The organism is Cobetia sp. MB87, from assembly GCF_011319755.1.
In the GTDB taxonomy this organism is placed as follows: Bacteria; Pseudomonadota; Gammaproteobacteria; order Pseudomonadales; family Halomonadaceae; genus Cobetia.
Genome location: NZ_VFBC01000011.1, coordinates 1 through 56,256, shown reverse-complemented (window position 1 = coordinate 56,256; position 56,256 = coordinate 1). Strand labels below are relative to the sequence as shown.

General features: G+C 60.5%; 58 protein-coding genes, 4 tRNA genes and 2 rRNA genes. 9 read left to right on the top strand and 55 right to left on the bottom strand.

What is annotated here, in order from left to right; all coding sequences use genetic code 11:
- The first annotated feature begins 8 nt into the window (after positions 1–8).
- The 6 genes from CDPAHKCJ_RS12500 (at position 9) to CDPAHKCJ_RS12475 (ending at position 5,483) form a co-directional block, all read left to right on the top strand.
- Entirely contained in the window at positions 9–509 is a 501-nt protein-coding gene (locus CDPAHKCJ_RS12500; protein ID WP_240916801.1) for a nuclear transport factor 2 family protein, read from the top strand.
- 94 nt (positions 510–603) lie between these two features.
- Complete coding sequence (locus CDPAHKCJ_RS12495; RefSeq protein WP_166020062.1) at positions 604–1,404, top strand: SDR family NAD(P)-dependent oxidoreductase; 801 nt, start codon at positions 604–606, stop codon at positions 1,402–1,404.
- A 96-nt stretch (positions 1,405–1,500) separates the two neighbouring features.
- Positions 1,501–2,847, top strand: coding sequence for an FAD-dependent oxidoreductase (locus tag CDPAHKCJ_RS12490; RefSeq protein WP_166020061.1), 1,347 nt, complete (start codon positions 1,501–1,503; stop codon positions 2,845–2,847).
- Positions 2,844–3,662, top strand: a complete 819-nt coding sequence (locus CDPAHKCJ_RS12485; protein WP_240916799.1) for a DUF1365 domain-containing protein — start codon at positions 2,844–2,846, stop codon at positions 3,660–3,662. The genes CDPAHKCJ_RS12490 and CDPAHKCJ_RS12485 overlap by 4 nt, the downstream gene beginning before the upstream one ends.
- 10 nt (positions 3,663–3,672) lie before the next feature.
- Positions 3,673–4,956 (top strand): cyclopropane-fatty-acyl-phospholipid synthase family protein, encoded by a 1,284-nt coding sequence (locus tag CDPAHKCJ_RS12480; RefSeq protein ID WP_166020059.1) that lies wholly within the window; start codon positions 3,673–3,675, stop codon positions 4,954–4,956.
- Positions 4,957–4,958: 2 nt separating this feature from the next.
- Positions 4,959–5,483: a DUF2878 domain-containing protein gene (locus CDPAHKCJ_RS12475; RefSeq protein WP_166020058.1), complete on the top strand. Its 525-nt coding sequence runs from the start codon at positions 4,959–4,961 to the stop codon at positions 5,481–5,483.
- Positions 5,484–5,488: 5 nt separating this feature from the next.
- Here CDPAHKCJ_RS12475 and CDPAHKCJ_RS12470 read toward each other — a convergent pair whose 3' ends face one another.
- Positions 5,489–7,327: a GGDEF domain-containing phosphodiesterase gene (locus CDPAHKCJ_RS12470; RefSeq protein ID WP_166020057.1), complete on the bottom strand. Its 1,839-nt coding sequence runs from the start codon at positions 7,325–7,327 to the stop codon at positions 5,489–5,491.
- Between the two features lie 296 nt (positions 7,328–7,623).
- Here CDPAHKCJ_RS12470 and fabA point away from each other — a divergent pair, with 296 nt between their 5' ends.
- Both fabA and fabB read left to right on the top strand, forming a co-directional pair.
- Positions 7,624–8,139 carry a 3-hydroxyacyl-[acyl-carrier-protein] dehydratase FabA gene (gene fabA, locus CDPAHKCJ_RS12465; RefSeq protein WP_043334808.1) on the top strand — a complete coding sequence of 172 codons (516 nt, stop codon included), beginning with the start codon at positions 7,624–7,626 and terminating at the stop codon, positions 8,137–8,139.
- Positions 8,140–8,152: 13 nt separating this feature from the next.
- Positions 8,153–9,370, top strand: a complete 1,218-nt coding sequence (gene fabB / locus CDPAHKCJ_RS12460) for a beta-ketoacyl-ACP synthase I (protein ID WP_043334810.1) — start codon at positions 8,153–8,155, stop codon at positions 9,368–9,370.
- A 152-nt stretch (positions 9,371–9,522) separates the two neighbouring features.
- Here fabB and CDPAHKCJ_RS12455 read toward each other — a convergent pair whose 3' ends face one another.
- The 5 genes from CDPAHKCJ_RS12455 to CDPAHKCJ_RS12435 all read right to left on the bottom strand — a co-directional run bounded on the left by CDPAHKCJ_RS12455 (position 9,523) and on the right by CDPAHKCJ_RS12435 (position 16,351).
- Complete coding sequence (locus CDPAHKCJ_RS12455) at positions 9,523–10,242, bottom strand: lysophospholipid acyltransferase family protein (RefSeq protein ID WP_166020099.1); 720 nt, start codon at positions 10,240–10,242, stop codon at positions 9,523–9,525.
- A 60-nt stretch (positions 10,243–10,302) separates the two neighbouring features.
- The gene (locus CDPAHKCJ_RS12450; protein WP_166020056.1) at positions 10,303–11,187 is read right to left on the bottom strand and encodes a sugar nucleotide-binding protein; all 885 of its coding nucleotides are present in this window, start codon (positions 11,185–11,187) and stop codon (positions 10,303–10,305) included.
- A 62-nt stretch (positions 11,188–11,249) separates the two neighbouring features.
- Positions 11,250–13,757 carry an EAL domain-containing protein gene (locus CDPAHKCJ_RS12445; protein WP_166020055.1) on the bottom strand — a complete coding sequence of 836 codons (2,508 nt, stop codon included), beginning with the start codon at positions 13,755–13,757 and terminating at the stop codon, positions 11,250–11,252.
- Between the two features lie 434 nt (positions 13,758–14,191).
- Positions 14,192–14,848: a single-stranded DNA-binding protein gene (ssb, locus tag CDPAHKCJ_RS12440; RefSeq protein ID WP_166020054.1), complete on the bottom strand. Its 657-nt coding sequence runs from the start codon at positions 14,846–14,848 to the stop codon at positions 14,192–14,194.
- Positions 14,849–14,935: 87 nt separating this feature from the next.
- Positions 14,936–16,351, bottom strand: a complete 1,416-nt coding sequence (locus CDPAHKCJ_RS12435; protein WP_166020053.1) for an MFS transporter — start codon at positions 16,349–16,351, stop codon at positions 14,936–14,938.
- A gap of 207 nt (positions 16,352–16,558) precedes the next feature.
- Between CDPAHKCJ_RS12435 and uvrA the strand changes: the two genes are divergently transcribed.
- On the top strand, positions 16,559–19,438 hold the full coding sequence (gene uvrA / locus CDPAHKCJ_RS12430; protein WP_166020052.1) for an excinuclease ABC subunit UvrA: 2,880 nt from the start codon (positions 16,559–16,561) through the stop codon (positions 19,436–19,438).
- Between the two features lie 190 nt (positions 19,439–19,628).
- Here uvrA and rplQ read toward each other — a convergent pair whose 3' ends face one another.
- The 49 genes from rplQ to CDPAHKCJ_RS12185 form a co-directional block, all read right to left on the bottom strand.
- Entirely contained in the window at positions 19,629–20,015 is a 387-nt protein-coding gene (gene rplQ, locus CDPAHKCJ_RS12425) for a 50S ribosomal protein L17 (protein WP_043334820.1), read from the bottom strand.
- 46 nt (positions 20,016–20,061) lie between these two features.
- On the bottom strand, positions 20,062–21,060 hold the full coding sequence (gene rpoA, locus CDPAHKCJ_RS12420; protein WP_043334822.1) for a DNA-directed RNA polymerase subunit alpha: 999 nt from the start codon (positions 21,058–21,060) through the stop codon (positions 20,062–20,064).
- Between the two features lie 74 nt (positions 21,061–21,134).
- Positions 21,135–21,755: a 30S ribosomal protein S4 gene (rpsD, locus tag CDPAHKCJ_RS12415; RefSeq protein ID WP_043334824.1), complete on the bottom strand. Its 621-nt coding sequence runs from the start codon at positions 21,753–21,755 to the stop codon at positions 21,135–21,137.
- Positions 21,756–21,767: 12 nt separating this feature from the next.
- Positions 21,768–22,151 (bottom strand): 30S ribosomal protein S11, encoded by a 384-nt coding sequence (gene rpsK, locus CDPAHKCJ_RS12410; RefSeq protein ID WP_043334827.1) that lies wholly within the window; start codon positions 22,149–22,151, stop codon positions 21,768–21,770.
- 30 nt (positions 22,152–22,181) lie between these two features.
- Positions 22,182–22,538: a 30S ribosomal protein S13 gene (rpsM, locus tag CDPAHKCJ_RS12405; protein WP_024950672.1), complete on the bottom strand. Its 357-nt coding sequence runs from the start codon at positions 22,536–22,538 to the stop codon at positions 22,182–22,184.
- Positions 22,539–22,669: 131 nt separating this feature from the next.
- Positions 22,670–22,783 carry a 50S ribosomal protein L36 gene (rpmJ, locus tag CDPAHKCJ_RS12400; protein ID WP_077373351.1) on the bottom strand — a complete coding sequence of 38 codons (114 nt, stop codon included), beginning with the start codon at positions 22,781–22,783 and terminating at the stop codon, positions 22,670–22,672.
- A gap of 34 nt (positions 22,784–22,817) precedes the next feature.
- Positions 22,818–24,152 (bottom strand): preprotein translocase subunit SecY, encoded by a 1,335-nt coding sequence (gene secY, locus CDPAHKCJ_RS12395; protein ID WP_043334831.1) that lies wholly within the window; start codon positions 24,150–24,152, stop codon positions 22,818–22,820.
- A complete protein-coding gene (gene rplO, locus CDPAHKCJ_RS12390; protein WP_043334834.1) occupies positions 24,153–24,587 on the bottom strand; it encodes a 50S ribosomal protein L15 in 435 nt (144 codons plus the stop codon). It abuts the gene before it with no gap.
- A gap of 3 nt (positions 24,588–24,590) precedes the next feature.
- On the bottom strand, positions 24,591–24,773 hold the full coding sequence (gene rpmD / locus CDPAHKCJ_RS12385) for a 50S ribosomal protein L30 (RefSeq protein WP_024950669.1): 183 nt from the start codon (positions 24,771–24,773) through the stop codon (positions 24,591–24,593).
- Positions 24,774–24,779: 6 nt separating this feature from the next.
- Complete coding sequence (gene rpsE, locus CDPAHKCJ_RS12380; RefSeq protein WP_054556902.1) at positions 24,780–25,280, bottom strand: 30S ribosomal protein S5; 501 nt, start codon at positions 25,278–25,280, stop codon at positions 24,780–24,782.
- Positions 25,281–25,291: 11 nt separating this feature from the next.
- A complete protein-coding gene (rplR, locus tag CDPAHKCJ_RS12375) occupies positions 25,292–25,642 on the bottom strand; it encodes a 50S ribosomal protein L18 (RefSeq protein WP_024950667.1) in 351 nt (116 codons plus the stop codon).
- Between the two features lie 9 nt (positions 25,643–25,651).
- On the bottom strand, positions 25,652–26,182 hold the full coding sequence (gene rplF, locus CDPAHKCJ_RS12370) for a 50S ribosomal protein L6 (protein ID WP_166020051.1): 531 nt from the start codon (positions 26,180–26,182) through the stop codon (positions 25,652–25,654).
- Between the two features lie 9 nt (positions 26,183–26,191).
- Positions 26,192–26,584, bottom strand: a complete 393-nt coding sequence (rpsH, locus tag CDPAHKCJ_RS12365) for a 30S ribosomal protein S8 (RefSeq protein ID WP_043334840.1) — start codon at positions 26,582–26,584, stop codon at positions 26,192–26,194.
- A 32-nt stretch (positions 26,585–26,616) separates the two neighbouring features.
- Positions 26,617–26,922 (bottom strand): 30S ribosomal protein S14, encoded by a 306-nt coding sequence (gene rpsN / locus CDPAHKCJ_RS12360; RefSeq protein ID WP_043334842.1) that lies wholly within the window; start codon positions 26,920–26,922, stop codon positions 26,617–26,619.
- A 9-nt stretch (positions 26,923–26,931) separates the two neighbouring features.
- The gene (rplE, locus tag CDPAHKCJ_RS12355) at positions 26,932–27,471 is read right to left on the bottom strand and encodes a 50S ribosomal protein L5 (protein ID WP_043334844.1); all 540 of its coding nucleotides are present in this window, start codon (positions 27,469–27,471) and stop codon (positions 26,932–26,934) included.
- A 17-nt stretch (positions 27,472–27,488) separates the two neighbouring features.
- Complete coding sequence (gene rplX / locus CDPAHKCJ_RS12350; protein ID WP_043334846.1) at positions 27,489–27,806, bottom strand: 50S ribosomal protein L24; 318 nt, start codon at positions 27,804–27,806, stop codon at positions 27,489–27,491.
- 15 nt (positions 27,807–27,821) lie between these two features.
- Positions 27,822–28,193: a 50S ribosomal protein L14 gene (gene rplN, locus CDPAHKCJ_RS12345; RefSeq protein WP_043334850.1), complete on the bottom strand. Its 372-nt coding sequence runs from the start codon at positions 28,191–28,193 to the stop codon at positions 27,822–27,824.
- A 50-nt stretch (positions 28,194–28,243) separates the two neighbouring features.
- A complete protein-coding gene (gene rpsQ, locus CDPAHKCJ_RS12340; protein ID WP_043334852.1) occupies positions 28,244–28,504 on the bottom strand; it encodes a 30S ribosomal protein S17 in 261 nt (86 codons plus the stop codon).
- 1 nt (position 28,505) lies between these two features.
- Positions 28,506–28,697: a 50S ribosomal protein L29 gene (gene rpmC, locus CDPAHKCJ_RS12335; protein WP_024950659.1), complete on the bottom strand. Its 192-nt coding sequence runs from the start codon at positions 28,695–28,697 to the stop codon at positions 28,506–28,508.
- Positions 28,697–29,110, bottom strand: a complete 414-nt coding sequence (gene rplP / locus CDPAHKCJ_RS12330; RefSeq protein ID WP_043334854.1) for a 50S ribosomal protein L16 — start codon at positions 29,108–29,110, stop codon at positions 28,697–28,699. Before rplP ends, rpmC begins: the two co-directional genes overlap by 1 nt.
- An 11-nt stretch (positions 29,111–29,121) precedes the next feature.
- The gene (gene rpsC, locus CDPAHKCJ_RS12325; RefSeq protein ID WP_043334856.1) at positions 29,122–29,814 is read right to left on the bottom strand and encodes a 30S ribosomal protein S3; all 693 of its coding nucleotides are present in this window, start codon (positions 29,812–29,814) and stop codon (positions 29,122–29,124) included.
- 10 nt (positions 29,815–29,824) lie between these two features.
- Positions 29,825–30,157, bottom strand: coding sequence for a 50S ribosomal protein L22 (gene rplV / locus CDPAHKCJ_RS12320; RefSeq protein WP_043334859.1), 333 nt, complete (start codon positions 30,155–30,157; stop codon positions 29,825–29,827).
- Positions 30,158–30,176: 19 nt separating this feature from the next.
- Complete coding sequence (rpsS, locus tag CDPAHKCJ_RS12315) at positions 30,177–30,452, bottom strand: 30S ribosomal protein S19 (protein WP_024950655.1); 276 nt, start codon at positions 30,450–30,452, stop codon at positions 30,177–30,179.
- 22 nt (positions 30,453–30,474) lie between these two features.
- Positions 30,475–31,302, bottom strand: a complete 828-nt coding sequence (rplB, locus tag CDPAHKCJ_RS12310; RefSeq protein WP_043334862.1) for a 50S ribosomal protein L2 — start codon at positions 31,300–31,302, stop codon at positions 30,475–30,477.
- A gap of 16 nt (positions 31,303–31,318) precedes the next feature.
- A complete protein-coding gene (gene rplW / locus CDPAHKCJ_RS12305) occupies positions 31,319–31,615 on the bottom strand; it encodes a 50S ribosomal protein L23 (RefSeq protein WP_043334865.1) in 297 nt (98 codons plus the stop codon).
- Positions 31,612–32,217 carry a 50S ribosomal protein L4 gene (rplD, locus tag CDPAHKCJ_RS12300; RefSeq protein ID WP_054556901.1) on the bottom strand — a complete coding sequence of 202 codons (606 nt, stop codon included), beginning with the start codon at positions 32,215–32,217 and terminating at the stop codon, positions 31,612–31,614. Before rplD ends, rplW begins: the two co-directional genes overlap by 4 nt.
- Positions 32,218–32,230: 13 nt before the next feature.
- Positions 32,231–32,869, bottom strand: coding sequence for a 50S ribosomal protein L3 (gene rplC / locus CDPAHKCJ_RS12295; RefSeq protein WP_024950651.1), 639 nt, complete (start codon positions 32,867–32,869; stop codon positions 32,231–32,233).
- A gap of 146 nt (positions 32,870–33,015) precedes the next feature.
- Positions 33,016–33,327, bottom strand: a complete 312-nt coding sequence (rpsJ, locus tag CDPAHKCJ_RS12290; RefSeq protein WP_024950650.1) for a 30S ribosomal protein S10 — start codon at positions 33,325–33,327, stop codon at positions 33,016–33,018.
- Positions 33,328–33,475: 148 nt separating this feature from the next.
- The gene (gene tuf / locus CDPAHKCJ_RS12285; protein ID WP_054556900.1) at positions 33,476–34,669 is read right to left on the bottom strand and encodes an elongation factor Tu; all 1,194 of its coding nucleotides are present in this window, start codon (positions 34,667–34,669) and stop codon (positions 33,476–33,478) included.
- Between the two features lie 29 nt (positions 34,670–34,698).
- The gene (gene fusA / locus CDPAHKCJ_RS12280) at positions 34,699–36,816 is read right to left on the bottom strand and encodes an elongation factor G (protein WP_166020050.1); all 2,118 of its coding nucleotides are present in this window, start codon (positions 36,814–36,816) and stop codon (positions 34,699–34,701) included.
- An 18-nt stretch (positions 36,817–36,834) separates the two neighbouring features.
- The gene (gene rpsG, locus CDPAHKCJ_RS12275) at positions 36,835–37,305 is read right to left on the bottom strand and encodes a 30S ribosomal protein S7 (RefSeq protein ID WP_043334878.1); all 471 of its coding nucleotides are present in this window, start codon (positions 37,303–37,305) and stop codon (positions 36,835–36,837) included.
- Between the two features lie 101 nt (positions 37,306–37,406).
- Positions 37,407–37,781 (bottom strand): 30S ribosomal protein S12, encoded by a 375-nt coding sequence (gene rpsL, locus CDPAHKCJ_RS12270; protein WP_043334880.1) that lies wholly within the window; start codon positions 37,779–37,781, stop codon positions 37,407–37,409.
- A gap of 137 nt (positions 37,782–37,918) precedes the next feature.
- Positions 37,919–42,160: a DNA-directed RNA polymerase subunit beta' gene (rpoC, locus tag CDPAHKCJ_RS12265; RefSeq protein ID WP_166020049.1), complete on the bottom strand. Its 4,242-nt coding sequence runs from the start codon at positions 42,158–42,160 to the stop codon at positions 37,919–37,921.
- A gap of 88 nt (positions 42,161–42,248) precedes the next feature.
- Positions 42,249–46,325 (bottom strand): DNA-directed RNA polymerase subunit beta, encoded by a 4,077-nt coding sequence (gene rpoB / locus CDPAHKCJ_RS12260; protein WP_166020048.1) that lies wholly within the window; start codon positions 46,323–46,325, stop codon positions 42,249–42,251.
- A gap of 206 nt (positions 46,326–46,531) precedes the next feature.
- On the bottom strand, positions 46,532–46,900 hold the full coding sequence (gene rplL / locus CDPAHKCJ_RS12255; RefSeq protein WP_166020047.1) for a 50S ribosomal protein L7/L12: 369 nt from the start codon (positions 46,898–46,900) through the stop codon (positions 46,532–46,534).
- Between the two features lie 92 nt (positions 46,901–46,992).
- Complete coding sequence (rplJ, locus tag CDPAHKCJ_RS12250; RefSeq protein ID WP_043334888.1) at positions 46,993–47,499, bottom strand: 50S ribosomal protein L10; 507 nt, start codon at positions 47,497–47,499, stop codon at positions 46,993–46,995.
- 261 nt (positions 47,500–47,760) lie between these two features.
- Positions 47,761–48,453 carry a 50S ribosomal protein L1 gene (rplA, locus tag CDPAHKCJ_RS12245; RefSeq protein WP_054556897.1) on the bottom strand — a complete coding sequence of 231 codons (693 nt, stop codon included), beginning with the start codon at positions 48,451–48,453 and terminating at the stop codon, positions 47,761–47,763.
- 2 nt (positions 48,454–48,455) lie between these two features.
- Positions 48,456–48,887 (bottom strand): 50S ribosomal protein L11, encoded by a 432-nt coding sequence (gene rplK / locus CDPAHKCJ_RS12240; RefSeq protein ID WP_043334893.1) that lies wholly within the window; start codon positions 48,885–48,887, stop codon positions 48,456–48,458.
- Between the two features lie 120 nt (positions 48,888–49,007).
- Positions 49,008–49,541, bottom strand: a complete 534-nt coding sequence (gene nusG / locus CDPAHKCJ_RS12235; protein ID WP_043334895.1) for a transcription termination/antitermination protein NusG — start codon at positions 49,539–49,541, stop codon at positions 49,008–49,010.
- A gap of 10 nt (positions 49,542–49,551) precedes the next feature.
- Positions 49,552–49,920: a preprotein translocase subunit SecE gene (secE, locus tag CDPAHKCJ_RS12230; RefSeq protein WP_043334897.1), complete on the bottom strand. Its 369-nt coding sequence runs from the start codon at positions 49,918–49,920 to the stop codon at positions 49,552–49,554.
- A 77-nt stretch (positions 49,921–49,997) separates the two neighbouring features.
- Positions 49,998–50,073 (bottom strand) — tRNA-Trp (locus tag CDPAHKCJ_RS12225).
- Between the two features lie 163 nt (positions 50,074–50,236).
- Positions 50,237–50,311: transfer RNA gene (locus CDPAHKCJ_RS12220), tRNA-Thr, on the bottom strand.
- Between the two features lie 35 nt (positions 50,312–50,346).
- Positions 50,347–50,420 (bottom strand) — tRNA-Gly (locus CDPAHKCJ_RS12215).
- Positions 50,421–50,466: 46 nt separating this feature from the next.
- Positions 50,467–50,550: transfer RNA gene (locus CDPAHKCJ_RS12210), tRNA-Tyr, on the bottom strand.
- Positions 50,551–50,659: 109 nt separating this feature from the next.
- Entirely contained in the window at positions 50,660–51,499 is an 840-nt protein-coding gene (locus tag CDPAHKCJ_RS12205; RefSeq protein ID WP_054556896.1) for a type III pantothenate kinase, read from the bottom strand.
- Positions 51,496–52,476, bottom strand: coding sequence for a biotin--[acetyl-CoA-carboxylase] ligase (locus tag CDPAHKCJ_RS12200; protein ID WP_043334904.1), 981 nt, complete (start codon positions 52,474–52,476; stop codon positions 51,496–51,498). Before CDPAHKCJ_RS12200 ends, CDPAHKCJ_RS12205 begins: the two co-directional genes overlap by 4 nt.
- A 91-nt stretch (positions 52,477–52,567) precedes the next feature.
- Positions 52,568–55,045: a DUF2339 domain-containing protein gene (locus CDPAHKCJ_RS12195; RefSeq protein WP_166020046.1), complete on the bottom strand. Its 2,478-nt coding sequence runs from the start codon at positions 55,043–55,045 to the stop codon at positions 52,568–52,570.
- Positions 55,046–55,834: 789 nt separating this feature from the next.
- A 5S ribosomal RNA gene (gene rrf / locus CDPAHKCJ_RS12190) occupies positions 55,835–55,950 on the bottom strand.
- A gap of 138 nt (positions 55,951–56,088) precedes the next feature.
- Positions 56,089–56,256: ribosomal RNA gene (locus tag CDPAHKCJ_RS12185) — 23S ribosomal RNA — on the bottom strand; the annotation flags it as partial.

The window sequence follows — 56,256 nt, the reverse complement described above, 5'->3', positions numbered from 1 at the left end:
GCATTGCCATGCAATCGCTGCCCGACGAGATGAGCCCGGCCCTGACTCGGGTATGTCGTCTTTACGAAAAACTGGACAAAACCTCTACAGAACTGCTCAAATCAGTCTACAGTGACGATATCGTCTTCCGCGACCCCCTGCATGAAGTCCGCGGCCTGACGGCACTCAACGCCTATTTCTCAGGGCTGTACATGAATGTCGCCGCCATCGACTTCGTCTTTCATCACCCGCTGGGGCCGATGCCAGCACAAGACGCCGGCCCTGCGGCTGAAGGCAAGGCGGATGAAGGCGATGAACAGGGACTTGCCTGGCTCAGCTGGACGATGACCTATCGCCATCCCCGTCTGAACGGGGGCAAGGACATCAGCGTGCAGGGCGCCTCACGCCTCGAGTTCCGAGACGGGAAGGTCACCCAGCACCGTGACTTCTTCGATGCCGGCGAGCTGCTCTACGAGCAGCTGCCCGTACTGCGCAACGTGATTGGCCTGCTGAAGCGACGCATGGGTTGAACAGAGATAGCCATCGTCCCTTCAAGCTGACATCCGCGAAGGTAAGCCCAGCGTTATATGAGTCGTTATCGAAACAACATGCCAAGGAGAGGAGATGGCCAGTCATAGCTCTACCACCTCAAAGGCTCGCAAACGCATCTGGCTGACCGGCGCCAGCTCCGGCATCGGCGAAGGGCTGGCGCGCCGGCTGCTGGCGGATGGCCACCGGGTCGCCCTGAGCGCCCGCTCCGCCGACAAGCTTGAGGCCATCGCAGCCGATGCCGCGCAAGGCCCCGGGGAGGCGCTGGTCGTGACGCTCGACCTCACCGACCGTGAGGCCATCCGCGCGGCGGCCAGTCAGATAGAGGCCAGCTTTGGTGGACTCGACCTTGCACTGCTCAACGCTGGCACCTGCGAATATCTGGATGCACGTGAATTCGAGGCAGATCTGGTCCATCGCGTGTTCGCGACCAACTTCCAGGCCGCCGTGGATGTGATCGAAAGCGCCTTGCCGCTGCTGCGCATGGCAGCGGCAGACGGCGGTGAGCGGCCGCAGCTGGCAGCGGTCTCCAGCGCTTCGGCCTACCTGCCGCTGCCTCGCGCGGAGGCGTATGGCGCTTCCAAGGCCGCGGTGAGCTACTTCCTGGAGTCGCTGCGGCTGGACCTCGACAGCCAGGGCATCGATGTCAGCGTGATTCACCCCGGCTTCGTCAAGACACCGCTGACCGAGCGCAATGACTTCCCGATGCCGATGCAGGTCACTGTCGATCAGGCGGTCGAGGCGATCGTGGCGGGACTCGCGCGTCATCGGCTCGACATACATTTCCCGCGACGCTTCACGCTGCTGGTCAAGTTGCTGGGCATCCTGCCCGCCCCCTTGCGACGCAGCATCGGTCTACGCATGACCCGTGACTGAGTGCACGGCAGGCAAGACCGACAATACCTGCCCGCGCCGATTACCCGGCAACGCTTCTGCTCATGACGACATGGTTCGATCTTCTTCTGGAGTGGCATGAACACGACAACGACCTACGCGACAGCGCCTCTACCCCGCCAGCGCATTGCCGTCATCGGCAGCGGTATCAGCGGCATGTCAGCGGCCTATTACCTGAGTCGCAAGCATGAAGTGCATGTCTTCGAGTCAGCCGAGCGTCTGGGCGGCCACACTGCCACCATGGATGTGCAGGGCGCCGATGGCAGCGACTGGGCCATCGACACCGGCTTCATCGTCTTCAACGACCGCACCTACCCGCATTTCCAGCGCCTGCTGGAACGCCTCGCCGTGGCCTATCAGCCCACCGAGATGAGCTTCTCGGTGCACACCACCGCCGAGGACTTCGAGTACAACGGCCACACCCTGCTGTCGCTGTTCGCCCAGAAGAGCAATCTGCTGCGCCCGCGCTTCTATCGCCTGTTGCGCGACATCCTGCGCTTCAACAAGCAGGCTGCCGACGATCTGGACGACGGCAAGCTCGCCGAGGGCGCGACCCTGGGCAGCTACCTGGATGCCAATGGCTACTCGCAGGTCTTCCGTGAGCATTACCTGCTGCCGATGGGCGCGGCGATCTGGTCCGCCAGCATCGCGGATATCGCGCAGTTCCCGCTGCTGTTCTTCGTGCGCTTCTTCCGCCATCACGGCCTGCTGTCGGTCAATGATCGACCGCAGTGGTTCACGCTGGCCGGTGGCTCACGTACCTACATTGCGCCGCTGACCGAGGGCTACGCCGAGCGCATTCGCCTCAACAGCAAGATCACTCGTGTCCTGCGCGACGCCGACGGGGTGACGCTTGAGCATGCCGATGGCCGCCGTGAACGCTTCGACCAGGTGGTGATGGCGTGTCATGCGCCACAGGCACTGGCACTGCTCGGCGATGCCAGCGAGCTGGAACATGCGGTACTGGGAGCGATCACGACCCAGCGCAATGAGGTAGTGATGCATACCGACACCTCGCTGCTGCCCAGGCGCAAGGCGGCCTGGGCGAGCTGGAACTACCGCCTCGACGGACGCGACGACGCCCAGCGGGCCAGCGTCACCTATGACATGAACATCCTGCAGCGCCTTGATGAGCGCGAGCATCCGCCCCGTGAGACCTTCTGCATCACCCTCAACGACAGTGACGCGATTGATCCCGCTCGGGTGCTGGGCCGTTATGCCTATGACCACCCGCGCTTCACGCTGGCCGCCGAAGCCGCCAAGGCGCGCTTTGCGCAGATTTCCGGCGCACAAGCCAAGGCGGAGGGCCCGGTGGGCCGCACCCATTTCTGTGGTGCCTGGTGGCGCAATGGCTTTCACGAGGATGGCGTATGGAGCGCGCTGCGGGTCGCCGAGGCATTGGGTGCGCGCGAGGCAGACGATTGAGGGCGCCCGCCAGCCGCATCGGCTATGGCACGCTGCGCCACCGCCGCCACGCGCCGCGCCAGCATGCCTTTCGCTATCGTGTCGCCATGGCGTGGCTGGCACTGGATGAGTTGCCAACGCTGATGGCCGGCAAGCGCCTGGTGAGTGCCAGTCATGCCGCGCCACTGGCCTTTCGCGACAGTGACCATCTACCAGCCGCGGTCCACGACATTGCCGATGGTCCACTCGAGGAACGGGTGCGTGCCGCCTGTCAGCGCGAGCTTGCCCACAGTGGTGATCACGCGCCGCTGCCACAGGGACGCATCTTTCTGCTGACCCAACTGCGTCACTTCGGGATCGGCTTCAACCCGATTCGCGTCTATTACCTCTATCACGTCTCCGGCCAGCTGGGCGCCGTGCTCGGAGAGGTAACCAATATCCCCTGGGGGGAGCGCGTGCTGTATGCCGCCCGTACGGACCCGCAGCGTCGCATGCAGGCGGCGCAGTTCGACAAGCGCATGCATGTCTCGCCCTTCATGCCGATGGGCATGCGCTATCACTGGCGCTTCAACGACCCCAGCGCAGATGAGCTGTTGCTGCACATGGAAAACCATCCCCTTACCGGGGATACGGCGCGGATAGCACAGCATTCGCTGTTCGATGCCAGCCTGAGCCTGCATCTGGAACCGGCTACCCCGCGCGCCTTTCATCGCCTGCTGCTGCGCTTCCCCTGGATGACGCTCAAGACGGTCGCAGGCATACATTTCGAGGCGCTGCGTCTGGCGCTCAAGCGCGTGCCGATCTTCGACCATCCGCGCTCGCCGTCTTCATCATGAGGAACTCATCATGAGCCAATTCGAACCCGCCCCCCCCACGCTGGCCACGACCCGGGCACCGGCAGACCGCCTGACCCGGCTATTGCGGCCACGCCTGCTGCGCATGCTCGACAAGCTCGAGGGTGGCAGCCTGACGGTGCTGGAAGGTCGGGAGCGCCACGTGCTGGGTCAGGGCGGCGCGCGCAACGTCACGCTGCGTATCCATGACTCACGCGCGTGGCGGCGTATGGCACTGGGAGGCACCGTCGCGGCGGCGGAGGCCTACATGGATGGCCAGTGGGAGACGGATGATCTGGTCGGGCTGGTACGCCTGTTCGCCTACAATCTCGAACAGGTCAATGACTCGGTGGACAGCGGGACGTCACGCCTGTCCAAGTGGGCGTTGAGCGTCGCCTACGCGCTGGCACGCAATACGCTGGAGGGGTCGAAGCGCAATATCTCGGCGCATTACGATCTCGGCAATGATCTCTTCGAGCTGTTCCTCGATCGCGAGCACCGCATGTATTCCGCGGCGGTGTTCCCCTATCCCGAAGCCAGTCTGGAGGCGGCCTCGACACACAAGCTGGAGAAGCTGTTCAACCTGCTGGAACTGGGGCCGCAGCATCACCTGCTGGAGATCGGCACCGGCTGGGGCGGGCTGGCGATCCATGCCGCAAGAACACGTGGCTGCCGCGTGACCACTACGACCATTTCCGATGAGCAGCACGCCTATACCCAGGCGCGTATCGCCGCGGAAGGGCTGGAGGATCGCATCACCCTGCTCAAGGAAGACTACCGAGCACTGGAAGGTCGCTTCGATCGCATCGTCTCGGTGGAGATGATCGAGGCGGTCGGCCATCAGTACCTGCCGACCTATCTGAAGACCCTCGAGCGCCTGCTCGAGCCGCAAGGCCTGATCGCGCTTCAGGCCATCACGATTCGTGATCAGCGCTTTGCGGCCGCCAGCCGCGAAATGGACTTCATCAAGCGCTACATCTTCCCTGGCGGCTTCCTGCCATCCCATGCGGCGATTCTCACCGCCATGCAGCAGGATACCCAGCTGAACCTGTTGCAGCTCGAGGATATCGGCCTGCACTACGCCGCCACGCTCAAGGCCTGGGGGCAGCGCTTCGAGGCGCGTCTCGGGGAGGTCTATGCACAGGGCTACGACGAGCGCTTCGTGCGCATGTGGCGTTACTACCTGGCGTACTGCGAGGGGGGCTTCCGCGAGCGCACCATCGGCACCTGTCAGCTGTTGCTGGGAGGGCCGGGGGCGCGTCCGATACAGGCGGGGCTCCAGGATTGGGACGCCTGAACATGCTGTCCGAGCGCCCTGGAGCACTGCTCAATGCCGGGCTTTTCCAGCTCGGCTGGTTCTGCTGCGTGCTGGGCGGCTCGACAGTCGCCCTGCTGGCCACGCCTATGATACTGACCGTGCATCTGGGGCTGATCGTGCCAACGGGTGAGCGCCTGCGCGAGCTGCGCTGGCTGGCGGCCTTCCTGGCGTTGGGGATGGTAGTGGATGGCAGCCTGTCACTGGCCGGCGGCTACACCATCACCTCGGACACGCCTGACTGGGCGCACTGGCTGCCCCTGCCTGTCTGGATGTGGTGTCTGTGGCCGCTGTTCGCCAGCACGATCCATCATGCGCTGCGCTGGTTGTGGCAGCGGCCCTGGCTGGCGGCGGCTGGCGGTGCCATCAGCGCGCCGCTGTCCTATTACGGCGGGGCGCAGCTCGCGAATGTGACCCTCGCCGACTGGCTGCTACCCGCCCAGGCATTGATCTGGGGCGGGCTGTGTCTGGGTATCGCACGCCTTCACGGGCCTGCCCAGCGCGCCTGAGAGCATCAGGCAGCCTTGATGGCCAGATTGCCGGCCTCGTAGCCGTTGAGTCGCTCGATGACCTCACCCGCGGGCGCCGGCCGCGAGAAGTAGAATCCCTGGATCCAGCCGCAGCCATTCGATACCAGGTATTCACGCTGCTCAGCGGTCTCGACACCTTCCGCGATCATCTCCATGCCCAGGCCCTTGGCCATCGCCAGCACCGCCATGGTGATGGCGGCATCCGCACGCTCGCCGGGCAGGCTGCGGATGAAGGCGCGGTCCAGCTTGAGCTTGTCCACCGGCAGGTCCTTCAGATAGGCAAGTGACGAATAGCCGGTACCGAAGTCATCCACCGCGATCTGGTGGCCGCGAGCGCGTAGTGCCGCCAGGCGCCGTGAGACGTCGCCGGCACGCTCATCCAGTAATACCGACTCCGTCAGCTCCAGCCCAATGGAGCTGGCAGGCACGTCATACTCCATCAACAGGCCCGCCAGCGAGGCCTCAAAGCCACCCTGGATCAGCTGCAAGGCCGAGACATTGACCCAGATGCACAGGCGATGACCGCCACGCCGCCAGCTGGCCTGCTGCTGTACTGCCTCGCGCAGCACCCAGTTGCCCAGGCGCAACATCAGGCCATGGCGCTCGGCCAGCGGCACGAACTCAGCCGGTGAGATGGCACCCCGCAGCGGGTGCTTCCAGCGCAACAGCGCCTCGACACTCGCGACCTTGCCGGTGCTGGCGTCGTGCTGACATTGATAGTGCAGCTGCAATTGCCCCTGGCTTTCGATGGCGATCCGCAGGTCATTCGCCAGCCCCAGTTGCAGGTCACCACCTGCATCCAGTGCGGGCTGGAAGCGCATGTCGGTATTACGGCCATGTCGCTTGGCGGCATATAGGGCGCTTTCCAGGCGCTGCATCAGCACATCGGCGTCAGCGCCATCATCTGGGGCGCGGCAGCTGCCGATTGACAGCGCAAGGTGTAGCGCCTGATCGCCGATCTCGAAGGGCTTGGTCAGCACCTGGCGCAGCTCATCCACCCAGGCGGTGTGCTCACCACCCGCCGTGGAGCGCAGAATGACGAACTCGTCGCCACCGATGCGCCCTACCACGCCACCACGCGCCAGCGCCGTCAGTCGCTGGGAGAACTGCTGCAACAGGCGATCGCCCCCTTCCGCGCCCAGAGCATCATTGATGCTCTTGAGCGCATCGATATCGATCAACGCCAGGTCCATCGCTTCCCCGGCGCGCAAGCCATTGAGGCGACTGACCAGCAGGTCGCCCAGCCGGCGACGGTTGGGCAGGCCCGTCAGGGCATCTTCCAGTCCCAGACGCTGCAAATCCTGCTCGCGCGCCTTGTGGCGGGTGATATCGGTAAAGAGAGCGACATGGAAGACATCTCCCCCCTGCTCGATACGGCGTGCCCGCAGCCACTCGGGGTATTCATCTCCCTGCTTGCGCCGATTCCAGACCTCGCCCTCCCAGTGGCCATTGACCTCGAGCGCCTGGCGATAACGGGCGTGAAACTCCTCGTCATGACGCCCGGAAGAGAGCAGGGAAGGGTTGCGACCAATGATCTCTTCCGGTGCGTAACCGGTGATATGACTGAAGGCGGCATTCACGGCCAGCACCCGATTGTGGCGATCACTGATCACCAGACCATCACTGCTCAGGTGCACGGCGGCTTCCAGCAGCTGACGATGCAGCAGCTGGCGGCGACGCTGGCGCGCGATGTCCAGACCCGCCAGAACGGCAGGCAGCAACGCGGCGACACGCAGCTCGAGCCCCGGCAACCAGGGCAGCGCTATCAAGGCAACGAGCGCCCCGATGATCAGGGGCCGATTGAAGTGGGCTTGCGGCCACATAAGCAGCTCTCGGTGGAAGGGGGCATCGGGAGTGATCCTGCATTTGCAGGAGCGAGCCACTCTCGGCACGGCTCCAGCGGATTGCGACCGATGCCGGCAAAGGGGATCCCGCGCGAATCACACACTAGCTCCTATCGACCACTTTCGCCCCAGCTGTAGGACTTATTTGCACCCGCCCTTGCTGCCCTTTAGTCTGGCCCCCACGTGCATTCGGGGGTGCCAGCCATTAGACTAGCCCCATTCAGGCGCTCAGGTGCCTCGTACGGCATTACCATCCCGCTACTCGGAATGACTCAGTGACCAAGCAACACTCCTTTACTCGCGACGAGCTGCTGGCCTGTGGCCAGGGCGAACTCTTCGGCCCGGGCAATGCGCAACTGCCTGCTCCCAACATGCTGATGCTGGATCGCATCACTCACATCAGTGAGGAAGGCGGTAGCCACGGCAAGGGTCAGCTGATTGCTGAGCTGGATATCTCTCCGGACCTGTGGTTCTTCGACTGCCACTTCCCGGGTGATCCGGTGATGCCGGGCTGCCTGGGCCTCGATGCCATGTGGCAGCTGGTGGGCTTCCACCTCGGCTGGCTCGGCAATCCGGGCCGTGGCCGCGCGCTGGGCTGCGGCGAGGTCAAATTCTCTGGCCAGGTGCTGCCGACCGCCAAGAAAGTGACCTACACCATCAACATCAAGCGAGTCATCACTCGCAAGCTGATCCTCGGCATCGCCGATGGTACAGTGACAGTTGACGGTCGCGACATCTATCAGGCCAACGACCTGCGCGTCGGTCTGTTCACCTCCACTGCGAACTTCTGAACGGGAGGCTCCCATGCGTAGAGTGGTAGTCACCGGGCTGGGCATTGTTTCCTGCCTGGGCAATGATCGCCAGCAGGTCCTGGAATCGCTCCGCGAAGGACGTTCTGGTATCCGCCGCAAAGAGGAATACGCCGAGCTGGGCTTCCGTAGCCATGTGGCCGGCGTTGTCGACATCAATCTCGAAGACCACATCGATCGCAAGCAATTGCGCTTCATGGGGGATGCTGCAGCCTATGCCTACATCTCCATGGCGCAGGCGATTGCCGATTCCGGTCTCACCGAAGAGCAGGTTTCCCACGAGCGTACCGGCCTGATCGCCGGTTCCGGTGGCGCTTCTTCCGCGAACCAGGTCGAGGCCGCAGACGTGATGCGCGCCAAGGGCCTGCGTCGCGTCGGTCCCTACCGCGTCACTCGCACCATGGGCTCGACCGTTTCTGCCTGTCTGGCCACGCCGTTCAAGATCAAGGGCATCAACTACTCGATTTCCTCGGCCTGTGCCACGTCTGCCCACTGCATCGGTAGCGCCGTGGAACAGATCCAGCTGAACAAGCAGGACATCGTGTTTGCCGGTGGCGGTGAAGAAGAGCACTGGACCCTGTCCTGCCTGTTCGATGCCATGGGCGCCCTGTCCACCAGCTACAACGACACGCCGGAAACCGCATCGCGTCCGTACGACAAGACCCGCGATGGCTTCGTCATCGCTGGCGGCGGCGGCATGCTGGTGCTTGAGGAACTGGAACACGCCAAGGCACGCGGTGCGAAGATCTACGCCGAAGTGACCGGCTATGGCGCGACCTCCGATGGTCACGACATGGTGGCACCGTCCGGCGAAGGTGCAGCACGCTGCATGCGCCAGGCGATGGCGACCGTGAATGGCGATATCGACTACATCAACACCCACGGCACCTCGACGCCGGTGGGTGATGTGGCTGAACTCAAGGCCATCCAGGAAGTCTTCGGTGCCGCCAGCCCGGCAATGAGCTCGACCAAGTCGCTGACGGGTCACTCGCTGGGCGCTACAGGTGTGCAGGAAGCCATCTACTCCATGCTGATGATGGAGAACGACTTCATTGCCGCGTCTGCCAATGTCAGCGAGCTGGATGACCGCGCCGAAGGCCTCGACATCGTCACGACCCGTCGTGATGGCGTCAAGATCGACCGTGTGCTGTCCAACAGCTTCGGCTTCGGTGGCACCAACGCCTGCTTGATTCTGGAACGTTTCCAGGACTGATTCAGCACGCGTTCAGCAGACATGCAGTCTGCAGATACGCGCTGGTGTGAGACACGAAAAGGCCGCCCTTCGGGGCGGCCTTTTTGCTGGCTGTCCGGTGCTTGCTGGAGCACCGGATGCATCAGATGAACAACAGGGAAAGCGTCAGAAAGTCAGGCACCGACACTATCGGCCGCCGCTTCCTCTTCCAGCGGCGGACGCTGGACGCTGGAGATTTCCTGCAGCTTGGCCTCGACCCAGGCCTCGACGTCGGCGATCACCGCATCCGGCTTGCGCCCTGCCGTCTCGATGGCCGGGCCATAGGCGACATGGATGGTGCCCGGGCGCTTGATCCAACTGTCATTGGGCCAGATCTCACCGGCATTGTGCGCCACCGGCACCACCGGCACGCCGGCACGGCAGGCAATCGCGGCACCGGACTTGTTGAACTTCTTGCGCGTCCCCGGCGCGATGCGCGTGCCTTCCGGGAAGATCAGCACGGTAAAGCCGTCCTTGAGGCGCTGAGTGCCCACTGACAGCACCTGCTTGAGCGCCTTGGCCGGCTGGGTGCGATCCAGCGGAATCGGCTCCAGCAGTTTCAGCCCCCAGCCGAAGACCGGAATCTTCAGCAGCTCCTGCTTGAGCACGGTGCATAGCGGGCGCTTGGCCACCTGCAGATAGATGGTTTCCCACTCGCTCTGGTGGTTGGCCAGCAGCACGCAGGCCCCCTCAGGCAAGGCGTCACGTCCAGTCACCTGCACCTTCACGCCGCAGGTCAGTCGGAACCACCACAGCACGATATGGTTGTAGCTATGCAGGACACGGTAGCGCGCCTGTAGCGGAAGGCAGGCCGCCAGCGGCACCAGCACCACGGCGCTGAGCAGCAACGCCATGAAATAACCTACATAAAACAGCACGCTACGCAGCGCATTCACAGGCACAGTCTCCACAGGTCAGATCGAATCAGGGCGAGATGAGCCGGAGGCGCGCTGCGCGATCCAGTCATCCATCAGGCGGGATAGTTCGAGGCGCCACGGCTTCTGATGCACACCGAAGGTGTCCAGCACGCGACGGCAGTTGAGCACACGCCGCAGCGGCGTACCGGCGTTGAGGGTCAGCGCCTTGAGCGGGCCTGCGGCCACCGTCTCGCCCAGCCCCTCGAGGCGGGTGATCAACTGGGTGCGCACGACACTGACGAAGGCGTAGGTGCTGATGGGCTCGGTGCCGGCCAGATGATAGGCCCCCCAGGCATCCGCACCGCAGCGCTGTTGCTGAAGCATGCCGATCAACGCCATCGCCACGGCATCGACACTGGTCGGGCACAGTATGACGTCCTCGGCGGCACGCACCTCCTCCCCCGCCAGCAGGCGTTCGATCAACGTCGGCAACCAGGCATCGCGCCCTTCCGGACCGAACAGCGGGCCCAGGCGCACGATCAGGTGATTGGGCAGCTCGGCACGGATGCGATCACCGGTCGCGATGACACGGCGCAGCGCCGTATCGATCGGCGAGGGCACTTCGTCCTCGTCGAGTAAGCCTTCGCCGCCCTGCTCGAACATCTGATCTGCCACGCACCATACCAGCGGTGTACCGGTCTCGATGCAGGCAGCCAGCACTTGCTCCACCGCCTCGGCATGCGCCATCACCTCGGCAGGTGCGGAATCGGCCGGACGTGCGAACGGCGGCACGATGACGACATCCGCCTGGCTGGCACGGATGTCATCGGCATCGATACGGTCTGACTCGACGGCATTGAGCTCCAGGTCAGCGCGCGTACCGGCCGCACGGATAAGACCCAGGCCAAGACAATGCCCAGCATCTAGCAGCAAGAGTTTCACAGGCAGGCTCCAGCAAACAGGCGCATCGCCGCAAGAGGCGACGATGCAAAGATGTCATTCTATCAACCTTGCAGACTGGCTGCAGGCCCGTTGTTGCGTGGAGTGATGGGGATCAGCGGGGCGCCGATCGGGTGAGGGCGGCCGATGCCGTAGCCTTGCACGAAGTCGACACCGATCAACTCGAGGGCGGGAATCAGCTCAAGACGCTCGACATATTCCGCCACCGTGATGATGCCCATCTGGGCACAGATGCCACAGATGGCGGAGACGATGGCGGCGTCAAGGCTATCGCGTGTCAGGTTGCGCACGAAGGCGCCGTCGATCTTGAGCTGATTGACCGGCAGCTCCTTGAGATAGGCAAAGGACGACATGCCGCTGCCAAAGTCGTCCAGAGCGAAGCTGCAGCCGAGCCGGCGCATGCTGTAGATGAACTCGCGCGCCTGGGCCAGATTGCTGATGGCCGCCGTCTCGGTGATCTCGAAACATAGCCGCTGTGGCATGACGGAGCTTTGCGTGACCAGCGACGCCAGCTGATCGCGCATGCGCAGATCGCCCATGCTCTGGCCGGAGAGATTGATCGCCAGCACGGCATCCGACTCGATGCGACCGTCATCAGACTCAAGAACCTGCAGCGCCTGGGTGACGACCCAGATATCAATCTCGGGCATCAGGCCGAATCGCTCCGCCGTCGCCATGAAGTGCGCCGGGGCCAGGTGCTCGCCCGAGTCGTTGACGTAGCGCAGCAGCACCTCGTAGTAGGGCTTGCTGGTGACATCACTCAGCGAGCGGATCGGCTGGATATACAGCGTGAAGCGATCATTCTCCAGCGCCTCGTGCAGCAGCGGCAGCCACTGCACCTCGCGCTGGGCACGCTCGAATCCCGCATCTCCGTCATGGTAGGCATGCACCTGATTGCGCCCGCTCTGCTTGGCCATGTAGCAGGCACCATCCGCCTGACGCAGGACCTCGGAGGCCTGGACACCACTTTCGACCGGCGCGACCCCGATGCTGACGCCCAACTGGAATGGCCGTCCCTCATCGTAGTAGCGATAGGCACTGACGGCCGCGCACAGCGCTTCGGCACGCTCGATGGCCTGCTCGCGAGAGCAGCGATAGAGCAACACGGCGAACTCATCGCCCCCCAGGCGCGCCAGCACATCCGTTTCCCGCACATGTGCTCGCATCAGCGCGGAGAGCTCGCGCAATACGGTGTCTCCGGCCGCGTGGCCGCAGGTATCATTGACCACCTTGAAGAAGTCGAGGTCCAGGTACAGCAGCTGATGAAAACCGCCATCGGCCAACGCCTCGGTGAGAGAGTCATCGAAGGCGGTGCGATTGTGCAGCCCTGTCAGGCTGTCGTGATGTGCCTGGAAGTTGAGGCGCCGAATCATGGCCTGGCGATAGCTGATGTCGCGGAAGACCAGTACCGCCCCCTCGACATCCCCACTGCGACGGCGCACGGGCGAGGCCTTGAGCTCAACGGCACATTCACTGCCATCGCGTGCCACCAGTAGCGTCTGGCTGGACATGTGGACCACTTCGCCGCGCTGCAAGACCCCTTCCAGCTGGTTGGCAACGGACTGCAACGTACCTTCATGGCGCAGCTGCAAGATACGCGTCCAGGGGCGCCCGCGGGCCAGCGACGGGTCCCAGCCACACAATTCGGCAGCGATGGGGTTGATGTGCTGGATGTGGCCCTCGCGATCGAGGCTGATCACTCCCTCATCGATGGAATCCAGCATGACCGCCACCTGATCGCGCTCATGACGCAGCTCCCGGGTCCGATACTCCAGCAGACCATCCAGACGCGAACGGTAATGACGGCTGCGACGCATGCGCTGCTCGGCACTGATGGCCAGGAGTGCCAGCCCCAGTACAGCCAGGGTCGCGATCGCGATGGCCAGGGCCAGCCACAGATTCTGCCCGGAGTTCATGCCCGCCCCGGCGGGGGAGATGATGGGCGTGGTCAACGGCATCATCTCCATCGCCGCCATGCCGATGTAATGCATGCCGGCGATGGCAAGCCCCATCGCGCCGGCCGCCAAGGCCTGATAAGTGCGATTGGGGCGACGCTGGCGCAAGAAGAAGCCTCCCAGCCACAGGGCCGCCGTCGCGGCCACCACCGCCACCACGATGGACACCGCGAACAGCAGCGGGTCATAGCGGTAGGGCATGTTCATCTGCATCGCCGCCATGCCGGTGTAGTGCATCGTGGCGATGCCACCGCCCATGATGGCCCCGCTCGTCATCAACAACATCGGCGTCAGACGTGGCAGCGTATTCACCCAGAGCGCCAGCCCCGAGGCCAGCATCGCGATCAGCACCGACAACGCCGTCAGACCGGGCGCATAGGTGACCGAAGTCTGACTTTCATATGCCAGCATGCCGATGAAATGCATGGCCCAGATACCCAGCCCCATCGCCACGGATCCGCCCACCAGCCAACCCAGGCTGGTGGCGCGCGAAGGGGCCAGCGCGACCTGACGAATCAGCTGCAGCGCTGCATGTGAAGCCAGCACGGCGACCACGATTGACAGGGCGACCAGTGGATAGGAATAACTGCCATGCATGAATAACCTCGATCATCAGGGGCATGCCACAGTCGGCAAGGATAGGGGCAGAAATCCGACAACGGCGTCATGTCGCCAGCACCCTCTCTGGAGTACCACGACAGGCTTCTCAGACCATGGATTGCCACCCGACAACCTTGGCAGCCCAGCGGCGAGATAACAAAAGAATACGGACACGAAGCGTTATTGCACAACGCTCGTTTGCAACGCATGTATGACTCGCGCCCAACCATCCTTACGCGCGGCACAAGCCACTGGATGTCGCGCTCGAAATCATTTTTCAATATCAGCGATAACTCATGAAAAAACAGTTGTTTATATAAACAGAATCAAGAAAACCTCATGGTTAATTCAAAAAAAAGCCCTCGCTTAACGAGGGCCTTTTCATCGTCATCGCTTGCGCGTTCTATCGGCGCACAGGCGAAAAACTTTATTCAGAACGGGATTTCATCATCGAAATCATCGAAGCTGCCCGCGGGCGGTGCACCGAAATTGTTGTTCTGGGAGTTGTTCTGCTGGGCAGGCTGCTGGCCACCGAAGTTGTTGCCCTGCTGGGGTGTCGGCTGCTGACCACCGAACTGACCGCCTTGCTGAGGGGCCGGCTGCTGACCACCGAACTGGCCACCTTGCTGCGGGGCCGGCTGCTGAGCACCGAACTGGCCACCTTGCTGGGGAGCTGCGGCCGGTTGCTGGCCGCCCTGCTGGGGCGCCTGCTGCGGGCGACCACCAGCGAAGTTGCCGCCGCCACCTTCCCCACGCGTATCCAGCATCTGCATGTCGTTGGCCACGATTTCCGTGCTGTAACGGTCATTGCCGTTCTGATCCTGCCACTTGCGCGTCTGCAGGCGGCCTTCAATATACAGGCGAGAGCCTTTCTTGACGTATTGCTGAGCCACTTCAGCCAGCTTGTTGAACATCACCACACGGTGCCATTCGGTGCGTTCCTGACGCTGACCGCTCTGGCGATCGTTCCAGGTGTCCGTCGTCGCGAGGTTCAGGTTGCACACCGCACTACCGGACGGGGTGAAGCGAACTTCCGGGTCTTGACCGAGATTACCGATCAGAATGACCTTGTTTACGCCACGAGCCATGAAGATTACTCCTGCAAATAGACCAGTGCGCCATGGGCACCGGAGAAGGTATCAAGTGCACCGGCAATGTATTGCCGATGTCAGGGTTCAGCTGGCAGGCACTTCCGCGCCTGCCGGAGTTTCGTCATCACGCTGGCGAGTGAATCGGGCCAGCGCCTTGTCATCCAGTGTATCGCGTGTGACCTTGAGATAAGCGACCCGCTCCTCACGCACCACGAGCGCCTCTTCCACGCCGACGATGGCCAGCAGGCGTGTCTGCAGCTCAACGGCCGACAATTGCGAGGCCTCGGGGGACAGGCCGATCACTTCACTGCCCAGATGTCGCGGCGGTTGCATGCCCCACACCACGGCCAGCCACAGAATGGCGACCAGTCCCATGGCGAAGAACACTCCACTCAGACCGAAATGCCCGGTCAGCCAGCCACCCCCGACACCACCCACGAAGGCACCCAGGAATTGACTGGTGGAATAGACCCCCATCGCCGTGCCCTTGGCACCGGCCGGGGCCAGTTTGGAGATCATCGACGGCAAGGTCGCCTCAAGCAGGTTGAAGGCGACGAAGAACAGCCACAGCAGGCCGAGGAACATCGCCAGCCCCGCATGCTCGATGCCATCGACTCCCAGCAGCAGCAAGCTTGTCGCGATGGTCGCGACGGCCCCCAGGAAGACAGGCTTCATGCGCCGATACTTCTCGGCCACGATGACCAGCGGCAGCATGGCGATAAAGGCCAGCCCCATCAATGGTAGGTAGATCCAGCCGTGATGTGCAGGAGCGATGCCGAAATTGACCAGCTGCTGGGGGATGGCCACGAAGCAGGCGGTCAGGATCATGTGCAGCGCAAAGATCGACACATCCATGCGCAACAATGCGGAATTCGCGAGGATACCCTTGAGCTGGCGCCTATCAAGCCCCACATCCTGATGTTGACGCCTGGGCGCAGCTGGCACCAGTTTCCAGAGCACGAACAGGCTCGCGACGGCCATCACGGCGGTCAACCAGAAGACCCCCGACAGGCCGAAGGCGTCTGCGGCCAATGGCCCTGCGACCATCGCCAGCGCAAAGGCGACCCCGATCGACATGCCGATGGAGGCCATCGCCATGGTGCGAACCTCCTCCCGGGTCTGATCGGCCAGCAGTGCCATGATCGCCCCCGCCACGGCGCCGCTGCCTTGCAGACAGCGCCCGAGGATGATCATCTCGATGCTGTTGGCCGTCGCCGCGACCAGCGAGCCCAGAATGAACAACCCGAGCCCGAAGCCGATCACGGCCTTGCGCCCCAGCCGGTCTGACAGCCAGCCGAACGGAATCTGCAGCAATGCCTGGGTCAGCCCGTAGCCGCCCAGCGCCACACCGACCAGAGTCGGCGTCGCACCGGTCAGGTCACGGGTATAGAGCGCCAGTACCGGCAACACCATGAACAGCCCCAGCATGCGAGTCGCATAGAGGCTGGCAAGGCCGACGATGGCGCGGCGTTCCGGCGCGAGCAGTCGAGAGGTTTTCATGGGCGGCGGCGGGCTCCGGAGCATGACAGTCAAGAAGAGGGAGGCCGACCACGTGGGTCGCCGAGATGTGACGTCCAAGGGTGGTCGCCCACCAATGGACTGCATATTCTAAGGCCCGCTTGGCGGCTTTGAAAGCATGCAGCCTTTGCCGGGTGTTTCACCCGCGCCTTATAATCGTTGCTTTTATCGACGCAGCCCGAGGTGGCAATGGACAGGATTCAGGTGAGGGGTGCGCGCACCCACAACCTCAAGAACATCGATGTCGAACTGCCGCGTGACAAGCTGATCGTGGTGACCGGACTTTCCGGTTCCGGCAAGTCATCACTTGCCTTTGACACTCTCTACGCCGAGGGACAGCGGCGCTACGTCGAATCACTGTCCACCTACGCACGTCAGTTCCTGTCGATGATGGAAAAGCCGGACATCGACCATATCGAAGGTCTGTCGCCGGCGATTTCCATCGAACAGAAATCGACCTCGCACAACCCGCGCTCCACCGTCGGCACCATCACCGAGATCTATGACTATCTGCGCCTGCTGTATGCCCGCGCCGGTACGCCACGCTGTCCGGATCACGGCATCGACCTGGAAGCCCAGACCATCTCGCAGATGGTCGATCAGGCCCTCGCCCTGCCGGAAGGCAGCAAGCTGATGTTGTTGGCTCCAGTGGTCAGTGGTCGCAAGGGGGAGCATCTACAGCTGCTCTCCGAGCTGCGCGCCCAAGGCTTCGTACGGGCTCGCATCGACGGCGTGATCGTCGAGCTGGATGACCTCAAGCCGCTGGAGAAGAACAAGAAGCATGACATCGACGTCGTCGTCGATCGCTTCAAGGTGCGCGAAGACCTCAAGCAGCGCCTGGCCGAATCCTTCGAGACCGCGCTGAATCTGGCCGACGGTAGCGCTCGCCTGCACTTCATGGATGGCGAACAGGAAGACTTGGTCTTCTCTTCGCGCTTCGCCTGTCCGGTGTGTGGCTATGCGCTGGCCGAGCTGGAACCGCGCCTGTTCTCCTTCAACAACCCGGCCGGCGCCTGCCCGACCTGTGACGGCCTGGGCGTGAAGCAGTATTTCGATCCCGAGAAACTGATCAGCCACCCTGAACTGTCACTGGCCGAAGGCGTCATCAAGGGCTGGGACCGCCGCAGTGTCTACTACTTCAGCCAGCTGCAGGCCGTTGCCGAGCATTATGGCTTCGCGCTGGAAGCGGCCTGGGAGTCGCTCAGCGATGAAGCGCGTGACGCCGTGCTCAACGGCAGCGGCCGCGAGGACATCGCCTTCAGCTACGTGAATGACCGTGGCCGCAAGGTGACCCGCGAGCACCCCTTCGAGGGCGTGCTGCCCAACATGGAGCGCCGTTACCGCGAGACCGAATCCAACATGGTGCGCGAGGACCTCGCCCGCTATCTGGCGGTCCAGCCGTGCCCGAGCTGCGACGGCTCGCGCCTGCGTCGTGAAGCGCGCAACGTCTATGTCGATGACCGCACACTCTCCGAGGTCGTGCGTCAGCCGATCGGTGAAGCATGGGAAGAGTTCGGCAAGCTGAGCCTGCCGGGACGCAAGGGCGAGATCGCCGCCAAGATCGTGCATGAGATCCAGGCGCGCCTCGAATTTCTCGTCAATGTCGGCCTCGACTATCTGACCCTGGAGCGCAGCGCCGACACCCTGTCTGGCGGTGAGGCGCAGCGTATCCGTCTCGCCAGCCAGATCGGTGCCGGCCTGGTCGGGGTGATGTACATCCTCGATGAGCCGTCCATCGGCCTGCATCAGCGTGACAATGATCGCCTGCTCAAGACGCTGATCCATCTGCGCGACCTGGGCAACACCGTGATCGTGGTCGAGCATGATGAGGACGCGATTCGCGCCGCCGACCACGTGCTGGATATCGGCCCGGGCGCCGGCGTGCATGGTGGCGAGATCGTCGCCCAGGGCACGCCGGAGCAGATCGAGGCGACGCCTGGCTCATTGACCGGGCAATACCTGAGCGGCGAGCGCGAGATCGCCGTGCCGCCCTACCGCCTTCCGGCCAACCCTGACAAGGTGCTGCGCCTGACCGGCGCCACCGGCAACAACCTGCAGGATGTGACGCTGACGCTGCCGACAGGCCTGCTGACGTGCATCACCGGGGTCTCGGGCTCAGGCAAGTCGACGCTGATCAATGCCACCCTGATGCCGCTGGCGGCGCGTGAGCTCAATCGGGCCACCACCCTGACGCCTGCGCCCTATGGCACCATCGAAGGGCTGGATCTGTTCGACAAGATGGTCGATATCGACCAGAGCCCCATCGGACGGACGCCGCGCTCCAACCCGGCGACCTATACCGGCATCTTCACGCCGATTCGCGAGCTGTTCTCCGGCACCCAGGAAGCACGTGCCCGCGGCTACAAGCCGGGCCGCTTCAGCTTCAACGTCAAGGGTGGCCGCTGTGAGGCCTGTCAGGGCGATGGCCTGATCAAGGTCGAGATGCACTTCCTGCCCGACATGTACGTGCCCTGCGATGTCTGCAAGGGCAAGCGCTATAACCGCGAGACCCTCGAGGTTCAGTACAAGGGCAAGAACATCCACGAAGTGCTGGAGATGACCATCGAGGAGGCGCTGGAGTTCTTCTCGCCGGTTCCGGCCATTGCCCGCCGTCTGCAGACACTGATGGATGTCGGCCTCTCCTACGTCCGCCTCGGCCAGAGCGCGACCACGCTGTCCGGCGGTGAAGCCCAGCGCGTCAAGCTGGCGCGCGAGCTGGCCAAGCGCGATACCGGCAAGACGCTCTATATTCTCGATGAGCCGACCACCGGTCTGCACTTCGAGGATATTCGCCAGCTGCTGGTCGTGTTGCACCGCCTGCGTGATCACGGCAATACCGTGGTCGTGATCGAGCACAACCTGGATGTGATCAAGACCGCCGACTGGCTGATCGACCTTGGTCCGGAAGGTGGCTCAGGCGGCGGTCAGATCATCGCCGAAGGCACGCCGGAGCAACTGGCCACGCAGGAGATCTCGCACACCGGCCGCTTCCTGGCCCCGTTGCTGGAGCGCCAGAAAGCCACCAGTGCCACCGCGAGCAGCAAGAAGAAGGCCGAGACCAGCAGCTAGGCGCCGGCTTGGGCCCCTCAGCTCCTCTGATTCACCTCGCCCCAGCACACTCTCAACACCCGGGGCGAGGTGAACCTTTCGGCAAATGACACGCCCGTGTCACCCGACCAACTGCCAGGCATATGCCAGGTATAAAAAAAGGCCAACCCGTGAGGGTTGGCCTTTTCTTGTGGACGAAGCAAGCCGAAGCTTACTCTTCGCCCGCTGCCTCGGAGGCAACCGGACGATCGACCAGCTCGACGAATGCCATCGGGGCATTGTCACCGGCGCGATAGCCGCACTTCAGGATGCGCAGGTAACCGCCCGGACGGGAGGTGTAGCGCGGGCCGAGCTCATTGAAGAGCTTGCCGACCGCTTCCTTGGAGCGCGTGCGAGAGAACGCCAAACGGCGGTTCGCAACGGTGTCCTGCTTGGCCAGGGTGATCAGCGGCTCGATATGACGACGCAGTTCCTTGGCTTTCGGCAGGGTAGTCTTGATGACTTCGTGCTCTACCAGAGAGATGCACATGTTCTTGAACATGGCTTCACGGTGAGAGCTGGTACGGTTCAGGTGACGACCACTCTTACGATGACGCATGGTTGTGATTCCTTACCAGTCTGGGGCTTGAGCCGACCGGGCTTCCTTAAGCGGAAGCCTTGTCGTCCTTCAGGCTTGCGGGCGGCCAGTTTTCCAACCGCATGCCGAGGGACAGACCACGCGCGGACAGCACGTCCTTGATTTCATTCAAGGACTTCTTGCCGAGATTCGGGGTCTTCAGCAGCTCAACTTCGGTGCGCTGAATGAGATCACCGATGTAATAGATATTCTCGGCCTTGAGACAGTTCGCACTGCGAACAGTCAGCTCAAGATCGTCTACGGGACGGAGAAGGATCGGATCGATTTGATCTTCCTCTTCTTCGACTTCCTGTTCCTTGTCTGCTTCCAGATCAACGAAGGCGGCCAGCTGCTCCTGCAGGATAGTTGCGGAGCGGCGGATCGCTTCTTCCGGATCCAGTGTGCCGTCGGTTTCCAGGTCGATCACCAGCTTGTCGAGGTTGGTGCGCTGTTCAACACGCGCAGCCTCGACGGCATAGGAGACCCGACGAACCGGGGTAAAGGTCGCATCCAGCTGGAGGCGGCCAATGGCACGTGATTCGTCATCAGCAGAGATACGAGCATCTGCCGCTTCGTAGCCGCGGCCACGAGCGATCTTGAGCTGCATCTTCAGCTCGCCACCATCATTGAGGTGAGCGATGACGTGATCCGGATTCACGATTTCGAGATCGTGGTCGCCAGCGATATCGCCAGCAGTCACGATACCCGGGCCCTTCTTGTTCAGCGCCAGCACAGCTTCGTCGCGACCATGCATCTTGATGGCCACGTCCTTGAGGTTCAGCAGGATTTCGATTACATCCTCCTGCACCCCTTCAATGGCGCTGTACTCGTGCAGAACGCCTTCGATCTCAGCTTCCACGACGGCACAGCCGGGCATGGAAGAAAGCAGGATGCGACGCAGAGCATTCCCCAGGGTGTGGCCGAAACCACGCTCGAAGGGTTCGAGGACGATTCGCGCGTGATGGGCGCTGACTTCCTCGACCTTGATATCGCGAGGACGGAGAAACTCTGTCACTGAGCGCTGCATAAGAACACCTTTAAGGCTGCCAAACGGATAATCTGGGTACTCCAGCCGGGCCGACGAATCGGCCCGGCGTTACATTACTTGGAGTACAGCTCGACGATCAGGTTTTCGTTGATATCGGCAGACAGGTCGCCACGCTCGGGGACAGCCTTGAAAGTGCCTTCCATCTTCTTGGAGTCGACGTCGACCCAGGAGACATCACCGCGGTTGGCAGCGAGTGCCAGAGACTGCTGGATGCGAGCCTGGTTCTTGGCCTTCTCACGAACGGTGACCACATCGCCAGCCTTCACTTTGAAGGAAGCAACGTTGACGGTACGGCCGTTCACGGCGATCGCCTTGTGGCTGACCAGCTGACGTGCCTCGGAACGCGTGGAGCCGAAGCCCATGCGGTAGACGACGTTGTCGAGACGAGTCTCGAGGAGCTGGAGCAGAACCTCACCGGTCGCACCCTTGAGGCGAGCGGCTTCTTTGTAGTAGTTGCGGAATTGCTTTTCCAGCACGCCGTACATGCGACGTACCTTCTGCTTTTCACGCAGCTGCAGGCCGTAGTCTGAAAGACGCTGACGGCGCTGGCCATGAACACCCGGGGGTTGTTCGGATTTGCACTTCTTCTCGAACGGAGTCACGCCACTCTTCAGGAAGAGGTCGGTGCCTTCACGACGAGACAGTTTGCACTTCGGTCCAATATAACGAGCCATGAGTCTGTCTCCTTAAACGCGGCGTTTCTTCGGCGGACGGCACCCATTATGCGGGATGGGGGTCACGTCGGTGATGCTTTGCACGCGGAAGCCTGCGGCATTGAGAGCACGCACGGCGGACTCACGACCCGGACCCGGGCCCTTGACCAGCACGTCGACGTTCTTCACACCATATTCGGCTGCAGCGGTCGCTGCACGTTCACTTGCGACTTGCGCAGCGAACGGGGTGCTCTTGCGAGAACCACGAAAACCCGAACCACCGGCAGTTGCCCAGGAAAGAGCATTGCCCTGGCGGTCTGTGATCGTCACGATAGTGTTGTTAAAAGAGGCGTGGATATGCGCGATGGCATCCACTACCTGCTTTTTAACCTTCTTGCGCTTACTCGGGTTAGCCATTAGATGTTTCCTGTCTAAACGCCAGTTCGTTTACTTGCGAATCGGTTTACGCGGACCTTTGCGTGTACGTGCGTTGGTCTTGGTGCGCTGACCGCGCAACGGAAGACCACGACGATGGCGCAGGCCACGATAGCAACCGAGGTCCATGAGACGCTTGATGTTCAGCGTGATCTCACGACGCAGGTCGCCTTCGACGGTGTACTTACCCACCTCGGCACGAACCAGGTCCAGTTGTTCAACAGACAGATCAGCGATCTTGACGCTCGGTTCTAAACCGAGAGCGGCGCAGATCTGCTGTGCACGCGTACGGCCAATCCCGAAGATATAAGTCAGCGAGATCGCCGCGTGCTTGTTGTCCGGGATATTGACGCCAGCAATACGGGCCATCAGTTTTCTCCGAAAGGTTAGCGGCGGATTTTACATCCACAAAGGGCGCAATAGCATACCCCTTGATCCCATTGGGAACAAGGGGGTATGCCAGCACCCGAGCTTGTATTCAGCTAAGCGGGTCGAGGGAATTAACCCTGACGCTGCTTGTGGCGGGGCTCAGTGCAGATGACCCGCACTGCGCCACGACGCCGAATGATCTTGCAGTTACGGCAAATTTTCTTGACGGAAGCTCGAACTTTCATCGTTCTCTCCAGTTTGCTAACAGGGGCTGCGCAATCAGCGCATCATGCCACCGCTGCCATAGCCTTTGAGGTTGGCCTTCTTCATCACCGACGCATACTGATTCGACATCAGATGCGACTGCACCTGGGCCATGAAGTCCATGACCACCACGACCACGATGAGCAGAGAGGTGCCGCCGAAATAGAACGGAACCTGCCATGCAACAACGAGGAATTGAGGCATCAGGGAGACTAGGGTGATGTAGAGGGCGCCGAACAGCGTCAGGCGAGTCATCACCTTATCGATGTAACGGGCGGTCTGTTCGCCTGGGCGAATACCCGGCAGAAACGCTCCTGACTTCTTGAGGTTGTCAGCAACATCCTTCGGATTGAAGACCAGCGCCGTGTAGAAGAAGCAGAAGAATACTACAGCGGCAGCGAAAAGCAAGATATACAGTGGCTGACCCGGCCCGAGAGCCTGAGATGCCGTCTGCAACCATTGCATGCTTTCACTCTGGCCAAACCATTGACCCATCGACGCAGGGAACAGCAGGATGCTTGACGCGAAGATCGGCGGGATGACCCCGGCCATGTTGACCTTCATCGGCAAGTAGCTGCTCTGACCTGCATACATCTTGTTGCCAACCTGACGGCGCGGATAGTTCACCGTGATGCGGCGTTGGCCGCGCTCGATGAACACCACGAAGGCAACGGTAATGACTGCGAGCAGCGTCAGCGCCAGCAGCGGAAGCACATTCCAGGCACCATCATTGCGCGCCAGTTCGAAAGACTGGCCGATGGCACTCGGCAGCCCGGCGACAATACCAGCAAAGATGATCAGTGAGATCCCGTTGCCGATACCCTTCTCGGTGATCTGCTCTCCCAGCCACATCAGGAACACTGCACCAGCCACGAACGTACTCACGGCGGTGAAGTAGAAGCTGAAGTCAGCGGAATAGGCGACACCGTTTCCGACCAGTCCGACTGCCATGCCGATCGATTGGACCAGGGCCAGTACTACCGTGCCGTAGCGCGTGTACTGGCTGATCTTGCGACGGCCGGCCTCGCCTTCCTTTTTCAACTGCTCAAGCTGAGGCGAGACCACCGTCAGGAGCTGCATGATGATCGACGCGGATATGTAGGGCATGATGCCCAGCGCGAAGATACTCATTCGCTCCAGTGCACCACCGGAGAACATGTTGAACATGCTCAGGATGGTGCCCTGGTTTTCCCTGAACAAGGCAGCAAGCTGGTCAGGATTGATACCGGGAACGGGGATGTGTGCACCGATTCGGTACACCACGATGGCGATGAACACGAAGCGCAAACGCGCCCAGAGTTCGCTCAACCCACTTCCCTGCATCGCCGGTACGTTTCCTGACTTAGCCATTTAGTCCTCTACCTTGCCACCGGCAGCTTCGATCGCAGCACGGGCACCCTTGGTGACCTTAATGCCGCGAACCGTGACTGCCTTGTCCAGTTCGCCGGAGAGCATGACCTTCGCGAACTTCGTGGAATCACGAAGCACGTTGGCCTTCTTCAGCGTTTCGAGGTCGACGATCTCGCCGTCTACCAGTGCCAGTTCGCTCAGGCGCACTTCTTCGGAAATCAGAGACTTCGCGGAAGTGAAACCAAACTTCGGCAGGCGACGCTGCATAGGCATCTGACCGCCTTCGAAGCCCGGCTTGACGCTGCCACCGGAACGGGACTTCTGGCCCTTGTGGCCACGACCGCCGGTCTTACCAAGACCGGAGCCGATACCACGACCGACACGCTTTGCAGCGTGCTTGGAGCCCGGGGCCGGACTCAGGGTATTCAATTTCATGGATTACTCTCCCTCAACACGGACAAGGTAGTGAACCTTGTTGATCATGCCGCGTACCGCGGGGGTGTCTTCCAGCTCGACAGTGTGACCGATGCGGCGCAGGCCAAGACCTTTCATAGTGGCCTTGTGCTTTTCGAGGACGCCGATGGTGCTGCGGATCTGGGTTACCGTGATCTTAGCTGCCATGGTGCCTTACCCCGCAATCTTGTCGACAGACAGGCCACGCTTGGCGGCGATGTCTTCCGGAGATTTCATGGCAGCGAGACCGTTGATGGTCGCGCGCACCACGTTGACCGGATTGGTGGAACCGTAGCACTTGGCCAGGACGTCATGGACGCCTGCCAGTTCGAGCACGGAACGCATCGCACCGCCGGCAATGATGCCGGTACCTTCGGACGCTGGCTGCATGTAGATCTTGGATGCGCCGTGACGAGCCTTCACCGGGTACTGCAGGGTGTGGCCCTTCAGGTCAACCTTGATCATGTTGCGACGAGCTTGGTCCATTGCCTTCTGGATCGCGACCGGCACTTCACGCGCCTTGCCACGGCCGAAGCCAACACGACCATTGCCGTCACCAACGACAGTCAGAGCGGTGAAACCGAAGATACGGCCGCCCTTGACTACCTTGGCGACGCGGTTGATCTGCACGAGCTTCTCTTGCAGGTCACCGCCCTTCTGTTCGATATTCGCCATCGTAAAACCCTTTAGAATTCCAGGCCGCCTTCACGTGCGGCATCGGCCAGGGCCTTCACGCGACCGTGGTACTTGTACCCGGAGCGATCGAAAGCCACTTGCTTGATACCCGCTTCCTTCGCGCGCTCGGCAATCAGAGCACCCACCTTGGCGGCGGAGTCCGAGTTACCGGTAGAACCTTCGCGCAGGCTCTTGTCGAGCGTGGATGCGGTGGCCAGGACCTGGCCGCCATCCGGCGAGATGATCTGCGCGTAGATGTGACGCGGGGTGCGGTTCACGCACAGGCGAAACACGCCCAGCTCGCGGATTTTCGCACGAGCGCGGCGGGCACGACGGAGACGAGATTCTTTCTTCGCGTTCATAACCCTGCCTTACTTCTTCTTGGCTTCTTTACGACGGACGACTTCGTCGCTGTACCGAATACCTTTGCCCTTGTAGGGCTCCGGCGGACGGAATGCGCGAATCTCTGCGGCGACCTGACCCAAAGCCTGCTTGTCAGCAGACGTGAGGACGATCTGAGTGTTCTTCGGCGTTTCAGCCGTAACACTTGCCGGCAGTTCATAGTCGACCGGGTGTGAGAAGCCCAGTGTCAGGTTGATTGTCTGGCCTTTGGCCTGGGCACGATAACCCACACCATTGATTTCCAGAGACTTGGTGAAGCCTTCGGAAACACCAGACACCATGTTGTTGACCAGAGCACGAGTGGTACCAACCATTGCCCAGTTCTTGGCGGTCTCGGACGGAGCGAAGGTCATCTGACCTTCTTCCATAGAGATGACCACGTCCTGGTGGACGGTCAGTTCCAGCTGGCCTTTGCTGCCCTTCACGGTCAGCTTGTCGCCGTCGAGCTTTGCCTCGACGCCGTTCGGCAATTTAACCGGATACTTGGCTACGCGGGACATTCCAAACTCCTAGAATACGGTGCAGAGGACTTCGCCGCCGACACCAGCTTGACGGGCCGCACGATCGGTCATCACGCCCCGGGAGGTGGAAACGATCGCAATACCCAGGCCATCTGCGACTTTCGGAAGCTCACCCTTGCCTTTGTACTGGCGCAGGGACGGCTTGGAAATACGCTTGATGCTCTCGATAACCGACTTGCCTTCGAAGTACTTGAGGGTCACGGTCAGTTCCGGCTTGGCGCCTTCTGCGACGGCAAACTCGGAAATATAACCCTCTTCCTTCAATACGCGGGCCACTTCAACCTTGAGCTTGGAAGACGGCATGGTAACCGTCTCCTTGGTGGCCATCTGCGCATTGCGGATACGAGTGAACATATCCGCCAGAGTGTCTTGCATGCTCATTTACGTTGCGCTCCTGAATTCTTGCAGTGGTGTTACCAGCTGGACTTGGTCAGACCAGGCACGTCACCACGCATAGCGGCTTCACGCAGCTTGTTGCGGCTCAGGCCGAACTTGTTGTAGTAGCCGTGCGGACGGCCAGTGATACGGCAGCGGTTACGCTGACGGACCGGGCTGGCATCACGCGGCAGCTGCTGCAGCTTCAGCTGTGCGTCGAAGCGCTCTTCTTCAGAAGCGTTGACGTCGTTGATGATGGTCTTCAGTGCGTCGCGTTTGGCGGCGTACTTAGCGACCAGCTTGGTGCGCTTGAGCTCGCGCTCAACCATGCTTTTCTTTGCCATGATCCACCCTTATTTCTTGAACGGGAAGTTCAGCGCGCCCAGCAACGCACGACCTTCATCATCGGTGTTGGCGCTAGTGGTGATGGTGATGTCCAGGCCACGAATCCGGTCGATCTTATCATACTCGATCTCCGGGAAGATGATCTGCTCACGCACACCCATGGAGTAGTTTCCACGGCCATCGAAGGACTTCGGGTTCAGACCACGGAAGTCACGAACGCGCGGGATAGCCACGTTCACGAGACGGTCCAGGAAGTCCCACATACGATCGCTGCGCAGGGTCACCTTAACACCGATCGGCCATCCTTCGCGGACCTTGAAGCCAGCGATGGACTTGCGTGCCTTGGTGACGATGGGCTTCTGACCAGAAAGCATCTGGAGATCGGCAAACGCGTTGTCGATCAGCTTCTTGTCAGCGGTGGCTTCACCGATACCCATGTTCAGGGTCACCTTGGTGATGCGGGGAACCTGCATCACATTGGCGTAGCCGAACTGCTCTTTAAGCTGGGCGGCCACTTCGTTCTGATAACGTTCTTTCAAGTTCGCCATGTTGTACCCGACTCGCGTTAGGCGTCGATCAGCTTCTGAGTCGACTTAAAGATGCGTACCTTAGTACCGTCTTCCTGTACCTGGATTCCGACACGATCCGCCTTGCCGGTCTCCTGGTTGAAGATGGCCACGTTGGACGCGTGAATCGGAGCCTCGCGCTCGACGATACCCCCCTGGGTGCCCAGCATCGGGTTGGGCTTGGTGTGACGCTTGATCATATTCACACCGGACACGAGCAGACGCTCACCTTTCAGCACCTTGCTGATGGTACCGCGCTTGCCCTTGTCCTTCCCGGCGATGACGATGACTTCATCGTCACGTTTGATCTTTTGCATATCCGCTTCCGCTCCTTACAGCACTTCGGGCGCCAGGGAAATGATCTTCATGAACTTCTCACTGCGAAGTTCACGGGTAACCGGGCCGAAGATACGGGTACCGATCGGCTGTTCGTTGGTGTTGTTCAACAGAACGGCCGCATTACCGTCGAAGCGGATCACGGAACCGTCATTACGACGGACACCGGCTTTGGTACGAACGACCACTGCCTTCATGACCTGGCCTTTCTTGACCTTGCCACGCGGGATAGCTTCTTTGACGGTGACCTTGATGATGTCTCCAACACGAGCGTAACGGCGGTGTGAACCACCCAGCACCTTGATGCATTGCACCCGGCGCGCGCCACTGTTGTCGGCGACATCCAGCATTGTCTGAGTCTGAATCATCGGTTTTCTCCAAACCTAATCTGACTGCCTGGTGGGAACTGGCCTAGGGATTAACCCTTGGCCTGTTCAACCACCTCGACCAGGGTCCAGGCTTTCTTCTTGGACAGCGGACGAGTCTCGGCGATAGAGACGGTGTCACCGATCCGAGCCTGATTCGCCTCATCATGGGCGTGCAGCTTGGTGGAGCGTCTCAGGTACTTGCCATAGATCGGGTGACGCTCACGGCGCTCGACCATGACAACGATGGATTTTTCCATCTTGTCACTCACCACCTTGCCGGTGAGTGTGCGTGCTTTAGTTTCTTCGGCCATTTTACTCACCTGACTTCTGGTTGAGCACAGTCTTAACCTGAGCAATTTGGCGACGAGTCTGCTTGAGCAGGTGAACCTGGCTCAGCTGGCCTGTTGCCTTCTGCATGCGCAGATTGAATTGCTCACGCAGCAGTTCGAACAACTGCTCCTGGAGCGCCTCGACTGACTTTTCACGGAGTTCTTGGGCTTTCATCACATCACCGTCCGCTTAACAAAGGTGGTGGAGATCGGCATCTTCATAGCGGCCAGGCTAAATGCTTCACGGGCCAGCTCTTCGGATACACCTTCGATCTCGTAGAGGACCTTGCCGGGCTGGATCTGAGCGACCCAGTACTCGACAGAACCCTTACCTTTACCCATACGAACTTCCAACGGCTTGTTGGAGATCGGCTTGTCTGGGAAGACACGGATCCAGATCTTACCGCCACGCTTGACGTGACGGGTGATGGCACGACGGCCAGCTTCGATCTGACGAGCGGTGATACGACCACGGCCGGTGGCTTTCAGGCCAAACTCACCAAAGCTTACCTTGCTTCCGCGATGCGCCAGGCCACGGTTGCGACCTTTCTGCATCTTGCGGAATTTCATACGCTTGGGCTGTAACATCGATTACCCCCTTACTTGCCTTTCTTCTTGGGTGCGGACGCGGGCTGCTTCGCCTTGGCTCGCACCTCTTCGATGCCACCGAGGATCTCGCCTTTGAAGATCCAGACCTTGACACCAATGATGCCGTAGGTGGTGTGAGCTTCGAAGGTGGAGTAATCAATGTCAGCACGCAGGGTGTGAAGCGGAACGCGGCCTTCGCGGTACCATTCGGTACGGGCGATTTCGGCACCGCCGAGACGACCAGAGAGCTGAATCTTGATGCCCTTGGCGCCCAGACGCATTGCGTTCTGCACAGCACGCTTCATCGCACGACGGAACATGACACGACGCTCGAGCTGACCTGCCACATTGGCAGCAACCAGCTTGGCATCGAGTTCCGGCTTGCGAATCTCCTCGATGTTGATGTGGACGGGAACGCCCATCATCTCGGAAACTTCACGACGAAGGCGGTCGACATCTTCACCTTTCTTACCGATCACGATACCCGGACGGGCAGTGTGAATGGTAATACGGGCGTTGTTTGCCGGACGCTCGATGCTGATGCGGCTCACGGAAGCGCTTTTCAGACGCTCTTCCAGGAATCCACGCACCTGCAGATCGTTGTTCAGTTTGTCGGCATAGGTAGCGCCTTCGGCGTACCAGACAGAGGTATGATCCTTGACAATACCCAGTCGGAAACCTGTCGGATTAACTTTCTGACCCATTGGTCGTCTCCTACTTCTCGGCTACCTTGACGGTGATATGACAAGTGCGCTTCAAGATACGATCCGCACGGCCTTTGGCACGTGGCTGGATGCGCTTGAGCGTCATGCCCTCGTCGACACAGATAGTCGAGACGCGAAGCTCGTCAATGTCCATGCCGTTGTTTTCTTCCGCATTCGCGATCGCGGACTGCAGAACCTTGCGAACAATCTTCGCGGCCTTCTTCGGTGAGAAAGCGAGCAGATTCAGCGCCTCGGCGACCGGCTTACCGCGCACCTGGTCAGCCACCAAACGGGCCTTCTGGGCGGATAAACGAGCGCCGCGCAGCTTAGCAGCTACTTCCATCTCTTAAATCCTCTCTGGCTTACCGTTTGGCTTTTTTATCTGCAGCGTGCCCGCGGTATGTGCGGGTGGCAGCAAACTCGCCGAGCTTGTGACCGACCATTTCCTCAGAAACGAGAACCGGGACATGCTGGCGACCGTTATGGACGGCAATGGTGAGCCCGACCATGTTCGGCAGGATCATGGAACGACGCGACCAGGTCTTGATCGGTTTGCGGTCGTTCTTTTCCACTGCTGTCTCAACCTTCTTCAGCAGATGAAGGTCAATAAAAGGACCTTTCTTCAGTGAACGTGGCACAGCCGTTACCCCTCAATATCTGTTACTTGGCCTTGCGGCGACGGACGATAAGCTTATCGGTGCGCTTGTTCTTGCGAGTCTTGTGACCCTTGGTCGGGACGCCCCACGGGCTGACCGGGTGACGGCCACCAGAGGTACGACCTTCACCACCACCATGCGGGTGATCGACCGGGTTCATCGCGACACCGCGAACAGTCGGGCGCACGCCTCTCCAACGCTTAGCACCGGCCTTGCCCAGTTGACGGAGGCTGTGCTCGGAGTTGCCCACTTCGCCGAGAGTTGCACGGCATTCGGACAGCACCTTACGCATCTCGCCAGAGCGCAGACGCAGCGTGGTGTAGTTACCGTCACGTGCCACGACCTGGGCACTGGTACCTGCACTACGAGCGATCTGGGCGCCCTTGCCTGGCTTCAGCTCTACACAGTGAACGGTGGAACCCACCGGGACATTGCGCAGCGGCAGAGCGTTGCCTTTCTTGATCGGTGCGTTAACACCAGACTCGAGACGATCGCCAGCAGAGACACCTTTCGGTGCAATGATGTAGCGACGTTCGCCGTCAAGGTACTTCACCAGCGCGATGTTCGCGCTACGGTTCGGATCGTACTCCAGACGCTCAACGATGGCCGGAATGCCATCCTTGTTGCGCTTGAAATCGACCAGACGGTAATGGTGACGATGACCACCGCCGATGTGGCGAGTAGTGATGCGACCATTATTGTTACGACCACCGGACTTTGACTGCTTTTCAAGCAGCGGAGCGTACGCGCGACCTTTGAAAAGCTCGTCATTGACGACCTTTACCAGGTGGCGGCGACCGGCGGAGGTAGGTTTTGTCTTAACAATTGCCATGTTCCGTACTCCTGCCTTACTCGGCGCCAGAGAAGTCTTCGATGGTCTCGCCGGCGGCCAGAGTTACATAGGCCTTGCGATAACCAGCGCGACGACCAACACCGCGAGCGGTGCGCTTGGTCTTGCCTTTCATGTTCAGAACCTGAACACGATCGACTTTCTTACCAAACAGCGCTTCGACGGCTTTCTTGATTTCGGGCTTTGTCGCGTCGCTGGCAACCTTGAACACGTACTGGTTGTTCTCGGCAGCGACCGCGGCCTTCTCGGTCATGTGAGGACCAAGCAGGACCTTGAATACGCGTTCCTGATTCATCCCAGGTTCTCCTCGAACTTGCGCAGGGCAGCGACAGTCATCAGCACCTTGTCGTAACCGACGAGGCTGACCGGGTCAGCGCCAGCGACATTGACGACGTCAACATACGGGATGTTGCGCGCGGCCAGGTACAGGTTGACGTCCTGCTCTTCAGTGACGATCAGCGCTTTCTCAAGGCCCAGTTCCTGGAGCTTGGCGATCAGCAGCTTGGTCTTCGGAGCTTCGACGCTGATAGCGTCGACCGCGACCAGGCGATCCTGACGGACCAGCTCGGACAGGATGGAACGCATGGCAGCGCGATACATCTTGCGGTTGACCTTGTGCGAGTGGTCCTGAGGACGCGCTGCAAAGGTCACACCGCCAGAACGCCACAGCGGGGAACGGATGGTACCGGCACGTGCACGACCAGTACCTTTCTGACGCCACGGCTTCTTGCCACCGCCGGACACGTCAGAACGGGTCTTCTGAGCCACGGTACCTTGACGTGCACCAGCCAGATAGGCGGTGACGACCTGGTGAACCAGAGCCTCGTTGAAGTCCTTACCAAAGGTGGCATCGGAGACGTCTACTGCGCCGCCTGCACCTGCAAGATTAAGATTCATCGGTTAATTCCCCTCAGCGAGCTTTCACAGCGGAACGCACGATCACTTCGCCGCCCGGAGCACCTGGAACGGCACCCTTGACCAGCAGAAGATTGCGTTCAGCGTCGACGCGGACCACTTCCAGGCTCTGGACGGTGGAACGGACGTTGCCCATCTGGCCAGCCATCTTCTTACCTTTGAAGACGCGGCCCGGGGTCTGACAGTTACCGATGGAACCCGGCGCGCGGTGCGACAGTGAGTTACCGTGGGTAGCGTCTTGGGTGCGGAAGTTCCAGCGCTTAACTGCGCCCTGGAAACCTTTACCCTTGGAGGTGCCGGTCACGTCAATCTTTTGACCAGCTTCAAAGAGGGATACGGTGAGTTCGCCGCCCACTGCAGGAGCTTCATCGCCTTCGTTCAGGCGGAATTCCATCAGGGTACGGCCAGCCTCAACACCCGCCTTGGCATACTGACCAGCAGTTGCCTTGGTGAGGTGCTTGGCTTTACGAGAGCCAGTTGTCACCTGAATAGCATTGTAGCCGTCAGTCTCGAGAGACTTGATGGTCACGATGCGGTTCGGCTCAACTTCAATCACGGTAACCGGCACAGAGGCGCCAGCTTCGGTGAAGACACGGGTCATCCCGGCCTTCTTACCGACTAAACCGATAGACATGTTCAGTCTCCTTTAGTGTACGGGGCTGTCACCCGCTATGGCTGCCCTTTCCAGAGCATTCCACTAGCACATTGTATGACGCCATCCCGGCGTGGCGGCTGCTGCTCTATCAGTGAGAGCGCTGGGCCGCAGTGACTAGTGAGGTATCAGTCAACCTTGATCTGGACGTCCACACCGGCAGCCAGGTCAAGCTTCATCAGCGCGTCGACAGTCTTCTCTGTCGGCTCGACGATGTCGAGAACGCGCTTGTGGGTACGAATCTCATACTGGTCACGCGCGTCCTTGTTGACGTGCGGAGAGACCAGGATGGTGTAACGCTCGCGACGGGTCGGCAGCGGGATCGGGCCACGAACCTGAGCACCGGTACGCTTTGCAGTTTCAACGATCTCTGCAGAGGACTGGTCGATCAGACGGTGGTCGAATGCTTTCAACCGGATGCGAATCTTCTGGTTTTGCATTGCCCAAAACTCCAATGGATGTCGACGGCGTAGGCCGTCACCCACGCATTCAAAGGATGCGCATTATAGGCAGACTGACATCAGGTGTCAAACATGCGAGAAAAGGGGGCCCATCAGGGCCCCCCTTCTGTGTCAGGTAAGGAGAACCTTACTCGACGATTTTGGCCACGACGCCAGCGCCGACGGTACGACCGCCTTCACGGATAGCGAAACGCAGACCATCTTCCATGGCGATCGGAGCGATCAGAGACACGACCATCTGGACGTTGTCGCCCGGCATGACCATCTCGACGCCTTCCGGCAGCTCACAGGTACCAGTGATGTCAGTGGTACGGAAGTAGAACTGCGGACGATAGCCTTTGAAGAACGGAGTGTGACGACCGCCTTCTTCCTTGGACAGGACGTAGACTTCGGCTTCGAACTTGGTGTGCGGCTTGATGGAGCCCGGCTTGGCCAGAACCTGGCCACGCTCGACGTCATCACGCTTGGTGCCGCGCAGCAGGGCGCCGACGTTTTCGCCAGCACGACCTTCGTCCAGCAGCTTGCGGAACATCTCGACACCGGTAACGGTAGTCTTGGTGGTGTCACGCACGCCGATGATCTCGATCTCTTCGCCAGTCTTGACCAGACCACGCTCGATACGGCCAGTGACGACGGTACCGCGGCCAGAGATGGAGAAGACGTCTTCGATCGGCATCAGGAACGGCTGGTCGATAGCACGCTCCGGCTCCGGGATGTACGCATCCAGGGCCTTGATCAGGTTGGCAACGGCGGTAGTACCCATGCCGTTGTCGTCCTTGCCTTCCAGAGCCATCAGGGCAGAGCCGATGATGATCGGAGTGTCGTCGCCCGGGAAGTCGTACTCGCTCAGGAGTTCACGAACTTCCATCTCGACCAGCTCGAGCAGCTCTTCGTCATCGACCATGTCAGCCTTGTTCAGGAAGACAACGATGAACGGAACGCCGACCTGACGGGACAGCAGGATGTGCTCGCGAGTCTGCGGCATGGGGCCGTCAGCAGCGGAACAGACCAGGATAGCGCCGTCCATCTGGGCAGCACCGGTGATCATGTTCTTGACGTAGTCGGCGTGACCCGGGCAGTCGACGTGCGCGTAGTGGCGCTCTTCGGACTGGTATTCCACGTGAGCGGTGGAGATGGTGATACCACGCTCACGCTCTTCCGGGGCATTATCGATGGAGTCAAACGCACGCGCGTCACCACCGAAGACTTCTGCAGAGACGCGAGTCAGAGCCGCAGTCAGAGTGGTCTTGCCGTGATCGACGTGACCAATGGTGCCGACGTTGACGTGCGGCTTCGAACGCTCAAATTTTTCCTTAGCCACTGCTATAACCTCTTTCGTTAGCTAATCGGTTACTTCTGATTGATGACGGCTTCGACGATGCTGTTCGGTGCTTCGTCGTATTTCGCAAACTCCATGGAGTAGCTTGCGCGGCCCTGGGTCTGTGAGCGCAGGTCGGTCGCATAACCGAACATCTCACCCAGCGGCACCAGTGCATTGATGATCTTGCCAGTGGAAGAATCATCCATGCCCTGAACGAGGCCACGACGACGGTTCAGGTCGCCCATGACGTCACCCATGAAATCTTCAGGCGTGACGACTTCGACTTTCATGAGCGGCTCAAGCAGCACTGCACCCGCTTTCGGGGCACCGGCCTTGATCGCCATGGAAGAGGCGACCTTGAACGCAGTCTCGTTGGAGTCGACGTCGTGGTAGGAACCATCGAACAGCGTGACCTTGACGTCGATCATCGGATAACCGGCGATGACACCATTCTTGAGCTGCTCAGCGGCGCCCTTCTCGACGGCCGGCACGTATTCCTTCGGAACCGCACCACCGACGATCTCGGACTCGAACTTGAAGGTCATTTCTTCGTCTTCGCCCTTGTCCTCTGCAGTGAGAGGCTCAATGCGCAGCCAGACGTGACCAAACTGACCACGACCGCCAGACTGACGAACGAACTTGCCTTCCTGCTCGACCTTGGTACGGATGGTCTCACGGTAAGCCACCTGCGGCTTGCCGATGTTCGCCTCGACATTGAACTCACGACGCATGCGGTCGACGAGGATGTCCAGGTGAAGCTCACCCATACCGGAGATGATGGTCTGACCAGACTCTTCGTCGGTCTCGACGCGGAAGGACGGATCTTCCTGGGCCAGCTTGCCCAGTGCAACACCCATCTTTTCCTGGTCTGCCTTGGACTTCGGCTCGACGGCGACGGAGATGACCGGCTCAGGGAATTCCATGCGCTCAAGCACGATCTTGTGATCCGGGTCACACAGGGTGTCACCGGTGGTCACGTCTTTCAGACCGATACATGCGGCGATATCGCCAGCATAGACCTCCTTGATCTCCTCACGAGAGTTGGAGTGCATCTGGACGATACGACCGACACGCTCCTTCTTGCTCTTGACGGAGTTGAAGACGCCATCACCAGACTTCAGCACGCCCGAGTAGACGCGGATGAAGGTCAGGGTACCAACGAACGGATCGGTCGCGATCTTGAACGCCAGCGCCGCGAACGGAGCCTTGTCGTCAGCTTCGCGGGTCTCGATGGTACCGTCCTTGTCGTCAAGCTCACCTTCGATGGCCTTGACTTCAAGCGGAGACGGCATGTATTCGATGACCGCATCCAGAACCGCCTGGACACCCTTGTTCTTGAAGGCAGAACCACAGGTCACGAGGCAGATTTCGTTGGCCAGGGTACGCTGACGCAGCGCAGCCTTGACTTCTTCCTCGGACAGCTCGCCTTCTTCAAGGTACTTGTCCATCAGCTCTTCGGACGCTTCAGCAGCAGACTCGAGCATGTGTTCACGCCATTCGGCAGCTGTATCTTGCAGCTCGGCCGGAATGTCGATCAGCTCGTAGTTCATGCCGTGATTGTCTTCGTCCCAGACAATGGCCTTCATCTTGATCAGGTCGATGACGCCCTTGAACTCGTCTTCCGCACCCCAGTTGATCTGGATCGGGACGGCGTTCGCGCCCAGGCGCTTGCGCACCTGCTCGACGACCATGAAGAAGTCCGCGCCAGCGCGGTCCATCTTGTTGACGAAGATCATGCGCGGAACTTCGTAACGGTTGGCCTGACGCCAGACAGTCTCTGTCTGCGGCTGGACACCGGAAGAACCACACAGCACCACGACCGCGCCATCGAGAACACGCAGTGAACGCTCGACTTCAACAGTGAAGTCAACGTGCCCCGGAGTATCGATGATGTTGATACGGTGCTCGTCGAACTGCTTGTTCATGCCCTGCCAGAAGCAGGTGGTCGCCGCAGAGGTGATCGTGATGCCACGTTCCTGCTCCTGCTCCATCCAGTCCATGGTGGCAGCACCATCGTGGACTTCGCCGACCTTGTGAGACAGGCCGGTATAGAACAGGACGCGCTCGGTAGTGGTAGTCTTACCGGCGTCGACGTGGGCACAGATACCGATATTGCGGTAACGCTTAAGTGGAGTCTTGCGTGCCACGGTGAGTATCCCCGTTGTTTAGAAGCGGTAGTGGGAGAAGGCCTTGTTGGCTTCTGCCATGCGGTGCACGTCTTCACGCTTCTTCACAGCAGAACCCTTGCCTTCAGCGGCATCCAGGATCTCGCCAGAGAGGCGCTGCACCATGGTCTTTTCGCCGCGCTTGCGCGCAGCGTCCACCAGCCAACGCATGGCCAGTGCCTGACGACGGGAAGGACGAACTTCAACCGGCACCTGGTAGGTTGCACCACCAACACGACGGGACTTCACCTCGACCATCGGCTGGATGGCTTCCAGCGCCTTGTCGAAGAGGTCCAGCGGCTCGTCATTGGAGCGTTCGGCAACACGATCGAGAGCACCGTAAACGATGCGCTCAGCTGCAGACTTCTTGCCGCTGATCATCAGGTGGTTCATGAACTTGGCCAGGCGCTCGCTTCCGAACTTCGGATCCGGCAGGATTTCGCGCTTAGCTGCTACACGTCTTCTAGGCATGATAAGCCCTCAGTAGAAGGGTCCTTCAGGTAAACCCGGGACGCCTCGCGTTGGACGCGACGCCCGACCTTACTCTTATCAGACCGATATTAAACTTTGAATTACGCCTTCGGACGCTTGGCGCCGTACTTGGAACGGCCCTGCTTACGGTTCTGCACGCCAGAGGTATCCAGTGCACCACGAACGGTGTGGTAACGGACACCCGGCAAATCCTTCACACGACCGCCACGGATCAGAACAACAGAGTGTTCCTGAAGGTTGTGACCTTCACCGCCGATGTAGGAAGTGACTTCGAAGCCGTTGGTCAGGCGAACACGGCAAACCTTACGGAGTGCGGAGTTCGGCTTCTTCGGGGTAGTAGTGTATACACGGGTACACACGCCACGCTTCTGCGGACATGCCTGCAGCGCAGGGACGTCGCTCTTGGACGCCTGACGCTTGCGCGGCTTGCGCACGAGCTGGTTAACGGTTGCCATTTGCTTGCTCCAATGGGTTGTACTGCCTTCCAACAACAGGGCAGGATGCACCTGCCCTACTGTTAAAGGCTGCATATTCTAGGGCTTGGGCCACAAGGGCGTCAACCCCGCCGTCAGAGACGGCGGGGCGCAAGACCTCAGAGGTCGTCGTCGTCCGCGTCGAGGGCAGTGAGCTGAGCGCCCAATTCCTGCTCGACGTCCTGTGCCGACGGGGCCGGTGCGAGCGGCAGGCCATCGCGACGGCGGCGACGCTCGTCGTGATAGGCCAGGCCAGTACCCGCCGGAATCAGGCGACCGACCACGACGTTCTCCTTCAGGCCACGGAGATAATCGCGCTTGCCGGTGACAGATGCCTCGGTCAGAACTCGCGTGGTTTCCTGGAAGGATGCCGCGGAGATGAACGATTCAGTTGCCAGGCTCGCCTTGGTGATACCGAGCAGGATGCGATCGAACTTGGCCGGGAACTTGCCGTCGGCCTCGAGACGCATGTTTTCTTCGACGACGCGGGCGTATTCCACCTGGTCGCCTGTAATGAAGGTGGAATCACCAGAATCGGTGATCTCGACCTTGCGCAGCATCTGACGCACGATGACTTCGATGTGCTTGTCGTTGATGCCGACACCCTGGAGGCGATAGACCTCCTGGACTTCGGTGGTGATGTACTTGGTCATTTCCGCAACGCCGAGCAGACGCAGGATATCGTGCGGGTTGCTCGGGCCATCGGAGATGACTTCACCCTTCTCGACCGTTTCACCTTCGAAGACGCTGATCTGGCGCCATTTCGGGATCAACAGCTCGAACGGATCACCTTCCACCGGCGTGATGGTCAGACGACGCTTGCCTTTGGTTTCCTTGCCGAAGGTCACGGTGCCGGAGATCTCGGCCAGAATGGCCGGCTCTTTCGGACGACGTGCTTCGAAGAGGTCGGCAACGCGCGGCAGACCACCGGTGATGTCCTTGTTACCGGACGCTTCCATCGGGATACGTGCGATGACGTCACCCACGCCGACGGCCGCGCCATTCTCGGCGGACACCACGGCATTGCCCGGCAGCAGGTACTGGACCGGCGTGTTGGAGCCCGGCAGTGTCACGTGCTTGCCGTTACCGTCTACCAGCATGATCATCGGACGCTTGTCACGGGCCGCGGACGGACGTGAAGCGCTTTCGATGACCTCGATGGAGGACAGGCCGGTCATTTCGTCAGTGGTACGGTTGATGGTCTGGCCATCTTCCATGTCCGTGAACTGCACCTGACCCGCGACTTCCGCGACGATCGGGTGAGTGTGCGGATCCCACTTGGCGACGGACTGGCCAGAGGCCACCGGATCGCCGTCACGCACGGACAGTTCAGCACCGTACGGGAGCTTGTAGAATTCGCGCTCACGGCCGTGGTCATCCGCCACTGCCAATGCGCTGGAACGCGAGACGACAATCAGCTTGCCATCGGCACGTTCGACCGACTTGATGTTGTGCAGACGCACGCTGCCGCCATGCTTGACCTGGACACTGTCCACGGCGGAGGCACGCGAAGCGGCACCACCGATGTGGAAGGTACGCATGGTCAGCTGGGTACCCGGCTCACCGATGGACTGTGCCGCGATGACACCGATGGCTTCACCGACGTTGACCTGATGGCCACGCGCCAGGTCACGACCGTAACAGGCCGAGCAGACACCATGCACGGTTTCACAACCGATGGTGGTACGCACGATGATCTCATCGACGCCCATGGTATCGAGCTGTGCACACCAGGCTTCGTCGAGCAGCGTGCCGCGTGCGATCAGAACCTCATCGGAGACCGGATCGATCACGTCCTGCGCCACGACACGACCCAGCACACGCTGGGACAGCGGGACGATGATGTCGCCGCCTTCGATGACCGGGTGCAGAATCAGACCTTCCTGAGTGCCGCAATCCGCTTCGGTGATGACCAGATCCTGGGCAACATCGACCAGACGACGGGTCAGGTAACCGGAGTTGGCGGTCTTCAGTGCCGTATCCGCCAGACCCTTACGGGCACCGTGCGTGGAGATGAAGTACTGGAGTACGTTCAGACCTTCACGGAAGTTGGCGGTGATCGGCGTCTCGATGATCGAGCCATCCGGCTTGGCCATCAGGCCACGCATACCAGCCAGCTGACGAATCTGTGCGGCGGAACCACGCGCACCGGAGTCGGCCATGATGAAGACGCTGTTGAAGGAGTCCTGCTCCATCGGCTTGCCGTCTTCGTCATTGACCACTTCGCCTTTCCAGTTGACGACGGTCTCTTTCGAGATACCTGCCATCATCTCCTTGGCGACACGGTCGTTGGCACGCGCCCAGATATCGATGACCTTGTTGTACTTCTCGCCCGCGGTCACGAGACCGGAGGAGAACTGGTCTTCGATCTCTTTCACTTCGTCTTCGGCCGCGTCGATGATGACCTTCTTCGCGTCCGGGATGACGAAGTCGTTGACGCCGATGGAGGCGCCGGACCAGGTCGCGAGACGGAAGCCGGTGTACATCAGCTGGTCAGCGAAGATGACGGTGTCCTTCAGACCGACACGACGGTACGCCTCGTTGATCAGACCGGAGATGGCTTTCTTCTTCATCACCTGGTTGATCAGCTCGAACGGCATGCCCTTCGGCAGAATGCGGAACAGCAGTGCGCGACCGATGGTGGTGTCGTGCAGGGACGTCTTCTCGTACAGCTCGCCGGACTCTTCGTCCTTGAGTGTCTCGGTCAGACGGACCTTGACCATCGCGTGCAGGTGAGCGCTGTGAGTGCCGAAGGCACGCTCGACTTCACCCAGGTTCGCGAAGGCCATGCCCTCACCCTTGGCACCGATCTTCTCGCGGGTCATGTAGTACAGACCCAGCACGACGTCCTGGGACGGCACGATGATCGGCTCGCCGTTGGCCGGCGACAGCACGTTGTTGGTCGACATCATCAACGCACGCGCTTCCAGCTGGGCTTCCAGCGTCAGCGGTACGTGGACAGCCATCTGGTCACCATCAAAGTCGGCGTTGTACGCAGCGCAGACCAGCGGGTGCAGTTGGATGGCCTTGCCTTCGATCAGCAGTGGCTCGAACGCCTGGATACCCAGACGGTGCAGAGTCGGGGCACGGTTCAGCAGCACCGGGTGCTCGCGGATGACGTCGGCGAGGAAATCCCAGACTTCCGGGGCTTCGCGCTCGACCATCTTCTTGGCGGCCTTGATGGTGCTGGCGTGACCGGAGGCCTGCAGCTTGGCGTAGATGAACGGCTTGAACAGCTCAAGCGCCATCTTCTTCGGCAGACCACACTGGTGCAGACGCAGGGTCGGGCCGACGGTGATGACGGAACGACCGGAGTAGTCGACACGCTTGCCCAGCAGGTTCTGACGGAAACGACCCTGCTTGCCCTTGATCATGTCGGCCAGCGACTTCAGCGGACGCTTGTTGGAACCGGTGATGGCGCGACCGCGACGACCGTTGTCGAGCAGTGCGTCCACGGATTCCTGCAGCATGCGCTTCTCGTTGCGCACGATGATGTCCGGCGCATTGAGGTCGAGCAGACGCTTGAGGCGGTTGTTGCGGTTGATCACACGACGATACAGATCGTTCAGATCCGAGGTCGCGAAGCGGCCGCCGTCCAGCGGTACCAGCGGACGCAGGTCCGGCGGCAGCACTGGCAGCACTTCCATGATCATCCAGCCCGGCTTGTTGCCGGAATAGTAGAAGGCTTCCAGCAGCTTGAGGCGCTTGGACAGCTTCTTGATCTTGGTTTCGGAGTTGGTCTGCGGAATCTCTTCACGCAGACGCTCGACCTCTTCTTCCAGCTCGATGTCCTCGAGCAGCGCCTTGATGGCTTCGGCACCCATGCGGGCGTCGAAATCATCACCGAATTCTTCCAGCGCTTCGAAGTACTGCTCATCGTTGAGCAGATGCCCCTTCTCGAGAGTCGTCATGCCCGGATCGATGACCACGAAGCTTTCGAAGTACAGCACGCGCTCGATATCACGCAGGGTCATGTCGAGCAGCATGCCGATACGGGACGGCAGAGACTTCAGGAACCAGATATGTGCGACCGGGCTCGCCAGTTCGATGTGAGCCATACGCTCACGACGCACTGCCGCCTTGGTCACTTCAACGCCACACTTCTCACAGATGATGCCGCGATGCTTCATCCGCTTGTACTTGCCACACAGGCACTCGTAGTCCTTCACCGGGCCAAAGATCTTGGCACAGAAAAGACCATCACGTTCCGGCTTGAATGTCCGGTAATTGATGGTTTCAGGCTTCTTCACTTCACCAAAAGACCACGAGCGAATCATGTCCGGAGACGCCAGGGTAATCTTGATGGCGTCGAATTCTTCGGACTGCGCCTGCGATTTGAGAACTTTCACCAAATCTTTCATGGGTCGCTCCGTTGCGGAGTTGTCATGGGCAAAGCCTGGCTGCTGACACCAGGCTTTGCGGACCGTCAATACTTGTGGCTTTTCGGCGTCAGCCTTCCAGCTCCATGTCGATACCCAGCGAGCGGATTTCCTTCACCAGCACGTTGAAGGATTCGGGCATGCCCGCCTGCATGGTGTGATCGCCATCTACGATGCTCTTGTACATCTTGGTACGGCCTTCCACGTCATCGGACTTGACCGTGAGCATCTCCTGGAGGGTGTAGGCAGCGCCGTACGCCTCGAGGGCCCAGACCTCCATCTCACCGAAGCGCTGACCACCAAACTGCGCCTTACCACCCAGCGGCTGCTGCGTGACGAGGGAGTAGGAGCCGGTCGAACGCGCATGCATCTTGTCATCCACCAGGTGGTTGAGCTTGAGCATGTACATGTAACCGACGGTCACCTTGCGATCGAACTTCTCGCCGGTGCGGCCATCGTAGAGGTCCATCTGTCCGGAATCAGGGATACCGGCCAGCGTGAGCAACTGCTTGATCTCGTGTTCCTTGGCGCCATCGAAGACCGGCGTTGCCATCGGCACGCCCTTCTTCAGGTTGTGCGCCATGGTGATGATTTCATCATCGCTGAGCACGGAGAGGTCTTCCTGGCGACCGCCGACGGTGTTGTACACCTTGTCGAGGAATTCGCGGATCTGCTTGACCTGCTCGGCACGCTCTTCGCGCAGCATGTGTTCGATCTTCACGCCCAGACCACGCGCGGCCATGCCGAGGTGGGTCTCGAGGATCTGACCGACGTTCATGCGCGACGGAACACCCAGCGGGTTCAGCACGACGTCAACCGACTCGCCATTGCCATCGAACGGCATGTCTTCCACCGGCATGATCGCGGAGATGACACCCTTGTTACCGTGACGACCGGCCATCTTGTCACCCGGCTGGATACGACGCTTCACGGCAACGTAGACCTTGACGATCTTGAGCACGCCCGGTGCCAGATCATCACCCTGGGTGAGCTTGCGCTTCTTGTCTTCGAAGCGCTCGTCCATCTCGCGACGACGGATCTCGAGCTGCTCATCGGCCTGGGCCAGCAGTTCATTGAGAGACTCATCCTGCAGACGCAGCTTGAACCACTCCTGACGCGGCAGTGTTTCCAGGTAGTCATCGGTCAGCACGTCGCCCTTCTTGAGCTTCGGACCACCGTTGACGGCCTGACCGACCAGGTTGCGCTGCATACGCTCGAAGGTCGCCTCTTCCGCGATGCGGTAGGTTTCCTGCAGGTCCTTGCGGACCTCGGCCAGCTGCATCTGCTCGATGGAGAGCGCACGCTGATCCTTCTCGACGCCGTCACGGGTGAAGACCTGAACGTCGATGACGGTGGCCTTCATGCCGGTCGGGGCACGCAGAGAGGTGTCCTTAACGTCGGACGCCTTCTCGCCGAAGATGGCACGCAGCAGCTTCTCTTCCGGCGTCAGCTGGGTCTCGCCCTTCGGCGTGACCTTGCCGACCAGGATGTCGCCCGGGTTCAGCTCGGCACCGATGTAGACGACACCGGACTCATCCAGCTTGGAGAGTGCGGATTCGCCGACATTCGGGATATCGGAAGTGATTTCTTCCGGCCCGAGCTTGGTGTCACGCGCGACACAGGTCAGTTCCTGGATGTGGATGGTGGTGAAGCGATCTTCCTGCACCACACGCTCCGAGAACAGGATGGAATCCTCGAAGTTGAAGCCGTTCCAGGGCATGAACGCCAGGCGCATGTTCTGACCCAGGGCCAGATCACCCATGTCGACGGACGGGCCGTCGGCCAGGATGTCGCCGATGGCGACTTCGTCGCCAGGACGCACGATCGGGCGCTGGTTCTGACAGGTGTTCTGGTTCGAACGCACGTACTTGGTCAGGTTGTAGATATCAACGCCGGCTTCACCGCCGATGATCTCTTCTTCCCGAACACGTACGACGATGCGCTTGGCATCGACGGAATCGATGACACCGCCACGACGTGCCACGGCGCAGACGCCGGAGTCACGCGCCACGAAGCGCTCCATGCCGGTACCGACCAGTGGCTTGTCAGCCTTCAGAGTCGGAACGGCCTGACGCTGCATGTTCGCACCCATCAAGGCGCGGTTGGCATCATCGTGCTCGAGGAACGGGATCAGTGCAGCAGCGACAGAGACGACCTGGCGCGGAGACACGTCCATCATGGTGACCTTTTCCGGTGCCATGAAGGTGGTCTCGCCACGGTGACGAACCTGAACCAGGTCGTCGACCAGACGGCCGTTCTCGTCGACGGTCGCGGAGGCCTGGGCGATGATGAAGTCGCCTTCCTCGATCGCGGACAGATCGACGACATCGTCGGTGACCTGACAATCCACGACCTTGCGGTACGGCGTCTCGAGGAAGCCATAGCTGTTGGTCTTGGAGTAGGTCGCCAGCGAGTTGATAAGACCGATGTTCGGGCCTTCCGGCGTCTCGATCGGGCACAGACGGCCGTAGTGCGTGGCGTGAACGTCACGAACTTCGAAGCCGGCGCGCTCACGGGTCAGACCACCCGGGCCAAGCGCGGAGACACGGCGCTTGTGCGTCACTTCGGACAGCGGGTTGTTCTGATCCATGAACTGGGAGAGCTGGCTGGAACCGAAGAATTCCTTCACCGCCGCCGCAACCGGCTTGGCGTTGATGAGATCCTGCGGCATCAGGCCTTCGCTCTCGGCCATGGACAGACGCTCCTTGACCGCACGCTCGACGCGGACCAGACCGACACGGAACTGGTTTTCCGCCATTTCACCCACAGAGCGAATACGACGGTTGCCCAGGTGGTCGATGTCATCGACATCGCCATTGCCGTTACGGATGCTGATCAGCTCCTTCATGACGGTCAGGATATCGTCCTGATCGAGCACGCCGCTGCCGGTATCGCTTTCGCGACGCAGGCGACGGTTGAACTTCATGCGGCCCACGCCCGACAGGTCGTAGCGGTCTTCGCTGAAGAACAGGTTCTGGAACAGTGACTCTGCTGCATCCTTGGTGGGCGGCTCGCCCGGACGCATCATGCGGTAGATCTCGACCAATGCCTCAAGCTGGTTACGCGTGGTATCCAGTTTCAGGGTATCGGACACGAACGGACCGCAATCCAGGTCGTTGGTGTAGATGACTTCGAACTGGGTGATCTTGGCCTGAGCCATCTTCTCCAGCAGTTCCGGAGTGATCTCGCTGTTGCTTTCGCAGACCAGCTCACCAGTGGCCGGATCGATCTGATCCTTGGCCAGCACCTTGCCGTACAGGTAGTCCATCGGCACTTCGAGACGCTCGAGGCCGGAGGCTTCCATCTGACGGACGTGCTTCTGTGTAATACGACGACCTTCCTCCACGATCACGCTACCGTCGGCATCCTTGATGTCGAAGGCGGCGGTCTCGCCACGCAGACGTGCCGGCACCAGCTCAACGGAGAAGCCGCTGCGCTCGATGTGGTACATCGTGGTGTCGAAGAACGTACCGAGAATCTCTTCGCTGGTCATGCCCATGGCACGCAGCAGAACGGAAGCCGGCAGCTTGCGACGACGGTCGATACGGACGTAGACGTTGTCCTTCGGATCAAACTCGAAGTCCAACCAGGAACCGCGGTAAGGAATCACACGTGCGGAGTACAGCAGCTTGCCGGACGAGTGGCTCTTGCCCTTGTCGTGGTCGAAGAACACACCCGGTGAGCGGTGCAGCTGTGACACGATGACACGTTCAGTACCATTGATGACGAAGGTACCGTTCTCTGTCATCAGGGGGATTTCCCCCATGTAGACTTCCTGCTCCTTGATGTCCTTGATCGCCTTGTTCGACGATTCCTTGTCATAGATCATCAGGCGCACTTTCACGCGCAGCGGTGCAGAGTAAGTGACTCCGCGCAGCTGACATTCCTTGACGTCGAACGCCGGCGTACCGAAGCGGTAGCTGACATACTCGAGCGCTGCGTTGCCAGAGAAGCTGGCAATCGGGAACACGGACTTGAAGGCAGCGTGAAGGCCGACTTCCAGGCGCTGTTCTGGCGCCCTGTCCTGCTGGAGAAAGTCGTGGTAGGAATCAAGCTGGATGGCCAGCAGGTAAGGCACATCCATCACTTGGGGCAGTTTGCCAAAATCCTTGCGGATGCGTTTTTTCTCAGTGTATGAGTAAGCCATCTGTATTCCCCAGCTTGTTCACCTTGGGTGACCGATGCGTGGTCGGCTCATACCTGATGGCGCGGCGATGTCCATCAGGCGCGGACGGCAAGCCTCCCTTGCGGGCTGGCTCGCCGTCATAATTCGTCTTGCAACAGAAAAAGGCTGGTGGCGGAGTCCGCCACCAGCCAGGAAGCTTACGCAGCGTGCGCAGCCTGGAACACGAGTTACTTGAGTTCCACGGACGCGCCAGCTTCTTCCAGCTTCTTCTTAGCTGCTTCTGCGTCTTCCTTGCTCACGCCTTCTTTCAGGGTGGCCGGAGCGCCGTCAACAGCTGCCTTGGCTTCTTTCAGGCCCAGGCCAGTCAGTTCACGAACAGCCTTGATGACGTTGACTTTCTTGTCACCAGCAGCAGTCAGAACGATGTCGAACTCGGTCTGTTCTTCAGCGGCTTCACCAGCAGCGGCCGGGCCAGCGACGACGGCGGCAGCGGCGGAAACGCCGAACTTCTCTTCCATTGCTTCGATCAGCTCAGCCACTTCCATGACGGTCATGTCAGCGACGGCGTTGATGATGTCTTCTTTGGTCAGTGCCATTTTAGCAATCCTAAACTTTGCGGAGCAAAGATGCTCGGTCAAACGGAAATCGATTCAGGCTGCACGAGACAGCCAGGAGGTCAAAGCGCTGCTTACGCGGCGGCTTCGGCTTCCTTCTGATCGCGCAGTGCTGCGATAGTACGGACCAGCTTGCCTGCAGAAGCTTCCTTCATGACAGACAGCAGCTTGGACAGTGCTTCATCGCGGGTCGGCAGAGATGCCAGACGGTCGATATTCGCCGCCGGGATGAACTCGCCTTCGTAGGCCAATGCCTTGACTTCGAACGCCTCGACCTTCTTGGCAAATTCCTTGAACAGACGAGCGCCAGCGCCCGGGTGTTCCATGGAGAATGCAAGCAGAGTCGGGCCGACGAAGGACTCGTTCAGCACCTCGTAAGAGGTACCGGACAGCGCACGACGAGCCAGAGTGTTGCGAACAACACGCAGCTGGACGCCCGCTTCGCGGCACTGTTTGCGCAATTCGGTCATTGCACCAACAGTTACACCACGAGAGTCGGCAGCGACTACGGAGAGAGCACCCTTGGCGGTTTCGCTGACCTCAGCAACAATTGCCTTCTTGTCTTCGAGACCTAAAGCCACGGTGTTGACTCCATTTCGTGCCGGGGAACGAATTCCCCAGTGGTTTACCATCTCTCTCACCAGAACTGCGCGGGAGAGTCTTGGAGGATGGCTGCCACCAGCAGGGCTGGGACACCATCTGCGCAGGCTACGCGCAATGCAAGCATCGCGGCGCGATTAAGCCGGCCCCGTCACCGAAGTGACAAGGCCAGCGCCTGCGGTCTTTGACGGCGCCCCGCGGCTGAGCACGGGGACCGCAAAGTGAAACATTCTGAGACTGCCTTACGCGTACTTGGCGTGATCGACAGTCAGACCCGGACCCATGGTGCTGGACAGGGTGATCTTCTTCAGGTAGATACCTTTGGAAGTGCTCGGCTTCAGCTTCTTGACTTCGGCCACCAGGGCGTCAATGTTACCCTGAATGGAGTCAGCACTGAAGTCGATCTTGCCGATACCGGCGTGAATGATACCGTTCTTGTCAGTACGGAAACGCACCTGACCAGCCTTGGCATTCTTCACGGCAGTCGCGACGTCAGGCGTCACGGTACCGACCTTCGGGTTCGGCATCAGGCCGCGCGGACCGAGGATCTGGCCCAGCTGACCGACAACGCGCATGGCATCCGGAGAAGCGATGACGACGTCGAAGTCCATCACGCCTTTCTTGACCTGTTCTGCCAGGTCGTCCATGCCGATCACGTCTGCACCGGCTTCCTTCGCTGCTTCAGCGTTGGCACCCTGGGTGAAGACAGCGACGCGCACTTCGTTACCGGTGCCATTCGGCATCACGGTAGCGCCGCGAACGACCTGATCGGATTTACGCGGGTCAACACCCAGGTTCAGAGAGACTTCGATGGTCTCCTTGAACTTGACGGTGGACAGCTCGGACAGCAGAGCAACAGCTTCTTCGACGCTGTAGACCTTGCCGGATTCAACTTTCGCGTTGATCGCCTGGGCGCGCTTTGAAATCTTGGCCATGATCAAAGACCCTCCACGTTCAGGCCCATGCTACGGGCAGTACCGGCGATGGTGCGAACAGCAGCGTCCAGATTGGAAGCTGTCAGGTCCGGTTCCTTGGTGGTCGCGATCTCTTCGAGCTGAGCGCGAGTCACGGTACCGACCTTCTTCTTGTTCGGCTCGCCAGAACCGGACTTCAGACCAGCCGCTTTCAGCAGCAGTACGGCCGCAGGCGGCGTCTTGGTGACGAAAGTGAAGCTACGGTCTGAATAGACAGTGATGACCACGGGAGTCGGGAGGCCCGGCTCGACGTTCTGGGTAGCGGCGTTGAACGCTTTACAGAACTCCATGATGTTGACACCGTGCTGACCGAGGGCAGGACCCACGGGCGGGCTCGGGTTAGCTTTACCGGCTGCAACCTGCAGCTTGATGTAAGCCTGTACTTTCTTGGCCATGATAGGACTCCAGTATGGGTGGTAGCGCCTTGCGGCTCCCCGTAAAACCGGGCCGCCTCAGGCGACCCGTCGTGTTGCCGTGATGCTCGTATTCAAACAGGTGAGATGATGATCCTGAGATCAGTCCTTCTCGACCTGGGAGAACTCGAGTTCCACCGGCGTAGCACGTCCGAAGATCAGCACGCTGACCTGCAGACGGCTCTTTTCGTAATTCACTTCTTCGACTACACCATTGAAGTCCGCGAACGGACCATCAGTGACACGCACCGTCTCACCCGGCTCGAAGAGAGTCTTCGGACGCGGCTTGTCGGTGCCATCCTGAACGCGACGCAGCATGGCGTCGGCTTCTTTCTGGGTAATCGCTGCCGGCTTCTCCGGGGTTCCGCCAATGAAACCCATGACGCGCGGGGTTTCATTCACCAGGTGCCAGGACTGATCATTCATGTCCATCTCGACCAGCACGTAGCCCGGGTAGAACTTGCGCTCGCTCTTGCGGCGCTTGCCGTCACGCATTTCGACGATTTCTTCGACCGGCACGAGAATCTCACCGAAATGATCTTCCATGGCGTAAAGCTTCACACGCTCGTTGAGCGAACGCATGACCTGCTTTTCGAAACCGGAATAGGCGTGTATGACATACCAACGCTTGGACATGGAAACTCCGTTAACTGACGATGCCGGACATCAGCCAGCCTAGGGTGGTATCGATGAGCCATAGCAACAGGCCCACGATAAGCACGGCACCCAGCACGATGGCAGTTGTCTGGACAGTTTCCTGTCGGGTCGGCCAAACGACGCGCTGGATCTCGCGGCGCGCACTACTTGCCAGCTCGACAACATCACGGCCTTTGTTGGTCGTGATCGCCAGAGCAGCCGCTGCAACACCAAGCACGACGACGCCAAGCACGCGATAAAGCAGCGCTTGGTCAGCAAAATAGGCGTTGCCAGCAACAGCCAGCACAAGAAGAATGACAACGACCGACCACTTGAACCCGTCGTGGCGCGCTTCCTGCACCTCGGCGTTCTGTTTCATCAAAGAGACTCCTCAAGGGTGCAGCGATCGCTAGAATCGAGAATCGGTAAGAAGTCGAATACCATCCTGGGGAAGGATGGCAGGCCAGGAGGGAATCGAACCCCCAACCTGCGGTTTTGGAGACCGCTGCTCTGCCAATTGAGCTACTGGCCTGTAACACTTGCGTGTTCCAGAGACTAAAAACAAGGCTGAATGAACAGCGGGCGCCATCATAGCTGAGACAACCCAAACTGACAAGCCTTATCTTTGACCGCGACCTGGGAGGTCGTCGGAAACGAAAAAGACGAGCCAAACTGCGACTCGCCTTTCCGTTGTATGGAGCTCGTGGGCGGATTTGAACCGCCGACCTCACCCTTACCAAGGGTGTGCTCTACCCCTGAGCTACACGAGCAAAACCTTTGCGCAATCTCGACTGACGAGATGAACTGGAGCGGGCAGCGGGAATCGAACCCGCGTCATCAGCTTGGAAGGCTGAGGTTCTACCATTAAACTATGCCCGCTTTCCAACTCTTGCTGCCCTGATGCACATGGCATCATAAGCGAATCTGGTGGTGGGGGAAGGATTCGAACCTTCGAAGCTTTCGCGGCAGATTTACAGTCTGCTCCCTTTGGCCACTCGGGAACCCCACCATCTGTGACGACGAATCTTACGCCGCTTGGGATACGCTGTCAAGTGCTTGATTTTATTCTACTTCAAGCGCTTGAGGGAATGTATCGCCTCAGAACGGGACGTAGTATGTCAAAGCATCTGGGTGAGCGCAAGCCCTGAGCGAAGTTTTTCTAGATCAGGCACTCGCGGCTGGTCGGGCGCACCCGACAGGCGCCCTGCCCGCTCGGCAGCGGTCAAGGGATACAGCGCCTCCAGGCCGGCGTATACCATGTCCGGCCACAGCGCATGTGGCACCCGCAGACCGCGCGCCACTACCCGCGCGTCACCGCCGGTCAGCAGTAGCGGCAAGGCAACCCCTTCACGATCGCAGACCTCGGCATAGAGACGATTGACCGCACTGACGGCCGCCATGTAGATGCCGTGATTGACGGCCTCTACCGTATTGCGGCCCGGCGCGAGCAGCGTATCCACCTCGGTATCCGGGTCGATGGCCACATTGCGTGTGCCCAGCTTGAGGCTTTCCTTCATCAGACGCAGCCCCGGGAGAATATAGCCTCCTAGATGCTTGCCACCCGGCAGTACGAAATCCACCGTGATCGCGCTGCCGCAATCGACGCTGCAACAGCCCCCGGTGAGATGATGACCGGCAAGTGCGCCCAACCAGCGATCGACGCCCAGGCGTTGCGGCTCTTCATAGCCACAGGTGACGCCCAGCGCCTCCCGCGTCGAGTGCGCGACATGCACGACGCCGACCTGCTTGCGCAGCAACTCCACCGTCTCATCCAGCACCTGCTTGCGCGCCACGCTGGAGATACGCACGGCCGTGACGACATCCAGATCAGGAATGTCCGCGCCCGGCCGCCACTCCTCTCGCGTCCAGACGGCGCCGCGCGAGCGGATCTCGCTGGAAACGGTGTCCTTGAGACGCCATTTCGACAAGGTGTTGCCGATATCAAGATCCAGAATCATGAGACGGCGCGCAGACTGATCTCGCCACCGGCGAGAGTGATGGTTTCGCCATTCATGCGCACCTCGAGATTTCCATTGATATCGACACCTTCTGCCACGGCCTCTTCTCGCCGGTCTCCACGCAGAATCACTACATCACGTCCCTTGAAGGCATTGCGCTCATTCCAGCGTGCCTGCCATCCGGCAAAGCCCTGCGACTCGAACTCGGGCAACAGCGCCAGCAACGACTCCATCAGGCGCGCGGCATAGCGATTGCGTGAAGCACCGGGAATGATGTCTCGTACCGCAGCCACCGGCTGGGTGATCGCCTCGCGTCGGGATGCCGGCAATTCGATGTTCATGCCGATGCCGATGACGACATCACAGGGACCGGACACATCCCCCGTCACCTCGACCAGGATGCCGGCGATCTTGGGTTGATCCTTCTGGATCTGCAGCAGGACATCGTTGGGCCACTTGAGGCGCGCGGGCAGGCCATCGGCTTCGAGCACCTCCGCCACTGCCACACCGATCGCCAGACTCAGGCCCTCAAGCGATGCGGCACCTGATTCGAAGCGCCAGCCAAGCGAGAAGACCAGGCTGCGCCCCCAGGGGGTCTCCCACTCACGCCCACGACGGCCACGCCCAGCCGATTGCACCTCAGCCAGACAGACCTCGGCATGGCCGGCTCCCTGACGAAAGCGCTCGCGGATGAAGGTATTGGTCGAGTCCACCGACTCCTCGACGAACAGGCGCGTCAGGTGTTTGCGAGTCTCGCGCGGCAGCGCCTCGATGATCTGTTGACCATCGAGCAACTCGATGGGGTTGGCCAGTCGATAGCCAAGCCCCTTGATGGCTTCCAGCGGAATGTCGAGCGCCTCAAGTTTCTTGAGCTGCTTCCAGACCGCCGTACGCGACACCCCGAGCTCTTCGCCCAGGGCCTCTCCGGAGTGGTAGCCACCATCTCCAAGCAGACGAATGAGATCACGGATGGTCATGCGGAGGCCTATCCCTGTGCAAAAGCGCACATTCTATCGGATTCATGGGCTTGCGAGCCAAGAACAACGACCAAAGATAACGCTCTTTTCGTCAATTCCGCTCCCCGGCACGCATTCCCGCCCCAGCCAGACGATTGAACAAGGCGGAAAGCAGCATCAGGACACTGCCCAGTCCCAGCCATGAACCTACTCGCCACAGCCCCTCAAGGGTGGCGGTATCCCATACCCCCACCTTGATCACGGTGAGGATCAGAATGCCCTGTCCGATGCGCTGCCAGTGCTGCTGCCCCACCTTGGCACCACTCACGACCAAGGCCGCCGCGACGACCAGCATCAGCACGCTGTAGGCATATAGCTCCGCCTGCTCGATGCCCTGCCATAGCCCCAGCTCAGCGCCATGCCAGCAATGCCGCAAGTTGAGCGCCAACCACAATCCGGCTGACAGCAGACCGAGCACTTCGCTTAGCCCGCGCATTCGTAAGCGTGTCGCGGCGCTTCCCATATCCGATGCGTGCATGGATGTCATGCGCCAGTGAATTGCGGCCCCGAGTGCAGGCAGGCCGTATGCCGGCAGAAGCCAATTGACCAGCGGCCAGCTCCCGACATCCCCCGGGTGCCAGAGCGGATTGAAGATGCCCAGCACGCCGACACTCCAGAGGATCACGGCCGCTCCGCCGACCACCCGTGCCAGCACGCGATACAGCTGTGTCCCTGCCCGCGCCTCAGCGTCGCCTCCACGAGCACGCCAGGCGTAGCTTGCCGCCACTCCTGTCAGCGCCAATACCTGCAGGGAAAGTTCTGCCAGGGTGAGGCTGCCCTCGAAGGGCTGTCCACCGGTCAACACATAGCGGATTTCCATCACCACCGTCGCGACGGCAAGCTGGACAACGGCGCCTTCCAGCCAGCGCTGTGTCCGCGGGCGGTGACGCATGCCGAGACTGGTCATGGCAACACAGGCCAATACCGGCAGCAGTATCTGCAGCGGCCAGTGCGCGATATCGGCGTAGTCGTCATGCGCCATGCCATACATCAAGCGAGCCACGACACCCCACGCCAGCAGGCGTGACAGCTCAGCAAACACGGAGCGCGCCGCGGTACGCCCCTCGCGATACCAGCGCCATTCACAAGCGGTCAACCCCAACAGCTGCAGCGCCAGCGCCAGGGTCAGTGATGGCCCCTCCAGCACGGCCACCAGGGCGAGGAAGATCCCAGCCTGCGCCGGCAGCCACAGTCCTGCGGCAAGCTGAGCGCCTTCACGCGTCTGGAAACGCATGGCACCTGCCCAGCACACCAACCCCCAGACCAACGGCGGCAGCCCTGTATTGATCAGCCTCCCTGCATCGCTCGCTTCCATCGCCCATGGCATGACGCCCTGCCAGAGGGCCAGGGCCCACGCCAACAGCGGCACCATGGTCGCCAATGCCCACCAACAGGCTGCAAGCGGCCTCTGTGCCCCTTCACCCGCATCATGACGTGGTCGCCAACTCGCCAGCGACAACAGACCGACACTCAAGATCAACGGGCTGAACATCACGCTGCCCGATAGCGGTGCCGTCAAAGCAAGCCCCCACACCAGCAACCAGAGTCCGTTACCAGCAACCACCATCGACCACAGCACCGCATGGCGGCGACTGGACCAGGCAATCACCAGCATCGGCATGAGGCTAGCCAGCCACCCCCGATGCCACAGGGACATACCGGAACCGGCCATGTCGGAAGGCGCCACCTGTGAGTCAAAGGACACACCATGCACGAGACTCCCCAGCCAGGGCAGCCAGAGCCCCAGCACGGCACTCAACGAGACAAGGCCCCCGGCGAGCCAATGCCGACGCAGGTCAGGAGATGCGCGCCAGGGCAACCAGGTCGCAAGTGAGGCCTGAGCCTGTCGCTCATCCTTTTCTGCGGCGCCAGTGGATGATTCCCACGCCTCCTCCCACAGATACCCCAACGCCAGCACGGCCAGCCAGACACCACCCACCCAGGGCAACAGCCCCACCAGCAATGTCGCGGCAGAAGAGATACCGAAGGGCATCAACAACCACCACCAGGTGAGCGCTCCCACCAGGCCGCCCCAATACAGCCAGCTCACCGCAACCTGGCGGTACAGCACACGACACGCTGCCGCAATCACACCCGCATACCCCAGCAACAGCAAGGTCGAGGCTTCCTGCCATTGCTGCTGAATGGGCAGCGCCAAGGGCAGAGCATATCCGCCCAACATGCCCAATGCTGCCAGCCACGGCCCATGATGCCGCGCTCGCTCCAGCATCCACAGGCTCAAGGCTGCCAGCAGTACGAAGGTGACCGGCACGGACACCAGCGAAAGCAGAAAGTGACCAGCCAGCAGGCTCGCCGCGAGTACCAGACTGCCGGCACCGCTGACGGCACCGGTCAGACTCGATGACTGGGACGTACGAAGCCTCAGCCACTCGGCCAATACCGTCATGCTCAGGCCGAACCCGAGTCCCAGCGCCAGCCGTACCCCCGGCCCCAGCAAGCCCTGCTCAAGGGAGTACCCAACGAGCAGGATGCCGGCCATCACCAGAGACAAGGCACCCACAAGAATCATCCAATGTTCCCGAAGGACCGTCAGCAGACGTGACATTCCCCCCGGCAGCATCTCTGATGCCTTGCTTGCAGCGTCTGCGCCCTGCCCCTTCTCGCTTGAACGACTGGAGGCAGCTCCATGCAACAAGCGCTGAAGTAGCCGGTAGGACAGAGAGTGGCCGCCACTGGATGATGCAGTGGTCCGCAAGTCGCTGATCGATGGCGTTGCTCCGGATGCTGTCAGCCCCTCCCGGGGCTGCACTTCGCCAGACGATTTGTCCACACCCCCTTCTCGCAAGGGGGTGTGCATAACCGGAGCGCCATGGGCAGGAAGTTCGTGAGCAAGCCTGGCCTCCATGTCGCGCAGTCGCTGCTCCAGCGCCTTAATGCGCAGCATGCTGAGCCACCCCATCAAGGAGCCGCCCAGTACCAGCAACGCCATCATGACGCCCACCAACATCAGCTCATCCATCGTCCAGCCCGTCATCGAAGAGTCGTGCTCAGAGATTACGGCATTTTGCCTGGCACCTCATGCTGTCAGTCTCTCAGCACCGTATTTGCACATTGAACGCAAAAAGCCCGACTCCTGGGGGAGCCGGGCTTTCTCAATTGATCCTGGGTGCTCTGAGAGCACTGCTCTCAGCTCAAGCTCACCCCACTCAGCATTCTTCGCTCAGTGCAGCTCCTGTCTCGTACATGACTCTCTCTGTACACGGCTTTTTCTGAGTACCACTTTTCCCGAGCACCACTTTTTCTACGCACAAAGAGAACCGCCCCTGCAGCAAGGCTACAGGGGCGGTTCAGTATAAGTGCCTGACGATGACCTACTCTCACATGGAGAAACTCCACACTACCATCGGCGCTAAGCGGTTTCACTTCCGAGTTCGGCATGGGATCGGGTGGTTCACGCTCGCTATGGTCGTCAGGCGAAACGGTGGCACCTTGCGGTGCCTGAGTCTCGAGGCTTGTGACCTCGCGACTCGCAATATGAATCATGCTGACCGATATGTCGTCGATCCTGTCGCAATCCCGGCGGTTTGCCTGGGCAAACCCCTTGGGTGTTATATGGTCAAGCCTCACGGGCAATTAGTACTGGTTAGCTCAACACATTGCTGTGCTTCCACACCCAGCCTATCAACCTTGTAGTCTTCAAGGGCCCTTCAGGAGGCGCAAGGCCTCAGGGAAGTCTCATCTTGAAGGGGGCTTCCCGCTTAGATGCTTTCAGCGGTTATC

Coding starts and splice junctions, on each gene's coding strand:
- rpsM (WP_024950672.1), bottom strand. CDS start 22,538: ATGGCCCGTATTGCTGGCGTCAATATCCCGGACAACAAGCACGCGGCG.
- rplF (WP_166020051.1), bottom strand. CDS start 26,182: ATGTCCCGCGTAGCCAAGTATCCGGTTAAATTGCCGAACGGCGTCGAG.
- CDPAHKCJ_RS12500 (WP_240916801.1), top strand. CDS start 9: ATGCAATCGCTGCCCGACGAGATGAGCCCGGCCCTGACTCGGGTATGT.
- rpoB (WP_166020048.1), bottom strand. CDS start 46,325: ATGGCTTACTCATACACTGAGAAAAAACGCATCCGCAAGGATTTTGGC.
- secY (WP_043334831.1), bottom strand. CDS start 24,152: ATGGCTAAGTCAGGAAACGTACCGGCGATGCAGGGAAGTGGGTTGAGC.
- rpmJ (WP_077373351.1), bottom strand. CDS start 22,783: ATGAAAGTTCGAGCTTCCGTCAAGAAAATTTGCCGTAACTGCAAGATC.
- CDPAHKCJ_RS12455 (WP_166020099.1), bottom strand. CDS start 10,242: ATGGCGTTGCTGCTCAGCGCCGTGGTGCTGGTGCCGCTGGCGGCCTGC.
- CDPAHKCJ_RS12490 (WP_166020061.1), top strand. CDS start 1,501: ATGAACACGACAACGACCTACGCGACAGCGCCTCTACCCCGCCAGCGC.
- CDPAHKCJ_RS12495 (WP_166020062.1), top strand. CDS start 604: ATGGCCAGTCATAGCTCTACCACCTCAAAGGCTCGCAAACGCATCTGG.
- rplK (WP_043334893.1), bottom strand. CDS start 48,887: ATGGCCAAGAAAGTACAGGCTTACATCAAGCTGCAGGTTGCAGCCGGT.
- rplN (WP_043334850.1), bottom strand. CDS start 28,193: ATGATTCAGACTCAGACAATGCTGGATGTCGCCGACAACAGTGGCGCG.
- CDPAHKCJ_RS12205 (WP_054556896.1), bottom strand. CDS start 51,499: ATGATTCTGGATCTTGATATCGGCAACACCTTGTCGAAATGGCGTCTC.
- rpsL (WP_043334880.1), bottom strand. CDS start 37,781: ATGGCAACCGTTAACCAGCTCGTGCGCAAGCCGCGCAAGCGTCAGGCG.
- rpoC (WP_166020049.1), bottom strand. CDS start 42,160: ATGAAAGATTTGGTGAAAGTTCTCAAATCGCAGGCGCAGTCCGAAGAA.
- rplD (WP_054556901.1), bottom strand. CDS start 32,217: ATGAATCTTAATCTTGCAGGTGCAGGCGGCGCAGTAGACGTCTCCGAT.
- rplC (WP_024950651.1), bottom strand. CDS start 32,869: ATGTCTATCGGTTTAGTCGGTAAGAAGGCCGGGATGACCCGTGTCTTC.
- CDPAHKCJ_RS12470 (WP_166020057.1), bottom strand. CDS start 7,327: ATGTGGCCGCAAGCCCACTTCAATCGGCCCCTGATCATCGGGGCGCTC.
- CDPAHKCJ_RS12195 (WP_166020046.1), bottom strand. CDS start 55,045: ATGATTCTTGTGGGTGCCTTGTCTCTGGTGATGGCCGGCATCCTGCTC.
- rplB (WP_043334862.1), bottom strand. CDS start 31,302: ATGGCAATTGTTAAGACAAAACCTACCTCCGCCGGTCGCCGCCACCTG.
- rplR (WP_024950667.1), bottom strand. CDS start 25,642: ATGAACGCGAAGAAAGAATCTCGTCTCCGTCGTGCCCGCCGCGCTCGT.
- rplQ (WP_043334820.1), bottom strand. CDS start 20,015: ATGCGTCATCGTAAGAGTGGTCGTCACCTGAACCGTACCAGCTCTCAC.
- rplL (WP_166020047.1), bottom strand. CDS start 46,900: ATGGCACTGACCAAAGAAGACATCATCAACGCCGTCGCTGACATGACC.
- CDPAHKCJ_RS12445 (WP_166020055.1), bottom strand. CDS start 13,757: ATGCATGGCAGTTATTCCTATCCACTGGTCGCCCTGTCAATCGTGGTC.
- rplE (WP_043334844.1), bottom strand. CDS start 27,471: ATGGCGAACTTGAAAGAACGTTATCAGAACGAAGTGGCCGCCCAGCTT.
- rpmD (WP_024950669.1), bottom strand. CDS start 24,773: ATGGCAGCTAAGATCACGGTAACCCAGATCCGCAGCACCATCGGCGTC.
- rpsJ (WP_024950650.1), bottom strand. CDS start 33,327: ATGCAAAACCAGAAGATTCGCATCCGGTTGAAAGCATTCGACCACCGT.
- rpmC (WP_024950659.1), bottom strand. CDS start 28,697: ATGAAAGCCCAAGAACTCCGTGAAAAGTCAGTCGAGGCGCTCCAGGAG.
- uvrA (WP_166020052.1), top strand. CDS start 16,559: ATGGACAGGATTCAGGTGAGGGGTGCGCGCACCCACAACCTCAAGAAC.
- ssb (WP_166020054.1), bottom strand. CDS start 14,848: ATGGCTCGTGGCGTAAACAAGGTCATTCTGATCGGTAATCTCGGTCAA.
- CDPAHKCJ_RS12475 (WP_166020058.1), top strand. CDS start 4,959: ATGCTGTCCGAGCGCCCTGGAGCACTGCTCAATGCCGGGCTTTTCCAG.
- rplX (WP_043334846.1), bottom strand. CDS start 27,806: ATGCAAAAGATCAAACGTGACGATGAAGTCATCGTCATCGCCGGGAAG.
- nusG (WP_043334895.1), bottom strand. CDS start 49,541: ATGTCCAAGCGTTGGTATGTCATACACGCCTATTCCGGTTTCGAAAAG.
- rpsH (WP_043334840.1), bottom strand. CDS start 26,584: ATGAGCATGCAAGACACTCTGGCGGATATGTTCACTCGTATCCGCAAT.
- rplP (WP_043334854.1), bottom strand. CDS start 29,110: ATGTTACAGCCCAAGCGTATGAAATTCCGCAAGATGCAGAAAGGTCGC.
- secE (WP_043334897.1), bottom strand. CDS start 49,920: ATGAAACAGAACGCCGAGGTGCAGGAAGCGCGCCACGACGGGTTCAAG.
- rpsE (WP_054556902.1), bottom strand. CDS start 25,280: ATGGCGAATATCGAACAGAAGGGCGGTGACCTGCAAGAGAAGCTCGTG.
- CDPAHKCJ_RS12200 (WP_043334904.1), bottom strand. CDS start 52,476: ATGACCATCCGTGATCTCATTCGTCTGCTTGGAGATGGTGGCTACCAC.
- rpsN (WP_043334842.1), bottom strand. CDS start 26,922: ATGGCAAAGAAAAGCATGGTTGAGCGCGAGCTCAAGCGCACCAAGCTG.
- CDPAHKCJ_RS12435 (WP_166020053.1), bottom strand. CDS start 16,351: ATGAAAACCTCTCGACTGCTCGCGCCGGAACGCCGCGCCATCGTCGGC.
- rpsK (WP_043334827.1), bottom strand. CDS start 22,151: ATGGCTAACCCGAGTAAGCGCAAGAAGGTTAAAAAGCAGGTAGTGGAT.
- fabB (WP_043334810.1), top strand. CDS start 8,153: ATGCGTAGAGTGGTAGTCACCGGGCTGGGCATTGTTTCCTGCCTGGGC.
- rpsD (WP_043334824.1), bottom strand. CDS start 21,755: ATGGCTCGTTATATTGGACCGAAGTGCAAACTGTCTCGTCGTGAAGGC.
- CDPAHKCJ_RS12480 (WP_166020059.1), top strand. CDS start 3,673: ATGAGCCAATTCGAACCCGCCCCCCCCACGCTGGCCACGACCCGGGCA.
- rplW (WP_043334865.1), bottom strand. CDS start 31,615: ATGAATCAGGAACGCGTATTCAAGGTCCTGCTTGGTCCTCACATGACC.
- rplV (WP_043334859.1), bottom strand. CDS start 30,157: ATGGAAGTAGCTGCTAAGCTGCGCGGCGCTCGTTTATCCGCCCAGAAG.
- rpoA (WP_043334822.1), bottom strand. CDS start 21,060: ATGCAGCGCTCAGTGACAGAGTTTCTCCGTCCTCGCGATATCAAGGTC.
- rplO (WP_043334834.1), bottom strand. CDS start 24,587: ATGAAATTGAATACCCTGAGTCCGGCCCCGGGCTCCAAGCACGCTGCA.
- rpsC (WP_043334856.1), bottom strand. CDS start 29,814: ATGGGTCAGAAAGTTAATCCGACAGGTTTCCGACTGGGTATTGTCAAG.
- rpsG (WP_043334878.1), bottom strand. CDS start 37,305: ATGCCTAGAAGACGTGTAGCAGCTAAGCGCGAAATCCTGCCGGATCCG.
- rplA (WP_054556897.1), bottom strand. CDS start 48,453: ATGGCCAAGATTTCAAAGCGCGCCCAGGCGATCAACGCGAAAGTTGAA.
- rpsQ (WP_043334852.1), bottom strand. CDS start 28,504: ATGGCCGAAGAAACTAAAGCACGCACACTCACCGGCAAGGTGGTGAGT.